Source organism: Ruegeria sp. BHSB064 (assembly GCF_059613205.1).
In genome coordinates this window covers 1-46,256 of record NZ_JBXWSB010000029.1, presented here as the reverse complement: position 1 = coordinate 46,256, position 46,256 = coordinate 1, and the positions used below count along the sequence as shown (strand labels likewise).

General features: G+C 57.5%; 48 protein-coding genes and 3 tRNA genes. 27 read left to right on the top strand and 24 right to left on the bottom strand.

Features of this window, described 5'->3' with window-relative positions; translation table 11 throughout:
* The 3 genes from AC2FNU_RS09525 to AC2FNU_RS09515 all read left to right on the top strand — a co-directional run.
* The coding region (locus AC2FNU_RS09525; RefSeq protein WP_496787609.1) for a hypothetical protein at positions 1 to 359 on the top strand (359 nt) is incomplete at its 5' end.
* Positions 360 to 741: 382 nt separating this feature from the next.
* Positions 742 to 966 carry a DUF1127 domain-containing protein gene (locus AC2FNU_RS09520; RefSeq protein WP_496787607.1) on the top strand — a complete coding sequence of 75 codons (225 nt, stop codon included), beginning with the start codon at positions 742 to 744 and terminating at the stop codon, positions 964 to 966.
* A 372-nt stretch (positions 967 to 1,338) separates the two neighbouring features.
* Positions 1,339 to 1,629 carry a DUF1330 domain-containing protein gene (locus tag AC2FNU_RS09515; RefSeq protein ID WP_496787605.1) on the top strand — a complete coding sequence of 97 codons (291 nt, stop codon included), beginning with the start codon at positions 1,339 to 1,341 and terminating at the stop codon, positions 1,627 to 1,629.
* A 4-nt stretch (positions 1,630 to 1,633) separates the two neighbouring features.
* Here AC2FNU_RS09515 and AC2FNU_RS09510 read toward each other — a convergent pair whose 3' ends face one another.
* A complete protein-coding gene (locus AC2FNU_RS09510; RefSeq protein ID WP_496787604.1) occupies positions 1,634 to 4,027 on the bottom strand; it encodes an ATP-dependent helicase in 2,394 nt (797 codons plus the stop codon).
* 179 nt (positions 4,028 to 4,206) lie between these two features.
* Between AC2FNU_RS09510 and AC2FNU_RS09505 the strand changes: the two genes are divergently transcribed.
* The 4 genes from AC2FNU_RS09505 to AC2FNU_RS09490 all read left to right on the top strand — a co-directional run bounded on the left by AC2FNU_RS09505 (position 4,207) and on the right by AC2FNU_RS09490 (position 11,203).
* Entirely contained in the window at positions 4,207 to 5,982 is a 1,776-nt protein-coding gene (locus AC2FNU_RS09505; RefSeq protein WP_496787613.1) for a sensor domain-containing diguanylate cyclase, read from the top strand.
* Positions 5,983 to 6,021: 39 nt separating this feature from the next.
* Positions 6,022 to 7,143, top strand: a complete 1,122-nt coding sequence (locus AC2FNU_RS09500; protein WP_496787602.1) for an alpha-hydroxy acid oxidase — start codon at positions 6,022 to 6,024, stop codon at positions 7,141 to 7,143.
* Positions 7,144 to 7,303: 160 nt separating this feature from the next.
* Complete coding sequence (locus tag AC2FNU_RS09495; protein WP_496787600.1) at positions 7,304 to 10,741, top strand: pyruvate carboxylase; 3,438 nt, start codon at positions 7,304 to 7,306, stop codon at positions 10,739 to 10,741.
* Positions 10,742 to 10,819: 78 nt separating this feature from the next.
* Complete coding sequence (locus AC2FNU_RS09490; RefSeq protein ID WP_496787599.1) at positions 10,820 to 11,203, top strand: MAPEG family protein; 384 nt, start codon at positions 10,820 to 10,822, stop codon at positions 11,201 to 11,203.
* Positions 11,204 to 11,215: 12 nt separating this feature from the next.
* Here AC2FNU_RS09490 and AC2FNU_RS09485 read toward each other — a convergent pair whose 3' ends face one another.
* Positions 11,216 to 11,368, bottom strand: a complete 153-nt coding sequence (locus AC2FNU_RS09485) for a hypothetical protein (protein WP_496787597.1) — start codon at positions 11,366 to 11,368, stop codon at positions 11,216 to 11,218.
* A gap of 148 nt (positions 11,369 to 11,516) precedes the next feature.
* Between AC2FNU_RS09485 and AC2FNU_RS09480 the strand changes: the two genes are divergently transcribed.
* The 3 genes from AC2FNU_RS09480 (at position 11,517) to AC2FNU_RS09470 (ending at position 12,647) form a co-directional block, all read left to right on the top strand.
* Positions 11,517 to 11,591: transfer RNA gene (locus tag AC2FNU_RS09480), tRNA-Gly, on the top strand.
* Positions 11,592 to 11,624: 33 nt separating this feature from the next.
* Positions 11,625 to 11,699 (top strand) — tRNA-Gly (locus AC2FNU_RS09475).
* A gap of 66 nt (positions 11,700 to 11,765) precedes the next feature.
* Positions 11,766 to 12,647: a GNAT family N-acetyltransferase gene (locus AC2FNU_RS09470; RefSeq protein ID WP_496787595.1), complete on the top strand. Its 882-nt coding sequence runs from the start codon at positions 11,766 to 11,768 to the stop codon at positions 12,645 to 12,647.
* Here the strand turns inward: AC2FNU_RS09470 and AC2FNU_RS09465 are convergent.
* Positions 12,644 to 12,883, bottom strand: coding sequence for an Lrp/AsnC family transcriptional regulator (locus AC2FNU_RS09465; RefSeq protein WP_170384414.1), 240 nt, complete (start codon positions 12,881 to 12,883; stop codon positions 12,644 to 12,646). The two genes, AC2FNU_RS09470 and AC2FNU_RS09465, sit on opposite strands and share 4 nt — an antisense overlap.
* Positions 12,884 to 13,037: 154 nt before the next feature.
* Between AC2FNU_RS09465 and hisB the strand changes: the two genes are divergently transcribed.
* Complete coding sequence (gene hisB / locus AC2FNU_RS09460) at positions 13,038 to 13,625, top strand: imidazoleglycerol-phosphate dehydratase HisB (RefSeq protein ID WP_496787592.1); 588 nt, start codon at positions 13,038 to 13,040, stop codon at positions 13,623 to 13,625.
* On the top strand, positions 13,626 to 14,264 hold the full coding sequence (gene hisH / locus AC2FNU_RS09455; RefSeq protein WP_496787590.1) for an imidazole glycerol phosphate synthase subunit HisH: 639 nt from the start codon (positions 13,626 to 13,628) through the stop codon (positions 14,262 to 14,264).
* 3 nt (positions 14,265 to 14,267) lie between these two features.
* Here the strand turns inward: hisH and AC2FNU_RS09450 are convergent, their stop codons facing one another.
* Entirely contained in the window at positions 14,268 to 14,669 is a 402-nt protein-coding gene (locus tag AC2FNU_RS09450) for a DUF2147 domain-containing protein (protein ID WP_496787588.1), read from the bottom strand.
* A 134-nt stretch (positions 14,670 to 14,803) separates the two neighbouring features.
* On the opposite strand from AC2FNU_RS09450, the gene hisA reads away from it, so the two are divergent.
* A complete protein-coding gene (gene hisA / locus AC2FNU_RS09445; RefSeq protein WP_496787586.1) occupies positions 14,804 to 15,523 on the top strand; it encodes a 1-(5-phosphoribosyl)-5-[(5-phosphoribosylamino)methylideneamino]imidazole-4-carboxamide isomerase in 720 nt (239 codons plus the stop codon).
* 1 nt (position 15,524) lies between these two features.
* On the opposite strand, the gene AC2FNU_RS09440 is transcribed toward hisA, so the two are convergent.
* On the bottom strand, positions 15,525 to 15,971 hold the full coding sequence (locus AC2FNU_RS09440) for a DUF302 domain-containing protein (RefSeq protein ID WP_496787585.1): 447 nt from the start codon (positions 15,969 to 15,971) through the stop codon (positions 15,525 to 15,527).
* A gap of 225 nt (positions 15,972 to 16,196) precedes the next feature.
* Between AC2FNU_RS09440 and AC2FNU_RS09435 the strand changes: the two genes are divergently transcribed.
* The 4 genes from AC2FNU_RS09435 to AC2FNU_RS09420 all read left to right on the top strand — a co-directional run bounded on the left by AC2FNU_RS09435 (position 16,197) and on the right by AC2FNU_RS09420 (position 20,238).
* Positions 16,197 to 18,419 carry a fused MFS/spermidine synthase gene (locus AC2FNU_RS09435; protein ID WP_496787583.1) on the top strand — a complete coding sequence of 741 codons (2,223 nt, stop codon included), beginning with the start codon at positions 16,197 to 16,199 and terminating at the stop codon, positions 18,417 to 18,419.
* 101 nt (positions 18,420 to 18,520) lie between these two features.
* A complete protein-coding gene (gene hisF / locus AC2FNU_RS09430) occupies positions 18,521 to 19,282 on the top strand; it encodes an imidazole glycerol phosphate synthase subunit HisF (RefSeq protein WP_496787581.1) in 762 nt (253 codons plus the stop codon).
* The gene (locus tag AC2FNU_RS09425) at positions 19,279 to 19,596 is read left to right on the top strand and encodes a phosphoribosyl-ATP diphosphatase (protein ID WP_496787579.1); all 318 of its coding nucleotides are present in this window, start codon (positions 19,279 to 19,281) and stop codon (positions 19,594 to 19,596) included. Before hisF ends, AC2FNU_RS09425 begins: the two co-directional genes overlap by 4 nt.
* 69 nt (positions 19,597 to 19,665) lie before the next feature.
* Positions 19,666 to 20,238: a hypothetical protein gene (locus AC2FNU_RS09420; protein ID WP_496787578.1), complete on the top strand. Its 573-nt coding sequence runs from the start codon at positions 19,666 to 19,668 to the stop codon at positions 20,236 to 20,238.
* On the opposite strand, the gene AC2FNU_RS09415 is transcribed toward AC2FNU_RS09420, so the two are convergent.
* From AC2FNU_RS09415 to rlmB, 4 genes are all read right to left on the bottom strand, one after another.
* Positions 20,235 to 20,705, bottom strand: coding sequence for a CoA-binding protein (locus AC2FNU_RS09415; protein ID WP_496787576.1), 471 nt, complete (start codon positions 20,703 to 20,705; stop codon positions 20,235 to 20,237). The two genes, AC2FNU_RS09420 and AC2FNU_RS09415, sit on opposite strands and share 4 nt — an antisense overlap.
* A gap of 196 nt (positions 20,706 to 20,901) precedes the next feature.
* Positions 20,902 to 21,360, bottom strand: coding sequence for a YHS domain-containing (seleno)protein (locus AC2FNU_RS09410; RefSeq protein ID WP_496787574.1), 459 nt, complete (start codon positions 21,358 to 21,360; stop codon positions 20,902 to 20,904).
* Between the two features lie 98 nt (positions 21,361 to 21,458).
* The gene (locus tag AC2FNU_RS09405) at positions 21,459 to 21,740 is read right to left on the bottom strand and encodes a hypothetical protein (RefSeq protein ID WP_171668955.1); all 282 of its coding nucleotides are present in this window, start codon (positions 21,738 to 21,740) and stop codon (positions 21,459 to 21,461) included.
* A gap of 15 nt (positions 21,741 to 21,755) precedes the next feature.
* The gene (gene rlmB, locus AC2FNU_RS09400; RefSeq protein ID WP_496787573.1) at positions 21,756 to 22,526 is read right to left on the bottom strand and encodes a 23S rRNA (guanosine(2251)-2'-O)-methyltransferase RlmB; all 771 of its coding nucleotides are present in this window, start codon (positions 22,524 to 22,526) and stop codon (positions 21,756 to 21,758) included.
* Positions 22,527 to 22,642: 116 nt separating this feature from the next.
* On the opposite strand from rlmB, the gene AC2FNU_RS09395 reads away from it, so the two are divergent.
* Positions 22,643 to 22,726 (top strand) — tRNA-Tyr (locus tag AC2FNU_RS09395).
* A 35-nt stretch (positions 22,727 to 22,761) separates the two neighbouring features.
* On the opposite strand, the gene AC2FNU_RS09390 is transcribed toward AC2FNU_RS09395, so the two are convergent.
* From AC2FNU_RS09390 to AC2FNU_RS09360, 7 genes are all read right to left on the bottom strand, one after another.
* The gene (locus AC2FNU_RS09390; RefSeq protein ID WP_496787571.1) at positions 22,762 to 23,883 is read right to left on the bottom strand and encodes an alanine racemase; all 1,122 of its coding nucleotides are present in this window, start codon (positions 23,881 to 23,883) and stop codon (positions 22,762 to 22,764) included.
* Entirely contained in the window at positions 23,880 to 25,127 is a 1,248-nt protein-coding gene (locus tag AC2FNU_RS09385; protein WP_496787569.1) for a D-arabinono-1,4-lactone oxidase, read from the bottom strand. Before AC2FNU_RS09385 ends, AC2FNU_RS09390 begins: the two co-directional genes overlap by 4 nt.
* Positions 25,128 to 25,214: 87 nt before the next feature.
* Positions 25,215 to 25,736: a DUF2478 domain-containing protein gene (locus tag AC2FNU_RS09380; protein ID WP_496787568.1), complete on the bottom strand. Its 522-nt coding sequence runs from the start codon at positions 25,734 to 25,736 to the stop codon at positions 25,215 to 25,217.
* Between the two features lie 69 nt (positions 25,737 to 25,805).
* A complete protein-coding gene (locus tag AC2FNU_RS09375; RefSeq protein WP_496787566.1) occupies positions 25,806 to 26,471 on the bottom strand; it encodes an NnrU family protein in 666 nt (221 codons plus the stop codon).
* 105 nt (positions 26,472 to 26,576) lie between these two features.
* Complete coding sequence (locus tag AC2FNU_RS09370) at positions 26,577 to 28,643, bottom strand: ABC transporter permease (RefSeq protein ID WP_496787564.1); 2,067 nt, start codon at positions 28,641 to 28,643, stop codon at positions 26,577 to 26,579.
* On the bottom strand, positions 28,640 to 29,689 hold the full coding sequence (locus AC2FNU_RS09365) for a quaternary amine ABC transporter ATP-binding protein (protein ID WP_496787562.1): 1,050 nt from the start codon (positions 29,687 to 29,689) through the stop codon (positions 28,640 to 28,642). The genes AC2FNU_RS09370 and AC2FNU_RS09365 overlap by 4 nt, the downstream gene beginning before the upstream one ends.
* 10 nt (positions 29,690 to 29,699) lie before the next feature.
* Positions 29,700 to 30,650 carry an ABC transporter substrate-binding protein gene (locus AC2FNU_RS09360; protein ID WP_496787559.1) on the bottom strand — a complete coding sequence of 317 codons (951 nt, stop codon included), beginning with the start codon at positions 30,648 to 30,650 and terminating at the stop codon, positions 29,700 to 29,702.
* Positions 30,651 to 31,072: 422 nt separating this feature from the next.
* Between AC2FNU_RS09360 and AC2FNU_RS09355 the strand changes: the two genes are divergently transcribed.
* Together AC2FNU_RS09355 and AC2FNU_RS09350 are read left to right on the top strand one after the other, a co-directional pair.
* Positions 31,073 to 31,735, top strand: coding sequence for a DNA-3-methyladenine glycosylase I (locus tag AC2FNU_RS09355; RefSeq protein WP_496787556.1), 663 nt, complete (start codon positions 31,073 to 31,075; stop codon positions 31,733 to 31,735).
* Between the two features lie 42 nt (positions 31,736 to 31,777).
* Positions 31,778 to 32,470 (top strand): hypothetical protein, encoded by a 693-nt coding sequence (locus tag AC2FNU_RS09350; protein WP_496787554.1) that lies wholly within the window; start codon positions 31,778 to 31,780, stop codon positions 32,468 to 32,470.
* Here AC2FNU_RS09350 and AC2FNU_RS09345 read toward each other — a convergent pair.
* The gene (locus AC2FNU_RS09345) at positions 32,461 to 32,865 is read right to left on the bottom strand and encodes a c-type cytochrome (RefSeq protein ID WP_496787552.1); all 405 of its coding nucleotides are present in this window, start codon (positions 32,863 to 32,865) and stop codon (positions 32,461 to 32,463) included. The genes AC2FNU_RS09350 and AC2FNU_RS09345 overlap by 10 nt on opposite strands.
* Before the next feature lie 93 nt (positions 32,866 to 32,958).
* Between AC2FNU_RS09345 and AC2FNU_RS09340 the strand changes: the two genes are divergently transcribed.
* Complete coding sequence (locus tag AC2FNU_RS09340; RefSeq protein ID WP_496787550.1) at positions 32,959 to 33,396, top strand: DMT family transporter; 438 nt, start codon at positions 32,959 to 32,961, stop codon at positions 33,394 to 33,396.
* Here AC2FNU_RS09340 and AC2FNU_RS09335 read toward each other — a convergent pair.
* Entirely contained in the window at positions 33,380 to 34,066 is a 687-nt protein-coding gene (locus tag AC2FNU_RS09335; protein ID WP_496787548.1) for an ABC transporter ATP-binding protein, read from the bottom strand. The genes AC2FNU_RS09340 and AC2FNU_RS09335 overlap by 17 nt on opposite strands.
* Entirely contained in the window at positions 34,059 to 35,354 is a 1,296-nt protein-coding gene (locus AC2FNU_RS09330) for a lipoprotein-releasing ABC transporter permease subunit (protein WP_496787545.1), read from the bottom strand. The genes AC2FNU_RS09335 and AC2FNU_RS09330 overlap by 8 nt, the downstream gene beginning before the upstream one ends.
* Positions 35,355 to 35,711: 357 nt before the next feature.
* Here AC2FNU_RS09330 and AC2FNU_RS09325 point away from each other — a divergent pair, with 357 nt between their 5' ends.
* A complete protein-coding gene (locus tag AC2FNU_RS09325) occupies positions 35,712 to 36,071 on the top strand; it encodes a hypothetical protein (RefSeq protein WP_496787541.1) in 360 nt (119 codons plus the stop codon).
* Positions 36,072 to 36,187: 116 nt separating this feature from the next.
* Here the strand turns inward: AC2FNU_RS09325 and proS are convergent, their stop codons facing one another.
* Positions 36,188 to 37,528 carry a proline--tRNA ligase gene (gene proS, locus AC2FNU_RS09320; protein ID WP_171092419.1) on the bottom strand — a complete coding sequence of 447 codons (1,341 nt, stop codon included), beginning with the start codon at positions 37,526 to 37,528 and terminating at the stop codon, positions 36,188 to 36,190.
* A gap of 169 nt (positions 37,529 to 37,697) precedes the next feature.
* On the opposite strand from proS, the gene AC2FNU_RS09315 reads away from it, so the two are divergent.
* The 5 genes from AC2FNU_RS09315 (at position 37,698) to AC2FNU_RS09295 (ending at position 43,483) form a co-directional block, all read left to right on the top strand.
* A complete protein-coding gene (locus tag AC2FNU_RS09315) occupies positions 37,698 to 39,062 on the top strand; it encodes an FAD-dependent oxidoreductase (RefSeq protein ID WP_480798469.1) in 1,365 nt (454 codons plus the stop codon).
* Positions 39,062 to 40,036: an isopenicillin N synthase family dioxygenase gene (locus tag AC2FNU_RS09310; RefSeq protein WP_496787532.1), complete on the top strand. Its 975-nt coding sequence runs from the start codon at positions 39,062 to 39,064 to the stop codon at positions 40,034 to 40,036. Before AC2FNU_RS09315 ends, AC2FNU_RS09310 begins: the two co-directional genes overlap by 1 nt.
* Before the next feature lie 89 nt (positions 40,037 to 40,125).
* Complete coding sequence (locus tag AC2FNU_RS09305) at positions 40,126 to 41,199, top strand: AI-2E family transporter (RefSeq protein ID WP_496787527.1); 1,074 nt, start codon at positions 40,126 to 40,128, stop codon at positions 41,197 to 41,199.
* On the top strand, positions 41,200 to 41,889 hold the full coding sequence (locus tag AC2FNU_RS09300; protein WP_496787524.1) for an HdaA/DnaA family protein: 690 nt from the start codon (positions 41,200 to 41,202) through the stop codon (positions 41,887 to 41,889).
* A 49-nt stretch (positions 41,890 to 41,938) separates the two neighbouring features.
* Positions 41,939 to 43,483 (top strand): Ppx/GppA family phosphatase, encoded by a 1,545-nt coding sequence (locus tag AC2FNU_RS09295; RefSeq protein ID WP_496787518.1) that lies wholly within the window; start codon positions 41,939 to 41,941, stop codon positions 43,481 to 43,483.
* Between the two features lie 7 nt (positions 43,484 to 43,490).
* On the opposite strand, the gene AC2FNU_RS09290 is transcribed toward AC2FNU_RS09295, so the two are convergent.
* The 4 genes from AC2FNU_RS09290 to AC2FNU_RS09275 are packed head-to-tail and all read right to left on the bottom strand — an operon-like array spanning position 43,491 to position 46,123.
* Positions 43,491 to 43,865 (bottom strand): hypothetical protein, encoded by a 375-nt coding sequence (locus AC2FNU_RS09290; RefSeq protein ID WP_496787514.1) that lies wholly within the window; start codon positions 43,863 to 43,865, stop codon positions 43,491 to 43,493.
* 37 nt (positions 43,866 to 43,902) lie between these two features.
* Positions 43,903 to 44,904, bottom strand: a complete 1,002-nt coding sequence (locus tag AC2FNU_RS09285; protein ID WP_496787611.1) for an endonuclease/exonuclease/phosphatase family protein — start codon at positions 44,902 to 44,904, stop codon at positions 43,903 to 43,905.
* Positions 44,905 to 44,908: 4 nt separating this feature from the next.
* The gene (locus AC2FNU_RS09280) at positions 44,909 to 45,589 is read right to left on the bottom strand and encodes a TerB family tellurite resistance protein (RefSeq protein WP_496787509.1); all 681 of its coding nucleotides are present in this window, start codon (positions 45,587 to 45,589) and stop codon (positions 44,909 to 44,911) included.
* Between the two features lie 45 nt (positions 45,590 to 45,634).
* Positions 45,635 to 46,123 (bottom strand): GNAT family N-acetyltransferase, encoded by a 489-nt coding sequence (locus tag AC2FNU_RS09275; RefSeq protein ID WP_496787504.1) that lies wholly within the window; start codon positions 46,121 to 46,123, stop codon positions 45,635 to 45,637.
* Between the last annotated feature and the right edge of the window lie 133 nt (positions 46,124 to 46,256).

Genomic DNA, 46,256 nt, shown 5'->3' with positions numbered 1-46,256 from the left:
TCCTCATCGGATACATAAGGGATGCCATGGGAATTCATGGAAATCAACAGGAATTTTTTCGATCGTGGCGCTTGGGGCACGTGATGTATATACTAAATTGTCGAATTTTTGACATCAATACACCACTGATAGCGCAGCGCAATCCAACCTTACCTACATATAGAAAGAAGTTGTCGGGAAAAAGTTCCCGCGTTTTCCCGAAAAAAATTGTATTTTCTCGTTCAGACTGGATTTTTCGGCCCGCAGGAAGCAGCCGAATACCAGAATCGACCAGAAAAAGAGGGCAAAGTTACCGGCCTTTCCCCGCCGACACCAGCATCGCCCACGAATTCCCATACGTAGTCACTCGAGCACTTTGAATGCCGTACTTCGCGCTGCCTTCAACCCGAATGGTCAGAATCGGCAAGACGCCTACAAGCCTCCCAAACGGTCATTTCGCAGAAAATTCCGCACATCCAAGGTCCACCATCTGCGTTTCAGGTCGCACAAATTCTCGTCGAATGCGCCCAATTCCAAGGCAGTTCACATCGATGTGTTTTTTGGGGCGCTCAGGGTGCCCTTAGGTAAAACCTATATTTTAAAGGCGCATATCGTCGTTGGGAAAAAAGCGAACCAATCTATGCATTTGCTGCATAGCAGCATTGATGACGTGACCCATTGTGCAATCGCAGCATTTGCCTATCTTCAGTCTCAAGCACGGACCGATTGATATCGGTAACGCAAGATAGACGGATGATGAAAATGGCAGTCGCAAGCACACAAACCGCACCCAAGAGCGCACCGGCGTTCGGACTGAACACCCTGGTCGAAAACGCCAAGACCCGCTTTGCGCGCTATCGCATGTACCGCCAGACGGTAAACGAACTGTCCGCCCTGTCGAACCGCGAACTGGCCGATTTGGGCCTGCACCGTTCGATGATCCGCCGGGTTGCACTGCAGGCGGCAGAAGACCACACCGCGCGCTGAGCGCGCCACAGATACCGAGATCAGGCCCTTCCTCCTCCCTTAGGGTCTGTAATCAGCGGCAACGTCTCTCCTCCTCCCTGACGTTGCCGCACCTTATACCGGCCTCAGGATGCCGGAACCTGATACATCGAGGCTCTCCTCCTCCCTGCCTTGATGTTGAAAGCGCGCGGCGACGTCGTCCTCCTCCCTGACGTCGCCGCGTCTTACCCATACCGGGCTCAAACCCGGGTTCGCATACATCAGGGCTCTCCTCCTCCCTGCTCTGATGTTGACAAGACGGCGGTTCCCCTTCCTCCTCCCTGGGAACCGCCGTTTTTTGTTTTTCAGGCTCCGGTGTAGGATGGCATCCTGATTTCTGATCCGGAGAACGCCATGGCTGCCTATTTCATCGCGCAAATCGACATACACGACCCGGACGGGTATCAAGACTATCTGGCGGGGTTCATGCCGATCTTTGATCGTCACGGCGGCCGTTTGCTCACCGTCTCCTCCAAACCCGTCGAACGGATCGAAGGCGATTGGCCGGACGGTGGAATTGTGCTGATGGAGTTTCCAGACCTTGCCGCGGCGAAAGCCTGGAAAGACGACCCTGATTACATTCAGTTGGCGAGGATCCGGCAAGCCACCGCCTCGACCAATCTGGTTCTTGTCGAAGGATTATGATGCCTTAGAAAGGGACGTCATCCTTGTTGGTCAGGAATCGTGACACCACTTTCTTGGTGCCCGCCTTATCGAAATCGACCTCGACCTTGTCGCCCTCGATACCGATGACCGCGCCATAGCCGAATTTCTGGTGAAACACACGCTCGCCCAGCGTGAAACTGGCCAAGGCGGTTGCGTCGATCACCGTGTCACGACTTTCGCGGGGTTGTGACATGCCATATAGCCCCTGCCGTGCCTGCATCCGCTTCCAGCCCGGTGAGTTATAGACATTGGCTTCGGCCGCACGGGTTTCGATTCCCGCTGTCTGGTGCCCTCCGCCATACAGACCCGGAGGCGTCAGCACCTCGACATTCTCTTCCGGCAATTCGTCGATGAAACGCGAAGGCATGGAGTTCTGCCACTGGCCAAACACCCGCCGGTTGGCGGCAAAGGAAATCGTGCAGACCTCTTCCGCGCGGGTGATGCCGACATAGGCCAGACGCCGTTCTTCCTCGAGACCTTTAAGGCCGGATTCGTCCATGGAACGCTGCGAGGGGAACAACCCGTCCTCCCACCCCGGCAGGAAGACAACCGGAAACTCAAGCCCCTTGGCGGCATGCAGGGTCATGATCGAAACCTTGGCCCCGTCCGAATCCTGTTCATTGTCCATCACAAGGCTGACATGTTCCAGAAACCCTTGCAGATTCTCGAAATTGTCCAGTTGGTTGACCAGTTCCTTCAGGTTTTCCAGACGCCCCGGCGCTTCGGGTGTCTTGTCGTTCTGCCAATGGGCCGTATAGCCGGATTCGTCGAGGATGATCTGAGCAAGTTCGATATGCGTATGCTCGGGCGCACCGAACCGCATGGGTGATCCGTCATCAATCACCGAGTCGTCGTCCACCTCGATCCGCGGGCCGCGCGTCATGGCATTCCACCGAGCCAGCCCATAAATCAACTCGCGCAGGGCTTTGCCACCCTTCCCCTTGATCAGCCCGTTATCGACGGCGATCCGAGCGCCTTCGACCAAAGACACCCCATTTTCACGTGCGGTCATCTGAATGGTCTGCTGCGCCTTGTCGCCAAGGCCGCGTTTTGGTGTGTTCACAATACGCTCAAAGGCCAGATCGTCTTCGGGGCTGATCACTAGCCGGAAATAGGCCATGGCATCGCGAATCTCCATCCGTTCATAGAACCGCGGGCCGCCGATCACCTTGTAGGGCAGACCGATTGTCAGGAACCGATCCTCAAACGCGCGCATCTGGTGCGAGGCGCGGACGAGGATGGCGATTTCATCCAGGTTCACCGGGCGAATACCGCGTGTACCGCCTTGCATGGCATCGATTTCCTCGCCGATCCAGCGGGCTTCTTCCTCGCCATCCCAATGGCCGATCAGGTTGACCTTGTGACCTTCCTCGGCATCGGTCCACAATTCCTTGCCCAGCCGGTTTTCGTTCCCTCGAATGACGTTCGATGCTGCCGCCAGAATATGCGGGGTCGAGCGATAGTTCTGCTCCAACCGCACCACATAAGCGCCCGGGAAATCCTTTTCGAACCGCAGAATGTTGCCCACTTCGGCCCCGCGCCAGCCATAAATCGACTGATCGTCGTCCCCCACACAACAGATGTTCTTGTGCCCTCCGGCCAGCAATCGCAGCCACAAATATTGGGCAATGTTGGTGTCCTGATACTCATCCACCAGAATGTAGCGGAACCAGCGCTGGTATTGCTCCAGCACGTCCGGATGGGTTTGGACGATCGTGACCATATGCAGCAGCAGGTCGCCGAAATCTACCGCATTCAACTCTCGCAAACGGGTCTGATACTGAGCATAAAGCTCAATACCCTTGTTGTTGTAGGCCCCCGCGTCTGCGGCGGGCACCTTATCCGGTGTCAATGCGCGGTTTTTCCAATCGTCGATGATACTAGCCAGCAATCGTGCAGGCCAACGCTTGTCATCGATGTTCGCCGCCTGAGTTAGCTGTTTCAGCAGTCGCTTTTGGTCATCGCTGTCCAGAATCGTGAAGTTCGATTTCAGATCGACCAATTCCGCATGGCGGCGCAGCAACTTGACGCAGATCGAGTGGAACGTGCCCAGCCACGGCATCCCTTCAGCAGGCTGGCCCAGCAGGCGACCGACACGCTCTTTCATCTCACGCGCGGCCTTGTTGGTGAATGTCACCGAGAGAATCTCATTCGGACGGGCCCGCCCAGTGTTGAGTAAATGCGCGATCCGGGCCGTCAGAGCCTTGGTTTTGCCCGTCCCTGCCCCGGCCAACATCAGAACCGGGCCATCCAGATGTTCGACCGCGTCCCGTTGCGCCGGGTTCAGCTCATCCAGATAGGGTGACGGGCGCACGGCCATTGCCCGCGCCGACAACGATGCGCCCTCGAAGGCGTCCATTTCGTCAAAACTGCTCATGGGCCCAAACTACGCCGGAAAAGACCGAAGGGAAAGAGTTTGTTCACGGCTTGTTCACAGGCTTTTTGCCTCTGTTCGCATAAATCTTAAACATTCGCTTTGGCATGTTCCGGGCTGAGTTTACGCTCTGTCAAACTCCTCCGCACATCCTGTCCCTACCGATGTGGGAGAATGTGGACATGGACCGGGCTGGGACGGCAGGCATCAGCACAAGGCTAAAGACATTCATAATAACGACGATGCTGCTTGCGCTTACAGCGTTGGCAGGTTGGGGAATCTATGCCATCCCTGGTCCGGTCGTCGATCGTATGCTGGAATCCGATTTGCGCCATCGTGCCGTTCAGATGGGGCGCCAAGTCGAAAGCCAGCTGTATGATCTGCAGGTAAGTTTTGAACGGCACATTCTAAGTCAGCATGACCTAGCCTTTCTGGCTTTGCTGCCTGAAACCTCTGATATCTACAGATTCAAGCTATTCGACGCCTCCGGTCACGTGTTCTGGTCTACGCGCGAGTCTGATGTTGGAAGTGTGAACACAAAACCTTACTTCGCTGACGTCGTCGCGATGGGTAACTTGTTCTACAAACACGCCGAAAAACCGATTGCCGAGGTCGACTCGCTGGATGCCGACCAGCTAAAGGGTTCTGACACCAATACCCGTCACGTTGCTGAAATCTATGCGCCTGTGGTCCAGAACGGCCGGTTTCTTGGGGCAATCGAGTTTTATTCTGACATCACAGATGTAAGAAACCTGTTTATCAGCCGCGTGCGGCTTTCTCTGATCGTCGTCAGCACAGTGGTTTTGCTTGCCCTCATCACCGTGAGCCTTGTGGTTCATCGCACCAACCGCAAGCAATTGGGCGTATTGGAACTGCGCGCGCAGAAAGAACGCGCATTGATGGATGATCAACTCCGCCTCGCACGCGAGGTGCGTTTATTGGGTGAGTTGAACGAATGGCTGCAATCAAGCCGGTCTCTGGACGAGTTGTTCGATATGGTGTCGCGCTTCATGACCCACATTCTGCCCGAGGCAGAGGGAAGTGTTTATGTCTATTCCAACTCGCGCGATGTGCTGGATGGCTGCGCCAGTTGGAATGGCGGCGCACACAAAGCGCATATTCATCCCGAAGGATGCTGGGGTCTGCGAAGGGGGCGAACCTATGAATTTGGCGCATCCGAGATTGACTTTGTCTGCGAACACGCAGAGCCGCATGATGGACGGCCCTATTTCTGCTTTCCCATTCTGGCCCATGGGGAAACCGTAGGTCTGATGCATCTGCGTGCGCTTGAAGAGCGCGAGGCTTGCTTCCACAAAAGCCGCAAACTGGCACAGCTTTGCGCCGAACAGATCAGCATGGCGATTGCCAATGTCCGCATGCGCGATCAGTTACATGACCAATCGGTGCGTGACCCTCTGACCGGTCTGTTCAACCGCCGTCACATGACCGAAACGCTTCGGAAATCCATTAGCCGCAGTCAGCAGACTGGTGCAGCGCTGAGCTTGATTGCCGTGGACGTGGATCACTTCAAGAAATTCAACGACACACATGGGCATGACGCTGGTGACATGGTCCTGCGCGCGGTTGGGGCCGCGTTGGAACAGGGTTGTGACCGCGACGAGATGGCCTGCCGCATTGGTGGTGAAGAATTCATGCTGATCCTTCCAGACAACACCCCCGAAGACGCCATGACCCGCGCCGAACAGTTGAGGCAGGCGGTCGAGGCGGTCGCGGTCCGCTATGGTGAGAAGGCGTTGCCGCGTATCACGATCTCGGTCGGCGTAGCGCATTACCCGAAACATGGAACCATGCCTCAGGACCTTATGCGTGCAGCGGACGATGCGCTTTACGCCGCCAAGGACAAAGGACGCAATCAGGTTCAGGTGGCAAACAGTACCCGGAATCAGGTCACGCAACCTTCTGTTGAAAGTAACCAAAGGGATTCGGATGTAGCGTAAACCCCTTGCCGAATCGCGTGGCGGGTCGGATCAATCCGCATGGACCTGCACAGCACCTTTCCGGGCATTCCAGACCTGAAACGCCGCGCGCGTCGCCGCTTACCGCATTTCGTGTGGGAATATGTCGAAAGCGGGACTGGCACGGAAACGGCCCTTTTGCGCAACCGAACGGCGCTGGATGACGTCCGGCTGACGCCATCGATCCTGCACGGAGAATTGGAGTTTGATACGTCAAAGACGATTCTGAACCGCACCTGTTCTTTGCCCTGCGGCATTGCACCTATCGGGATGTCCGGACTGGTCTGGCCTAATGCAGAGCGTTTGTTGGCGCAGGCTGCCGCACAGGCGGGGATTCCCTATACCCTGTCGACCGTCGCAAGTCAGAGCCCCGAGGATCTGGCCCCGTATCTCGGACCAGATGCGTGGTTTCAACTTTATCCGCCACGGGATCCGGACATTCGTAAGGATATGCTGGACCGTGTACGCGCCGCCGGTTTTCGAACGCTTGTCCTGACGGTAGATGTTCCCGTTGCATCGCGCAGGGAAAGGCAAACACGCTCAGGCTTAAGACAGCCGCCAAAACTGACGCCGCGCTTGCTTGCACAGATCGCGAGGCGGCCAGCCTGGGCGATTGGAATGCTGCGCAGTGGCGCGCCGCACATGCGCACCCTGGATAAGTACATCGAAAATCCGGGCGATCTGCCGCCAACGGCGCATGTCGGATACTTGCTCAGGACCTCTCCGGATTTGGAATATGTCTCTTGGCTGCGCGACCACTGGGATGGGCCTTTGGTGATAAAAGGCATCCTTCGGCCCGAAGACACACACAGTCTGGAACAGGTTGGGGTGGACGCACTTTGGGTCTCGAATCACGGGGGTCGTCAGTTTGATGCAGCCCCCGGCAGCATAGAGGTTCTTCCAGCCATCAGAGCCGCCACCCGTCTTCCCCTGATCTTTGACAGTGGCATCGAAGGCGGGCTGGACGTTCTGCGCGCGCTGTCCTCAGGAGCAGACTTTGTCATGCTGGGGCGTGCTTTTTTGTACGGGTTAGCGGCACTTGGCGCACGGGGCCCAGCCCATGTCATCGACATTCTGCGGCAGGATCTGCACGCAAATATGGGGCAGATGGGTTTGGCAAATTTGTCTCAAATCGAGAGATAACGCTAAACATTTGATGCTGCAGCGCGGCATGACTATAAGGGCGCAGCGGCCAAAGGGCGTTTGCGAGCGGTAACATGCCGGTTCTACCCAGAAGAACGGATATACCTGCGCGTATTGTTTGCCCAATAAGACGCCCAAACACAAAAGACCGGGACCTACTATGACAGACTTCAACAAGATCCTGATCGCCAACCGCGGCGAGATTGCCATCCGCGTTATGCGCGCAGCAAACGAGATGGGCAAACGCACCGTCGCCGTTTATGCGGCAGAAGATAAGCTGGGCCTGCACCGGTTCAAGGCGGATGAGGCTTATCAGATCGGCGAGGGCATGGGTCCGGTCGCGGCCTATCTGTCGATCGACGAGATCATCCGCGTGGCCAAGCAATGCGGCGCCGATGCCATCCATCCCGGCTATGGCTTGCTGTCCGAAAACCCGGATTTCGTGGATGCCTGTGTGAAAAACGGCATCACCTTCATCGGCCCCAAAGCTGAAACCATGCGGGCGCTTGGCGACAAGGCCAGCGCACGGCGTGTCGCTATTGCGGCGGATGTTCCTGTCATTCCAGCGACCGAGGTTCTGGGCGATGACATGGACGCCATCCGCAAGGAAGCCGCCGAGATCGGTTATCCGCTGATGCTCAAGGCCAGCTGGGGCGGCGGCGGTCGGGGCATGCGCCCGATCCAGTCGGAAGACGAGTTGGAAGAAAAGGTGCTGGAAGGCCGTCGCGAGGCAGAAGCCGCTTTTGGCAATGGCGAGGGTTATCTGGAAAAGATGATCACCCGTGCCCGTCACGTTGAGGTTCAGATTTTGGGCGACAAGCATGGTGAGATCTATCACCTGTACGAACGCGACTGCTCGGTGCAGCGTCGGAACCAGAAAGTGGTTGAACGTGCCCCCGCGCCGTATCTGTCGGAAGAACAGCGTGCGGAAATCTGCGAACTGGGCCGCAAGATCTGCGCCCACGTGAACTACGAATGCGCGGGCACGGTCGAGTTCCTGATGGATATGGAAACCGGCAAGTTCTACTTCATCGAAGTGAACCCGCGCGTGCAGGTGGAACACACCGTCACCGAGGAAGTCACCGGTATCGACATCGTACAGGCGCAGATCCTGATTTCCGAAGGCAAGACTCTGGCCGAAGCCACCGGCGCTGCAAGCCAGGCGGATGTACATCTGAACGGCCACGCGTTGCAGACCCGGATTACGACCGAAGACCCTCAGAACAACTTTATCCCCGACTATGGCCGGATCACTGCCTATCGCTCGGCCACGGGCATGGGCATCCGTCTGGATGGCGGTACAGCATATGCAGGCGGCGTGATCACCCGGTACTACGATTCACTGCTGACCAAAGTGACGGCCTGGGCCCCAACGCCGGACAAGGCGATTCACCGGATGGACCGCGCCCTGCGCGAATTCCGTATTCGCGGCGTCAGCACCAATATCGACTTCGTGATCAATCTGCTGAAACACCCGACTTTCCTGTCGAATGAATACACCACCAAGTTCATCGACACGACGCCGGACCTGTTTGCGTTCAAGCGCCGCCGCGACCGGGGCACCAAGGTTCTGACCTATATCGCGGACATTACGGTGAACGGGCACCCCGAGACCAAGGATCGCCCCGAGCCGCGCGCCGACCTGAAAGAGGCCAAGCCCCCCGCGCAGAAGGCCGAGCCGCAAATGGGCACCCGCAACCTGCTGGAACAGAAGGGCCCGCAGGCCGTGGCCGACTGGATGAAGGCGCAACGTCAACTGCTGATTACAGACACCACCATGCGCGACGGGCACCAGTCTCTGCTGGCAACCCGGATGCGCTCGATCGACATGATCAAAGTGGCGCCGACCTATGCGGCCAACCTACCGCAGCTGTTCTCGGTCGAATGCTGGGGCGGTGCAACGTTTGACGTCGCCTATCGCTTCCTGCAGGAATGCCCGTGGCAGCGTTTGCGCGACCTGCGCGAGGCGATGCCAAACCTGATGACCCAGATGCTGCTGCGTGGCGCAAACGGGGTCGGCTACACCAACTACCCCGACAACGTGGTGCAGGAATTCGTGCGCCAGGCATCCAAGAATATCGACGTCTTCCGCGTCTTCGACTCTCTGAACTGGGTCGAGAACATGCGCGTGGCGATGGACGCTGTGGTCGAAAACGGAAAAATCTGTGAGGGCACCGTTTGTTACACCGGTGATATTCTGGACCCGGATCGCTCCAAGTACGACCTGAAGTACTATGTCGGAATGGCGAAAGAGCTGCGCGATGCAGGCGCACATATTCTGGGCCTCAAGGACATGGCGGGTCTGTTGAAACCGGCCTCGGCCAAAATCCTGATCCGCGCGCTGAAAGAAGAGGTCGGTCTGCCGATCCACTTCCACACGCACGACACGGCGGGTATCGCCAGTGCGACCATTCTGGCCGCGTCCGAGGCGGGTGTGGATGCCGTGGACTGCGCAATGGATAGCTTCTCGGGCAACACCTCGCAGGCAACCCTTGGCACTGTTGTTGAGGCCCTGCGCCACACCGACCGTGACACCGGCTTGGACATCAAGGCAATCCGCGAGATCAGCGATTATTTTGAAGCGGTTCGCGGTCAGTATGCGGCTTTCGAATCCAGCCTGCAGGCCCCGGCCTCCGAGGTCTATCTGCACGAGATGCCCGGCGGTCAGTTCACCAACCTCAAGGCGCAAGCGCGTAGCCTGGGTCTGGAAGAGCGTTGGCACGAGGTCGCCCAGATGTATGCCGACGTGAACCAGATGTTCGGAGACATCGTGAAAGTGACGCCGTCTTCCAAGGTAGTCGGCGACATGGCGCTGATGATGGTCAGCCAGGGCCTGACCCGCGAAGATGTGGAAAGCCCCTCGACTGACGTGGCCTTCCCCGACTCGGTCGTGGACATGATGCGCGGCAATCTGGGTCAGCCTCCGGGCGGGTTCCCGGAGACCATCATCAAAAAGGTTCTGAAGGACGAGGCCCCCAACACCCAGCGCCCCGGCAAGGACGTGCCTGCGGTCGATCTAGAAGCCACGCGTGCCGAACTGTCCAAGCAGTTGGAAGGCAAAGACGTCGATGACGAGGATCTGAACGGATACCTGATGTATCCCAAGGTGTTCCTGGACTACATGGGCCGCCACCGGATCTATGGCCCGGTCCGTACTCTGCCAACACGCATCTTCTTCTATGGCATGGAGCCGGGCGAAGAAATCACGGCCGAGATCGACCCCGGCAAAACGCTGGAAATCCGCTGTCAGGCGATTGGTGAAACCGATGAAAACGGCGAAGTCCGTGTGTTCTTTGAACTGAACGGCCAACCGCGCGTGATCCGGGTGCCGAACCGGATGGTTGCTTCAAGCACACAAGCCCGGCCCAAAGCCGAAGTCGGCAACCCCAACCATGTCGGAGCCCCGATGCCGGGTGTTGTGGCCACAGTCGCCGTGACTGCCGGCCAACAGGTCAAAGAAGGCGACATGCTGTTGACCATCGAAGCGATGAAGATGGAAACCGGCATCCACGCTGAACGCGACGCAACGGTCAAGGCCGTTCACGTCCAGCCCGGCGGCCAGATTGACGCTAAGGACCTGCTGGTCGAACTGGAATAACCGGTTTAGCATTCTAAGCTTACGAGGGCCGCGCGGGGAACCGGGCGGCCTTTTTCTATGTCGGGAAGGAGACGCACTGTGCTTTCGATCACTCCGATCTATGCGGCCCTGATCGCAATCCTTTACGTGGCGCTCAGCGTCAAAGTGATTCTGCAGCGTCGCAGCGACAAAATCTCGGTCGGGGATGGCGGCAGCAAGATGATGATCAAGGCGATACGGACGCATTCCAATTGCGCCGAATACGCGCCCATCGGCCTTTTGCTGGTCGCGATGGTTGAGTTGCAGGGCGCGGGTGGCTTGCTTGTGCATCTGCTGGGTCTGATGTTGCTGGCCGGACGTCTGTTGCACGCTTACGGGTTTGGCAGAACCCCGCAAATCATCATCCTGCGACAGGTCGGAATGGGGCTGACGTTCACTTCGATATTGATCGCTGCCATTGCGAATCTGGGTTTAGCACTCTGATCATTTACGGGATCAACTGGCCAAAACTCGCGTATCGACCGCCGGAGCTTGAAGCAGAATCGGCTCAATCTCTGCCACCCTGTTTTCGTCCTGCGTGCAGATCACCGTTGTCAACACGATCAAAGCCGCCAACAATGCCATTTTAAGGTCTGCTGTATTCGCCATTTCCTTCACTTAGCCCCTCTTGTTTTGTGATGCTCTGAAAATAGAACGCTTCAGGATCGAATTTCCGTCGAAAGATTTTTCCGCTTTTTTGTGTTTTTCCGCTTGCAGCGCCGCGTGGGAATTTATACATCCCTCCTCACTCAACGGCGCGGGCGTAGCTCAGGGGTAGAGCATAACCTTGCCAAGGTTAGGGTCGGGCGTTCGAATCGCCTCGCCCGCTCCATTGAGAGGTCTTTGGACCACATATGTATCTGATGCGGGCGTAGCTCAGGGGTAGAGCATAACCTTGCCAAGGTTAGGGTCGGGCGTTCGAATCGCCTCGCCCGCTCCAGATACAAAACTCTCTCAACATGCTGGTTCTTTGCACCGCGGTGCGTCATTCTGATCGCATTACGCAATGCAGGATTACCTTATGTCTGATTACACCATTCGCTCCCTCACCGCCGCCGAAGTCCAGCACGCCGTGGATTGGGCCGGTCGCGAGGGATGGAACCCCGGCGTGCATGACGCCGAGTGCTTTCGGCCAACAGACCCGGACGGGTTTTTGGGCGGTTTTCTGGATGGAGAGATGATTTCCTCGGTCTCGGCAGTGAATTACAACGCCGATTTCGCGTTTCTGGGCTTTTACATCGTTAAACCCGAGTTCCGGCATCATGGTCACGGGCTCGAGATTGCGCAGCACGCGCTTGCTCATTGCAGCGGTCGTAACATGGGTCTGGATGGGGTTGTCGAGCAACAGGACAATTATCGCAAGTCAGGCTTTACCTTCGCGTATAACAACTACCGATTTGCCGGAACAAAAACGCGGATGCTGGCGAAGCTGGGTACATCGTCGAATGATCACGTCACGGATCTGAGCAGCGCATCAAATGAACTAAAAGCCTATGACCGCGACATGTTTCCCGCTGCACGTGATCTGTTCCTTGAAAGCTGGCTCAGCGCATACAGTCACGTATCGAAGGTCTATTCCGACAATGGCAGAATCCGAGGCTACGCGACGCTGCGCCCTTGCCTCACCGGGTACAAGGTTGGCCCGCTGTTTGCGGATAATGCCGACATTGCAAAGGCTTTGTTAGCAGCTCTGCTGACCACGATTCCCGAAGACCACAACGAGCATGAGGTTTTTGTGGACATGCCACAGCCGAACACTCAAGCCTTTGCTTTGGCCGATGAACTTGGGTTGGGCAAAGTGTTCGAAACGGCCCGCATGTATTCCAGTCACCAGCCGGATATCGACCTTGACCGTGTTTTTGGCGTGACGACGTTTGAGTTGGGCTAAAACGCCTTGAACGTCATGGTGGTCAGCGATCGTTCTATATTGGGAATCACCAGCAGGTGTTCGTTGATGAAATGGCCGACATCCTCGGATTCCGGGATGTAGAGCTTCAGAAGCAGGTCATATTCGCCGCTGGTGGAATACAGCTCGGAATGAATTTCGCGCAGGGCGATTTCTTCGGCCACCTTGTAGGTGGTGCCGGGTTTGCAGCGGATCTGGATGAAAACGCAGGTGGACATGGTGTGACCCCATCGGTTCGTGTTGCTAGCAAGCTGACACGGGGCAAAGCCGGGCGCAATCCCCTGCAACAGTTTGGCCTGAATGCAACCTACGGTCTGGATAAGGCAACCCAACCCCGTCTATAAGCGCGCCTGTAGCAAAAGGAATTCGCCCATGCGCAGCGCTTCGATCAGCCGCAAGACCGCCGAAACCGAGATCACAGTGCAGGTCAATCTGGATGGCACCGGCACCTATGACAACCAGACCGGTGTTGGCTTTTTTGACCATATGCTGGATCAGCTGGCGCGCCATTCGCTGATCGACATGACAATCAGCGCCAAGGGCGATTATCACATCGACGACCACCACACAGTCGAAGATACCGGCATCGCGCTGGGTCAGGCACTGACACAAGCTTTGGGCGACAAGAAAGGCATCCGCCGTTATGGTGAATGCCATCTGCCCATGGACGACGCGCAGGTACGCTGCGCGCTGGATCTGTCGGGACGTCCGTTCCTGATCTGGAATGTAGACCTGCCGACGCAGAAGTTCGGCACGTTCGACACAGAGCTTGTGCGCGAGTTCTTTCAGGCCCTCAGCACCCATGGTGGCATCACCCTGCACGTCGACCAGTTGCACGGCTTCAACAGCCACCACATTGCCGAAGCGGCTTTCAAAGCTGTCGCGCGTGCGCTGCGCGATGCGGTCGAAACAGATCCCCGCAAGGCGGATGCAATTCCGTCGACCAAAGGCGCGCTGTAAATGCTGACTGCCATTATCGACTACGAAAGCGGCAATCTTCACTCGGCAGAAAAAGCCTTTCAGCGCATGGCGCAAGAGGTCGGCGCCGGTGAGGTTGTTGTGACCTCGGACGCCGATGTTGTCGCCCGGGCAGACCGTTTGGTTTTGCCCGGAGATGGAGCCTTTCCCGCCTGTGCAGCTGAACTGCGTGGACATAAGGGCATCTATGACGCGATGGTCGAAGCGGTTGAACAGAAAGGTCGCCCGTTTCTGGGAATTTGCGTTGGCATGCAACTGATGGCGACTAAGGGCCACGAATACAGCGAAACCGAGGGTTTGGGCTGGGTTGCGGGCGATGTTGTTCGAATCGAGCCTTCGGATCCAACCCTGAAAGTTCCCCATATGGGCTGGAACGATCTGGTCGTGGAAAGCGAACACCCGGTATTCGATGGGGTGAAATCCGGTGATCACACCTATTTCGTCCACTCCTACCATTTTCGTGTGAACGATCCGGCACAGCGGCTGGCTTACGTGGACTATGGGCAAGAGGTCACGGCCGTGATTGGCCGCGACACGATGGTTGGGATGCAGTTCCACCCCGAGAAAAGTCAGGACGTTGGTCTGCGTATGCTGGGTAACTTCCTGACCTGGACCCCCTGAGGGTTACTGAACCCGCGTCCAGGTCTGGCCCCGACAGATCAAACCACCAGCCACGCATCCCTTGACGGTCAGCTTGTTCTGGCCGTCCAGCGACATTTTCGAGTTGTAGGTCTTGTCACGATCCGGGGCCCAGATCTTGCCATTGTCATAGGCGCCACCACCTTCGGGGACCATGTCCCAGATGATCTGTTTGCCCAGGTTCTCGTATTCCAATTGCTGATTACCGTCCGCATCAAAGGCACTGTCGATAGTGCCGCAGATGGCGCTGCCGCATTCAGAAATCGTAACGTGCAAATAGCCGCCTGTGTCACCCGGCGCAGTCTTCCACAATCCGTCGACGGGATCTGCTGCCAAAGCGCCGGTCGCAAGAAGCGACAAACCCGCTGCGAAAATAAATTTCTTCATCATTTTCTCCCTGTTTTGAGGGCAGTCTGACCCGCCAATGTTCAACGGGCAAGAATGACCCAGCGTCGCGTTGCATCCCCTGCCCTGCCTGTGCGATATCCCGCGCGTGTAACACAGATATAGGGCCGCTCGACATGATCCTCTACCCAGCCATCGATCTCAAAGACGGCCACGCCGTGCGCCTGCTGCGCGGTGAAATGGACAAGGCCACTGTGTTCAACGAAGACCCAGCCGCACAGGCTCGTGCCTTTGTCGAGGCCGGATGTGAGTGGTTGCATCTGGTGGATCTGAATGGTGCGTTTGCAGGCGAACCCGTCAACGCAGCCCCGGTCGAGGCGATTCTCAAAGCTTGCGACGTGCCTGCTCAGTTGGGTGGTGGTATCCGGGACATGGCCACCATCGAAACCTGGATCGACAAAGGTCTGGCCCGCGTGATTCTGGGGACGGTAGCGGTCGAAAACCCGGATCTTGTGCGCGAAGCGGCCAAAGCCTTCCCCGGCAAGGTCGCCGTGGGCATTGACGCACGCAACGGGATGGTGGCAACCAAAGGTTGGGCCGAGGAGACAGATGTGCAAGTCACCGATCTGGCCCGCAGCTTCGAAGACGCAGGCGTCGCTGCAATCATTTATACCGATATCAACCGCGACGGCGCGATGCAGGGTCCGAACATCGAGGCCACCGCAGCGCTGGCCGAAGCCGTGTCTATCCCGGTCATCGCCTCGGGCGGCGTCAGCTCTCTGGAAGACCTGATTGCTTTGCGCGATTGCGGTGTCGAGCTGAACGGCGCGATCTCGGGTCGGGCGCTCTATGATGGCGCGATTGACCTGGCCGAGGCCATTCGCGCCCTGAGTTGAGTTACTGCGCGGCGGCAGCGGTTAATTTGGCCAAAGCGCCGCGCATCTTTTCGATGACGGGTGACTTTTCAACCTCATCCAGTTCATCCATCGTCTCTTTGGGGTCTTCATAGGCCAGCCAAACCTGACCGTTGGCATCTTCATACGCTTGCACCTTAAGCGGCAGGAACAAACCGGCACGTGGGTCTATCTGCATCGCGGGTGTGCCCAGTGCAGGATTGCCAAAAATCAGCACCTGATTGGCGGGAATGGGCGTACCGACCTTTTCCGCACCAGCTGCGTGGTCAATGCGGGCGAACACGGTGGCACCGGCATTGCCGACCGCCGCTTCCAGCGCATCCAACGCCTCGGCGACGGATTTATCCGTTTGAACTTTGATGATGTCATCAGCCATGGCGGACAGCGCGCCTCCGAACGAGAGAATTGAAGCAAGTATCAGTGTTCGCATATCGGATTTCCTTTTGTGAAATTCACCCCAATTGTCTCAAGTTTCAGAATTCTCACAATCACAAGTCTGGCATCGGCAAAGCTTTGCCGGATTATGAACGCCAGATTTACCATCAAATTCGAAAACAATCCGGGCGAAAGTCCAACATTTCACCCACTCAAGCCCCAATTCAGCCGGAATTCGCGCCTAATTTACGCCTCAAACGATCCAATTCAGGTGGCGCGCGTGAGTTTTTTCAGCATTGATGTCCCGAACACATCCAGATTCAAAACCGCGACGGTTGCGATCTTCTGTGCGGCGATCTTTACAAGCGCGAGCTTGTTGTTCTTTGTGCAGCCCCTGTTTGCCAAATTGGTCCTACCCAAGATCGGGGGCGCACCGGCAGTCTGGACGACGGCGATGCTGTTTTTTCAGATCGTTCTGATTCTCGGCTACGTCTATGCGCACCTTTTGACAAAATACCTGCCGCTGCGCTGGCAGATCATTACACATTTCGCCTTTTGGGTCGCAGCGCTGACCTTCCTGCCGCTGTCCACCAGCGATAGCTGGAGCTACGACGCCTCGACTTCGACCGCGCTGCAAACGCTCGGCTTGTTTGCCATGGGCGTCGGTGTGCCGTTTGCGGTTCTGTCTGCAAACGCGCCTTTGCTGCAGGCCTGGTACGCCAAATCGGGCGGTCCGTCGGCCGATGATCCCTATTTCCTGTACAGCGCCAGCAACGTCGGATCCTTACTGGCGCTACTGGCCTTCCCTCTGGTCGCTGATCCGTTCTTCGGGGCAGTTGAAATCAGCTTTGCATGGTTGATCGGATTCGTCCTTTTCGGGGCGCTATTGCTTGGTAGCGGGTTGTTCGCATTGCAAGGGTCTCGGCAGGCCGAAACTTCAATGCACGCCACGCTCAAAACCAGTTTTCCGCCTCTGAAACAGATCGCAGTCTGGGTGTTTGTTGCTTTCATCCCCTCGTCTTTGATGTTGTCCTTCACGACACGGGTCAGCACGGATCTTGGCGCACTCCCACTGATCTGGGTTGTTCCGTTGGCGGTTTACATCCTGTCCTTCGTCATTGCCTTCGCCAAATGGAAACACTTGACCTTGGATGCATTGAACCTGCCAATGCTCGCTGCGCTGGCTGTTGGCGTCGTGCTGGTGTCCAAGGTGGTCAGCGAACATGACGCACCTGTGGTCATCCTGCTCTACGTCCCTGTTCTGTTCATCGTTGCACTCTTCGCACACCGCTTGCTCTACGACATGCGCCCGTCAGCCGAGCAATTGACGGTGTTCTACATCGCCCTGTCCGTGGGCGGTGCGATCGGCGGGTTGTTCAACTCGATTGTTGCACCACTTGCCTTCACCCGAGAGCTTGAGGCGCCGATCACTATGATTCTGGCAGGGGGATTGTTCCTTGTCCGAGCACCGGTTTTTGCGTTGCGCCATGTCATCATTGGCGTCGCGGCCAGCGTATTCATCCTCGTCATCGCAGGTGCAACTCGCAACGTTGCCGCCCTGAGCGAGGACCTCCCTCGCGCAGGCGCGCTGTTCGTACTGATCTTTGCAGTCCTGTATCTGTTCCGGACTCAAGCCCTGCGCATCCCGGTCGTACTTGCCATCGTTTTGCTGCCAGCCTTCGCAGTCAAAAACGATCCGGTGTTCGAAGATCGCAGCTTTTTTGGTGTGCATTCGGTCTATTCCAGCGCTGGCTACCGCGTTTATAAAAACGGCACAACAGTGCACGGGTGGCAGCGCGAATCCGAATACGGCACACGGCCAACGCCGCTGTCTTACTATCATCCCGAAGGCCCGATGGCGCAGGTGATCACTTCTGAGTTTGGCAAACAATCTGACAGCATCGGCATTGTGGGGCTGGGCACAGGTGCGCTGGCCTGTTACCGCCAACCCGGCCAAAATTGGGATTTCTTCGAGATTGACGCAACCGTCGATCAAATTGCGCGCGATCCGTCCCTGTTCACCTACCTGTCTGAATGCACACCCGATTCAGAAACGCATCTGGGCGACGCCCGGATCGTGCTGGAACAAAAGCCGTTTGCCTTCGATATCCTTGTTCTGGATGCCTACAGTTCAGACGCGATCCCTCTGCACTTGATCACGCAGGAGGCGGTCGAGATGTATACGCGTCGCCTGAGTGAAGACGGAGTTCTGGTGTTCCACATCACCAACCGCTTTTACGATCTGGTACCGCCGTTGGCGCGAATCGCCGACAGCCTGAACCTGACAGCAGCGCATCAGCGGCTGGCCGTGGGCGAAGAGCAGGTTGAAACCGGGGCCGCCACCAGCAGTGTTGTAATCCTGAGCCCCGACGCAACCCGGATTGACGGTTTCGTGCAGGGTGGGAACTGGCGAATTGTCGAGACCGACGGCGCACAACCCTGGACCGACGACAAGGCCAACCTGCTTTCGGCGCTCAAGCTGCTGAAGGAAGGAGACAGCTAAAGCGGTCCTTCCTGCCACGATAATCCGGGCCATAGGCGTCAAAACGTCTGTGGCATCACCGGCGCTTTGCCGGTAAAGGTCCGGCAACAAAGGACGCCCAGATGCTGAAAACCCGGATCATCCCCTGTCTTGATGTTGCTGACGGCCGCGTGGTCAAAGGCGTGAACTTCGTAGGTCTGCGCGATGCAGGCGACCCCGTGGAATCTGCCAAAGCGTATGATGCTGCCGGAGCGGACGAAATCTGCTTTCTGGACATCCACGCAACGCACGAAAACCGCGGCACAATGTTCGATGTGGTGCAGCGCACGGCTGAACAGTGCTTTGTGCCATTGACAGTGGGCGGCGGCGTGCGCACCAAGGATGATGTGCGTGCTCTGTTGCTGGCGGGGGCGGATAAGGTCAGTTTCAACTCGGCAGCCGTCGCCAACCCTGATGTGATCGCCGAGTCGGCAGATCAATTCGGAAGCCAATGCATCGTTTGCGCCATCGACGCCAAGACCGTCAGCCCCGGCAAGTGGGAGATTTTCACCCACGGTGGACGCAAGCCCACCGGTATTGATGCAGTCGAATTTGCCAAAACAGTTGTTGCCAAAGGCGCCGGGGAAATCCTTTTGACCTCGATGGATCGCGACGGCACTAAGGCAGGCTTCAACCTGCCCCTGACCCGCGCCATTTCCGACGCGGTGAATGTGCCGGTGATCGCCAGCGGAGGTGTCGGCACTCTGGACCATCTGGTCGAAGGTGTCACCAAAGGCGGTGCAAGCGCCGTACTGGCTGCTTCGATCTTCCATTTCGGCGAATACACCATCCGCGAGGCCAAGGAACACATGGCCGCTGCGGGCATTCCCATGAGGCTGACATGAGCATTCTGCACGATCTGGCCGCCACGATTGAAGCCCGCAAACAGGCAGACCCGGACTCGAGCTGGACGGCCAAGCTGCTGGCCAAAGGCCCCGAGAAATGCGCCGAGAAGTTTGGCGAAGAAGCCGTTGAGGCGATCATCGAGGCCGTCAAGGACGACAAAACCAAGCTGACCTCTGAGGCGGCTGATGTTCTGTATCACCTTCTGGTCATGCTGGCGGCGCGGGACGTGGCGCTGGATGATGTCCTGACCGAACTGGCACGTCGTCAGGGCATCAGCGGCATAGCCGAAAAGGCATCCCGCCCCAAAGGGTAGCGTACGGGTTCCAAGCCGCTGTTTGGGAAGCTATACTCGGGCGTCAGATTGGCAGGCCGAGGGCGCGACATGATCCGAGTTTTGATGCTTGTGGCAACGCTGGCCATTACTGCGGCCTGCTCTGCTCCACCGCCCTCGACCGGGGATGAGGTTCAACGCTTGGCAACTCAAATCCAAAGCTTGGGACCTGATATAGATCCTGACGAAGCCCAACGCGCGGCGCAAGTCGCTTATGCCTACACCGCGCAACTTGTCGATGAATACCAGATCACCGACCCGCCATTGATCCACAATACCAAAGTCAACAAGGGCCTGCGCCCGCGCGGCTTATGCTGGCACTGGGCCGAAGACATTGAGCGTCGCCTGAATCAGGAAAACTTTCAAACGCTAGAGATGCACCGCGCCATCGCCAATGCCGACAACCCGTTTAGGATCGACCACAGCACGGCAATCATCAGCCGCAAGGGGGAATCGCTGTATGACGGTGTTGTGCTGGACCCGTGGCGCTATGGTGGGGTGTTGTTCTGGTCCCCGCTGGTCGAGGACACCCGTTACGAGTGGGTGCCACGCGACGTTGTGCTGGAGAAGCGGCGACTGGAACAGGTGGCCCGGCTGAAACCGTACCAGCCGACGACGCCCTAAAGCTTGGACGAGATTATCCCGGTCGAAAACCCGCCCATGCGCAATTCGCCAAACAGGCGTTGATACTCGATCTTGGGGCAACGGTTCATCACCACCTCCACACCACGAGCTTCGGCCTTAGCCGCTGCTTCGGGGTGTTCGACACCGATTTGCATCCAGATTGTGCTGAGAGAAGGAAAGGCTGCCAATGCTTCGTCAACAATAGGCGGCACAGCCTCGGACCGCCGGAAAATGTCCACCATGTCCACATGCTCGGCAATATCTGAAAGGCTGCCACGCACCGTCTGACCAAACAGTTCCTTGCCTGCATGTCCCGGATTGACGGGGATCACATCGAACCCTTTCAGCGACAGATAGCGCGCCACATAAAAGCTGGGCCGCACAGGGTTCATTGACACGCCGACAACGGCAACCGTTTTGGTCCGTTGCAGAATGGTCTTGAGGTGCTGATCGGAATAGTCTGGCATGCCCTATCCTTAACAGGGTTCCCAAAAGAAAAAAGCGCCCAAGAAAGCTTGGGCGCCAGTTGTTGGAACGAGGGACAGTGAAATGACCCGCGGCAGTTCCGTTCCGCGGTCACTGTGACATTTAGGCATGAGTTGGACAAAAAAAAGAGGGCGCGCGCATTTTTGTGATGACTTTTCACAATTAGCTGATTCTTGCCTACTTCTGATACAAGATCACCGGCCAGTTTTCTTCTGCCATTTCAATGTATTCCGCCCTGTCCTGCCGCCACATTACTTCGACCTGAGGTGAATGCGTCAGGTACAGCCGGCCATCGACAACCTGCCACGCGTTGGGGTCGGTGCTTTTCAGGACGCCTTTGGCCATCGCGTAAGAACAATACCCGCCAAACTGCGGGGCAAAGGCGCGCGGGTTGCTTTCAAAACGCTCGCGGTTTTCGGCAGACGAAAAGTGCCATTTTGCCCCTTTCCACATAACCGCGTTTTCCGGGGCACCCATCACAGGCGTCGTGCCTTCGAAATAGGTCACAGGATCATACCCGGCCAATGCCACACCTTCAGTAGCGAAATAGACAGGCTTGTCCTGCGCAAAAGCGGCAGAAGCGAGGAAAAGGGCGCTTAGCGCGCCAAGTATGGTACGTCGGATCAGCATCGTCATGTCAGAATCTGCGTTCTTGAGAGTATCAAGATGCAAGTTTTCACGGACAACGGAAGCCCTGTTGACAAGGATGTGATCGAGTTTCAACGCCAGGGAGATCAGTCAAAAATATCTTCAATCACGTCCCAAGCTTCGTCGAACACGCGCGAGAACATGCTCTTTTTCTTCTTTTTTCGTTTCGCCTTTGGAGGCACCACATGAGACACCGCAGGTCGCGCCGGTTTGGTCTTCCCAGCCTTGCGCTTAGGAAGCATCTTCAAATCATGCAGCGGCGCACCGCAGCTTGAACAACTAAGCTCGTGCCGCTCTTTTCCCTTCAGGACCAGAGCCGCTCGGGTCCCGCAATAGCAGCAGGTGGCGATTTTGGATGGGCCGGAAATGACGCTCTCCTTCGATCAGGGACGAGATGCATATAAGGCGATTGCCGCCGCATTTGAGACATTCAGTGACCCAAACCCACCCGCTGCGTCAATTTTCACCAACTGATCCACGGTTTCTTTGGTCTTCTGCCGCAAACCCGGGCCTTCCGCGCCAAGCACAAGCGCCACGGGGCGATCACGTCCCTCGCTCAGCGCGCCTTCGATCGTCACCTCGGCTTCGCCGTCCAGCCCAAGTACCAGAAAGCCCATGCCCTGAAGCTCAATGATCGCGTCCGCAAGATTACGTACCCGCAGGTATGGCTGACGCTCCAGCGCACCACTGGCGGTTTTGGCCAGCGCGCCCGTTTCCGGTGCGGAATGGTGGCGGGTGCCAATCACAGCGCTGGCCCCCAGAACTTCGGCCGAACGCAGAATCGCCCCAACGTTATGCGGATCCGTCACGCGATCCAGCAGGATGACGCGCGGGTTTTCCCGACCGATACAGTTTTCAGCCAGACCGCCCCAATCCAAGGGCTTGACCTCAAGGGCCGCCCCCTGATGGACTGACCCCGCATCGATGGGCGCGGAAAACTTGCGCGGGTCAACCATCTCGGCATCGATCCCTGCAAAATCAATCGCTTCCGATAACTTGTCACGCGCATTGCGTGTCACGATCAGGCGCAATTTCTGACGATTTGGGTTCATCAAAGCATCCCGCACCGCATGCAAGCCGAACAGCCAGACGGTTTCGGCAGCGGCCGCTTTGCGCGCCTGTTCCTTTTCGACGACCCATTTGGGTTTCTTCATTTTATGGGCCTCCGGGCCGAGAATTCGGTTTCCTGCGCCAAAGCGGAATTTTCCTGTTGACGCTCCTTTGGTGCGCTAGTAATCACGCCTCCACGTCAGGTGCAACGCCTGACAGTGGGCGACAGGCCGCAAGGTGTGGCAGGGGACTGTAACTCCCTCGCGGAGACGCACGCCTGGTTCGATTCCAGGGTCGCCCACCATCTTCCAAAAATGTGTAATCCAATGCAACCTGCTGTTAATTCGGCAGGGTTTCCCATTCCTGTACAACCGCACCATCCCGTACAGCCAGCACTGTGCCAAATTGGTTCAACACCGCCTCGCTTTGTGTCGGACGCAGCAAGGCAATATCGCCGGGTTGTACAATACTTGATGTCGGGCCTGTCCAGACCTCCTGATTGCTAGATCGACCGAAGATTGAGGAATAGGAAAAACCCTCAGGGTAGATCGGCTGTGCAAGGTAATGCCCTCCGAAAACAGCAACGTCCGTCTTGCGTCGCGGCAGAAACTCCAACCCGGGCAAAGCATTGCCGGGCATGGTCTTGAGTATTGGCGTCGCGATGAATGCTGCAGCCTGAAAAGCCGCTGTCGAGCGATGGTCGAAATCCGACGGCTTGACCAGAACCGAACCAAAGGCGACCTCGGTTGCGGAACCTGTTGAGCCATAGGTTTGAAAGGTCAGGCTGCCACCAGTGTTCAAACACAACCCGGCCCCATTTTCGGGCAAAGCTGCCACGGCCAGACGATAGATCTCGGCACAGCGCCGCTCGGCTCGGGCTCTGAGGACAGAAGGCAGTTTTGCCAGATGCGCCTCATACCCCATCACGCCGCTCAACCGCGCCAGCGGGTGTGCGACGATCGTTTTTGCCACACTGGAAACCTGATCCGCGCTCAGACCACCGCGATGCAAGCCAATGTCTAATTCAAGCGACAAACGCAAAGCCAAGCCGGTCTGATCCGCGAGCGTCAGATAGTCCTGCAAGCGTTCTGGGGTGTCGATCAGCCATTGCACCCGATCAGCGGCATCGGGGTATGCCTGAAGCACACGCGCGGCAGAACCAACGGGCAAAGGCTTACCGATCAGGTGATCGGTGCCGCCTTCAACTTGCAACAAAGCGGTCAACATTGGTTCTGAGAACGTCATAAGCCCCGAAGTTGGGATCAGACCCCGGATTTGATCCAAAAGCGGCAAGCAAGGCAAAGATTTAGCAACCAGCCGCTTCTCAAGCCCGGCGTCAACACCGGCCACTGCCATCGCGCAATTGGACTCGAGCCGGTTCAGGTCAATTGCTACGACCGGATGATCCACACCATAGTTTTGTAGCGATTGCGACAGACGGGCGACATACGGGTCGTTCATGGCTGAAACAGCTTCGCCAAGGCAGGTGTCATGAACTTGCCCTGCGGATCAAGCTGTTCACGCAAGGCGCAGAAACGGTCGAAATCGGGGTAAAGGCCGGATAGTTCCCGGTATGTCAGGCTGTGCATCTTGCCCCAATGCGGGCGGCCGCCGGCCTCGACAAAAAGCGGTTCCAGCGCGTTGAAATAGCGACTGTGATCCTCATCCGCATCCGTGTGAATAGCAACAGAGATACGCGGGCCGCCCTGAAACGGCGAAAGGCACGCAGTGTCGCCTGCGGTCTGTCGTACCTCAATGGGGAAATAGATGTCCTTGTGGTCCTGTTCCAGACGGCGGAACACCTCAGCCAGCACGTCGCTGGCGACCTCAGGGGGCAGGTGATACTCCATCTCTTTGAAGCGGATATGCCGGTCACTGCATAAAACCCGCCAGCTTTCGCCTATGTAATCTTCGTCCGATTGCGCCATCGTCAAAAGTCTGAGCAACGCTGAACGCAAACCACCGCTGAACCGCCCGGCGTTGCGGGCCAGTTTCAGAACCTTGACCGCCAGCATATCCAGATCACGCGGGGCCTTGGTTTCGGGCGCGTCGAACACTGAATGGCGAAGTTCGACGGCCTTGCCTGTGAAAGGAATGTAGAAAAATTCGAAGTTTCGGTTCTCAGCCCAGTTCTTGTGCATGTTCAACAGGCACTCCGGCAAATCGGTCAGCGTGACCTGACGGCGCAGATTGTACTTGGGCACTACATTGATGCGGGCTTCGGTCAGAACACCCAGCAACCCAAGCGTTACCTGTGCCATGTCCAAAGGAATATCGGCTGACGTTAAGGCCTCACCGCTTGCACCGACAAAGCGCGCATCCGTGATTTCTGCGGCAAGACAGGGCAGTTCACGCCCTGTGCCATGGGTCGCGGTCGAAACCGCCCCAGCCAGCGATTGGGTATTGATGTCGCCAAGATTACGAAAAGCCAGCCCCCGGTCAGCCAAAGCAGGAGACAGATCGCGCAGACGCGCGTTGGCGTTCACCCAGACCTGCCCGTCCTCAGCCGCACCGATGGTCGGTGCCTCAAGTTGCGACAGGTCCAGAATACGCTCGGCCCCTGCCACAATAGGTGTGAAAGAATGGCCAGCGCCAACGACCCTCAGGGTCTGAGGCGACATCACAGCGCGTCGCAACGCATCCAGTGTTGTCGGGCGCATGACCGCAGTATTTGTATTCTCGTTTCCTGCCCAGTTTGACCACATTCAGCTCATCCTCCGTGTTCCGAGGATTGCAGCCCGAAGTCAGCGAAACAAGGCAGGGAATCAGCGTGTTACGTGACGTGACTTGGTTTAGGCCGCATTGGCCTGCTGCGCGTTTACGCGTTCGAACCAAGCAACGATTGCGCTCAGGTCCGAGTCTAGCTGTTCCGCATCACCACCTGTGAAGTCCTGAAACTTCTCACTGTTCAGACCGTTCACACCGACCAGCACTGGAATGTCCTGCGCCAATGCTTCAGCGATCACCGGGCGAAACCCGCGGCCATCAGCTTCGTGCTTGCCGAACTTGTTGATGATCAACAGCTGTGGCGCGTCAGCGAGCGACGACGTTACATATCCAACCGCCTGCTCCAGCGCCGCCGGATCCAGACGGCAACCGCGCGACTGTGTTCCCAGCGATTGCGAAATGCGGATGGTCTCTCCTTCGGGCAGCACGCGCACATCCATATCGCATTTGCTGCTGTCCGCACATTCGGTGTTGGTTTGAACAACGCCCGCCAATTTCGCGCCCGAAGCCAGCAGGTGTTCTGCAACAGCGCTTAACAGGCGATCAGTGGCACCGCGATCGGTGGTGGTGACATAGGCCAGATTCATCTAGGACCTCTTGTTTTTCATTGCGACATCTCAAATAGCACGCTCAGGTGCGTCCGACCACTCCCCCACCTAAGGAAGCGGAGACAGGCCGATCACAGGTGCGTGCAGGTGAAGAAGAACCGCATAAGCGGCCAGTGCGGACAGCCAAACCCAGGGGCGCGGCCAAGGACGCGGCGCGCGGAGTGAAAAGCGCGCAGTATTTCGCGCCAAGCGGACCCATTCCATGCCCATTTCGCTCTGTTTGCGGCGGTCGATCAAGACCATGCCCATGGCCGCGAAACCGGCAAACAGGCCAAACAGGATGACATGCGACAGGCTGCCATTGGTCAGCAAATGCGCCAACGCCCACAACATCAGTGCGGCAAGGACCGGATGGCGGGTGGTGCGCAGGATACCGGGCTGCTCTGGATCAAAAGGTCGATCACCCAGCCCGCCAAAGGAGAACGGGTTCTGAATGATGATCCCCGCAAGGGTCAGCCAGCAGACAACTGGCATGATCAGGACTGGCACCCAACGCAAGACGGTAAACGGTGGGATGACCTCAACATAAGGGGCGTTCGCTGCCGCGGTGATCAGCCACGCCAACACGGCGAGTGACAGGATCGAATATCCAGCGAAGTACCCGCGTTGTCCCAGCGTACCGATTAACCACCCGCGCACGGCAGGCCGCACGGGAATTGCGTGGCTGAGAAGAAACGCGACAAGCGCTGCAAGGAAAAGAACCCAACCGGTCATGGTGATCTCCGAACGTGTTGTGACCGGTCTAGATCAGGATGGCGGTGGGTTCCTTGTCCGAAATCAAGTTTTGCGCGGGGGCGGACATGCCGCCCCTGCTCCGTATTAAAGGCCAAGTGCGGCGCGGCGTTCTTCGGCAAAGCCCTGCACGATGCGGTCTGCGATCAGTGCCAGAATCGCCATCGCAGCCCCGGCCGAGATCCCCAGCCCGACATCCGCCTGACCCAGCGCCAGATAGATCGACTGACCCAAGCCAGTGGTCCCGATCAATGCCGCGATGACCAGCATTGCAAAGGCGTAAAGGATGGTCTGGTTCAGCCCCAGAAGAATGGTTGGCGCGGCATAGGGTGCACGCACGTCCCGCATGATCTGCCACTCGGTTGCGCCACTGGAAATCGCGGCTTCCATCATTTCCTCTGGCGTGTTGACGAGCCCGTGCCGCGTGTAACGGATCATCGGGACAATCGCGTAGGCACAAATTGCGAGGAACGCCGAGAACTCGCCGATCTGGAACACCATCAGCACGGGGATCAGGAACACGAACAATGGAATCGTCTGCAGCATGTCGCAGATCGGGCGAACCACTTTCCAAACCGGCTCCCAAACCGCGCTGGCAAGACCAATCAGGCCGCCGACGACTGCGCAGGAAAACACCGCCGCGCCGCTGAGGTAGAGCGAAAGAAGCGCCCTTTCCCAAAGGCCCGAAACGAGAATGGTGCAAAGAAGCCCCACGCATAGCGCCGCAAGACGCCACCCACCCGCAACCCAACCCAAAGCAGCTGCGCCAGTCAGCACAAAGGGCCATGGCAGATTGGCAATGCCTGTTTCCAGCATGCCAATCAGGATCAGAACGATCAGCCCACCCGTTAGCCGCCCGCGCCACGCCATCAACAGGGCAATCACGGCACCAGCGGCGAACAGGCCATAGCTCATGCCCGCTGTCCATTGAAAGCCCCAGGTGAAAGGCAGAACTGCCTGATCCAGCCCGATCCGCAACGGAAGCAGCACATAGAACAGCGAGTTGTTCTTAAGCGCATCCAGCCACGGGCCGTTGTTTTGCGTAAACGCCGTCAGGCCGCTATCTACGGCTTCGGCCATTGGGTCCAGCAGGGTCAGCTCGGACGGGTTCGGCAGCCGCGCCCAGAAGGCGACCGTGAAAATAACTGCAAAGCCCAGCATTGCCCAGACAACGCGGCTGTCATAGCGTTTGCGCTCGGTTGCCAGCGTGCCGCTCATCCGGTCGATCACGACGGCAAAGACCACGATGACCAAACCAGCCATCAGCGATTCACCGAACTGGGCCTTGCGCATGGTCAGCAGAACCTCCCACCCGATATCGTTGAAACCTCCGATAACGGCGGCAATGATGACCATCGACAAGGCGGCCATCAGACATTGGTTCACACCGACCATGATCTGCGTTGTGGCAGCAGGGATTTCGACCTGAAACAATTGCTGGAACCGGGTGCCACCAGACATAATGGCGGCTTCTTTGATCTCGGGCTCTACCCGCTCTAGCCCCAGCATCACATTGCGCGCCATAGGCGGTGCGGCATAGATGGCCGACGCGATCAGACCCACAACAGGCCCAAAGCCGAAAAGCAGCAAAAGCGGGGTCAGATACGCAAACGTCGGCACCGTCTGCATGATATCCAGAACGGCCTGTACAAAGGATTTCACCTTCGGCACCTCGTTGGCGAGGATGCCGATACCGCCGCCCAGTATCAGCGCCACCGGGACGGATACTGCGACAAGGGCCAGCGTGTTCATGCTTTCAGCCCAATACCCCGACGCCAGAACGAAACTGAGCCCCAGAAAACCCAGCGCCGCCATGGGCATTCCGCCCAGATACCAGCCCAGCGCGGTCACAATCCCGATCAGAATGGGCCATGGCGTATTGCCCAGCACGAAATTCGCCCAGTTCATTGGATAGGTCATCATGTCCGAGAACAACCGCATCGCCGGTTTGATCAGGTTCAGAAACCAATCCAGAAACGCACCAACCCATTGGGTTGCCGGCAGTTCCCACGCAGTTGGCCATTTGACCAGCCACGGGGCGACACCCTCAAGTGCCAGACAAACCGCGCCGACGATGACCGTGATCAAAGCAGCTTTCGCACCCGCCGTCAGGTGCGCGCTGTGTCGCGTCGGAAGATCAGTGACAGCGGTCATGCTTCGTCCACCTGCAATGCAGCGGCCAGATCAGAGGGATGAACAGTGCCGACAACATTGCCGCTGGCATCCCGCACCGGCACGGGCTCATAAAGCTCCATGCAATGTGCAAGAGCGGCATCCAGTGTCATGGAGGTTGTCAAACCGGGATCGTCGGGGCCACATTCATTTTCGCTCCGCATGACCGACGCGACCTTGGCGTGCTGTCCCTTGGCGACATCTTTCGAAAACTCTCGGACGTAGTCGTCGACAGGCCGCAGCACGATATCCGTTGGCGTTCCGATCTGGACGATCTTGCCGTCACGCATGATCGCGATGCGGTCGGCCAGCTTCAAAGCCTCTTGGATATCGTGCGTGATGAATACGATGGATTTCTTCAAAGTGGCCTGAATGCGCAGGAACTCGTCTTGCAACTGACGACGGATCAGCGGGTCAAGGGCTGAAAACGGCTCGTCCAGAAACCAGATATCGGGGTTCACGGCCAAGGACCGCGCGATACCCACGCGCTGACGCTGACCACCCGAAAGCTGGCGAGGGAAACTGTCTTCGCGCCCTTCCAGACCGACAAGCGAGATAACTTCCTGCGCCCGTGCCAGACGTTCTTTTTTGCCTACTCCCTGCACACGCAGCGGATAAGCCACGTTTTCAGCAACAGTCATATGTGGGAACAGTCCAAAGTGCTGGAACACCATGCCCAGCTTCTTTCGGCGCAGCTCGGTCAGCGCCTTTTTTGAGGCTCCGATCACATTCTCGCCATCGACCCGAATCTCGCCACCCGTGCCGGGCAACAGTTGCGAGATACAGCGGATCAACGTGGATTTGCCCGAGCCTGACAAGCCCATGATAACGAACAGCTCGCCTTCTTTGACCTCGAAATTGGCGTCCTGCACCGCCGGGATGAACCCGTTTTCTCGCAGATCAGAGGCGGCCTTGTCAGCGTCATTCCCTGACCGAGACAGCGCGTCGGTCAGGGCCTTGTCAGCGCCGGGGCCAAAGACCTGCCAGAGATTCTGGCAGGCAATGGCTGGCGTCGTCGTATCAGTCACTTACGCAAGCTCACTTGGTCGCTGCGTCAACGACTGGACGCCATTTGTCTTCGTTCTCGGCCATCCAAGCGGCGACAACTTCTTCGACCTGTCCGCCATCAACATCGATCGCGCCCATCATCGGCTGCTGGTCTTCGACCGCCAATTGATAGTTGGACAGGATTTCATACGCGGCGGGCCACTTGTCTTCCATGCCGCTCCAGCTGGCTTTGAAGATGCGGGACGGCGAGAAGTCACAATCGTTGACCGCATTGGGGTTCGGGCCCCATGCCGGATCGTTGAAGCACGCCTCTTCGCCCGCAGGCAGATCGACAAACTGAACATCATAGGCCGACATCGCCCAGTGCGGTTGCCAGAAGGTGATCAGCAATGGCGATTTACGCTCGGTCGAGGCGCGCAACTCGGCGATCAGAGCACCCTCGGACCCCGCTGGTACGGCTTTGAACGGCAATTCAAGCCCGGTCATGCGATCCGCGCCGGGTGTGCCCCAATCGGCCGGATAATCGACCAGGCGGCCACCAGGCAGAGTTTCTGCCGTAGCAAATACCTGCGCGCAATCTTTCAACGCTTCCCATGCGGGCAGGCCCGGGCACAGATCAGCCACATGCGCCGGGTATGCGATGCCTTCCTTGGCATCCAGACCCAGATCGCCGATTTCGACCACAGTACCTTCTTCAACCTTCTTGGCGTACTCGTCCGACACGTTGGACGACCAGATTTCCAGCGTCGCATCGATGTCGCCATCCGCCAGAGCCTGGAACTGGTTCATCATGCCCGCAGTCACGTATTCGACGTTATATCCTGCGGCCTTGAGCATCTCACCTGCCACATGAGTGGTCACGTGCTGGCCGGTCCATTCGTTGATCGCCAGCTTGATCGGCTCGTCCACTGCGCCCATATCCGCAGCTTGCACCGCACCCGCGACGCTCAGAGCCATTAGGCTTAAACTCAGTTTTTTCATGGACTTTCTCCCTGTCTTATTTGTTTTGCCCACCCCGGCGAGGGATATCCCGCCGGTATATTTGTCTGATGACAATACCATGTCGCAACATGCACAAATTTTGCCGGAAAAGGAAAGTGTCGCGATTATGAAAGGCAGAAAGTACTGCCCAGCCAAATCACTTTCGCCTCCCCCAGACGTGATGAACGCACTCAACCCGGCCTGCCGTGGCCCCACGGATTGCGGCGCGGGACATTGACTGACGAGTCAATCAGAAACCAACTTTCGACCGTTTGTCGAGAATTTCTTTGAAAAAACCGTACTTTTTCTTACCCGACTAAAAAACTGGTCACTGTATCGCCAGACAGTGGTGACTTTACTTTTTGATTGCAAAGATGGAACAAAAGGTAAACACTCAAGAGGTGAAATCTGAGGCTGGGTAAATGCGCGCATTTGACGAAATCTTCGAAATTGCTGCTGAACGACACGGCGGTACAGATGCTTTGCAATCCATGCTGCACAAGCCCAAAAGCCCGGATGAACTGGCAGCCCTGCCAGAAGATCGTTGGCTGGCCATCATTACGAAATGCGTTTTTCAGGCTGGGTTCAACTGGAAGGTCATCGAAAGCAAATGGGATGGCTTCGAAGCCGCGTTTGATGGTTTTGATGTGGGGCGTTGTGCTTTTATGGATGACGAAAAATTCGATGCGTTGTTGCAAGATACGCGAATCGTGCGCAACGGCACCAAGATTTCAGCGGTGCGGGACAACGCTGTGTTTCTGATGGAATTGCGTGAAGAAGGCGGCGCGGGCAAAGTGCTGGGTGGCTGGCCTTCGCAAGATTATATCAGTTTGCTGGCACTGTTGGCCAAGCGCGGCGCGCGTCTGGGTGGGGCGTCGGCACAATATGCTATGCGGTTCATTGGGCGTGACAGCTTTATTCTGTCTCAGGACGTCACCGCCCGATTGATCGCCGAGGGCGTGATCGACAAACCCGCCTCATCCAAGAAAGCGATGCTAGCTGTTCAGCAAGCCTTTAACACCTGGATGGATCAATCCGGGCGATCCTTGACGGAAATCAGCCGCGTTCTGGCCATGAGCCTGTGAAAACGGTTTGCTGAACGGGCGCAGCAGACTAGGATTCTTCATATGTTTCTGCGCTTATTTCTAGTTACTTTCTTATTTCTATCGTCTTGCGGCCGCCCGCTGACTGAACCCGAGCGCGTGTTTGCAGAAAGTGTTCAAGGCGAAACACTGAACCTGGACAACGTACGTCTGGTCGAAGGCGCACCAGTTGCTCCGGTCACGTATTTCCGGGAAGAACGCCCACGTCTGGCCTGCCGCGAACGCATCCTGCCACCTGTCGAAGCGGGGCTTGTCACCGGCAAACCCGCTGCCGTCGCCCTATTCAACAAGGTTTATTTTGCGCGCGACTGGTATCTGGAAGATTATATGACCGACTTCCCTGATCAGATGAACCTGATCGCCGCGATGCTGCTGGCCCATGAATTGACCCATGTCTGGCAATGGCAGAATCGTGCAACCACCGGCTATCACCCCTTGCGGGCCGCAGCGGAACACGGCGGGCGGCGGGATCCGTATCTGTTCGATCTGGACACCTCGCCTGACTTTTTATCCTACGGCTTCGAACAGCAGGGCGCGATTGTCGAGGAATACGTGTGTTGCCGCGCGCTGGACCCTCAGGCCGAGCGTACAAGAAGGCTCCACACTATGCTGGGTGCACATTTCGACTTGGCCCCATTGCCGGAAAAAGGGCGTGAACGGGCGGTTCTTTTGCCCTGGAGCGAGGCCGAAGTAGACGGGATTTGCAGTCAGTCCTGAAGCGTTTCCAGATAGGCCACCAGATCCACAATAGGTTGGCTTGTCAGTATCGGCTGGCCCTGCGGTGTTTTCATGGACGTGTCCTGTCCGTCGAAATACGGACCATAAACCGGCATCGGGCTGCCGTGGCTGACCAACGGGTCGCGCCCATCGATTCGGGCAACCACACGAGCAGTTGGGAATACACCGTCTTCGCCGGACAAACTGGTCAAATCACTTGGCTGCACAACCAGCACGCTTGCCATCGGCCCCTGCCCGGTCGCATCGATCCCGTGACAGGTTGCACAATAGTGCATGTAAAGCTCTTCACCGGTCTTGGCGTCTTGCGCAAAAACGGCCTGAGAGGTGGCGAGCGAAATAGATAAAACCAGCACACCAAGTTTTGCTTTGAACATCGTATCCTCCTGCCACGATAGACATTTGCAGGGTTGCCCGGTGGACGCCTTGGCGCAATGATCCAGATCAACGCAGGCGGGAGGATGCAGGCCATGACACAATACGCAGCCATTATGTTGGCAGCCGGGATCGGAGTGCCAATTCTGGCTGCTTTGAACGCGGCACTGGGCAAGCTGATCGGGTCGCCGACCACTGCCGCCGTGATCCTGTTTGCAATCGCCTTTGCCGCTTCGGCGCTGGTCATGTTGCTGTTCCCAGGGTTCGAAGCGCTGTCCAAGGTTGCTGAGGCCCCGAGACACCTGCTGCTGGCCGGCGTGCTGATCGCGTTCTACGTTCTGTCAATCACTCACGTCGCCCCACATTTCGGGGTGGGCAACGCGGTCTTCTTTGTTCTGCTGGGCCAATTGATCAGCACGGCAGCCATTGACCATTTCGGTCTCTTCGGGGCGCAGATCACGCCGCTGACATGGGTGCGGGCCGGGGGTATTGCCGTGATGGCCGTTGGTGTTGCGATCACTCAACTGGCCTGAGCACCCCGCCTTCCAGTTTGACCATCCGGTCCATACGGGCCGCCAGATCAAGGTTGTGCGTCGCAATTAAGGCCGACAACCCTTCGTCGCGCACCAGAGCCATCAGTGCATCAAACACCTGATCCGAGGTTTCGGGGTCCAGATTGCCTGTTGGCTCATCCGCCAACAAAACGCGCGGCGTGTTGGCAAGCGCCCGGCAAAATGCAACGCGCTGTTGCTCGCCGCCCGACAGCGCCGCTGGGCGGTGGCTGGCGCGTGGGGCGACGCCTACCCGATCCAGAAGATCCATGGCCCGCTTTTGCGCTGCTTTTTCAGAGATGCCGTTCGCCAGTTGCGGCAAGGTGATGTTTTCAAGCGCTGTGAACTCAGGCAGCAAGTGATGGAACTGATAGACGAACCCGACATCCTGCCGACGCAGCGCGGTTCTGGTGCGGTCGCCCTTGCCAGCCACGCTTTGCCCGGCAATTTCGACCGAGCCTTCGTCGGGCATATCCAACAATCCGGCAATGTGAAGTAACGTTGATTTGCCCGCTCCGGACGGGGCAACCATCGCCACGGCCTCTCCCGCGCGCAGATCCAGATCGACGCCACGCAGAACCTGTACTTCGCCCGGTGTGCCCTTGAGGTAGGTTTTGGTCAGGCCATTCAGACGCAATGTGACATCATTCATAGCGCAACGCCTCGACCGGGTTCAGACGCGCCGCACGGCGCGCTGGAAAATAGGTGACGATGAAGGACAGGCCAAGTGACAGGCCAATTGCCTTGAGCACATCGCTCAGGTGCAGCTCGGCCGGCAAAGCATAAATGCCCCGGATCGACGGATCCCAGACGCCGCCGCCCATCACGTAATTTACGAAAGAAAAAATCGGATCGATATAGATCGCAAACAGGCATCCGAGAATGACTCCCATTGCAGTCCCGATGAGCCCTGTGAATGCCCCACAGATAAAAAAGACCCGCAGAACCGACCCTTCGCTAAGTCCAATGGTCCGCAGGATGCCAATATCGCGCCCTTTGTTTTTGACCAGCATGATCAGGCCCGAAACGATATTCATCGCAGCGATCAGGACAAGAATCGACAAGATGATGAACATCACGTTGTCTTCAACTTCCAGCGCTCGCAGAAAACCTCCTGACGCATCCTGCCAGGTCCAGATCTGGCTACGCTCGCCCGAGGCTTCGAGAATCGATATCAGGATCGGGCCCAGCTCTTCTGGCTTTTCCACCATTACCTCAATCTCATCCGCCACACCTTCGCGGTTGAAAAAACTCTGGGCTTGCGAGAACGGCATATAGACACGGGTGCGGTCGATGTCATAACGCCCCGCCGAGAACACATAAACGACGCGATACGCGTTCACACGCGGCGAGGTTCCAAAGGCAGTTTTGACACCATTGGGCGAGGTCAGTTTGACAACATCCCCCACGGTGGCACCGATGCTACGCGCCACACCGGATCCGATGGCAATGACATCTTCACCGCTCTGAAACTCGGTCAGATCGCCTGCAGACTGTTCCGCCTGCGCGATACCCGGCAGGTCACGCAGATCGTCGGGCCGGATGCCAAACACCTCAACCCCGCTGCTGCGGTCACGGTTGGTGATCAACACCTGTCCTTTGACCAAAGGTGCAGTTCTTTCAACACCGGGCACCTGCGCAATCCGGGCCGAGCGGTCTTCGTAATCGACCATCGTTCGGTCGACCCGGCCCTGCGCGTCGATCTCACCTGAGGAATAAACCGTCACATGTGCGTTGGCCCCTAGAATGGTGCCCACAAATTCCGAACGGAAACCAGACCGGACCGACAATGTCGCGATCAGCGCAAACACGGCGAGGGTGATCCCGATCAGTGAAATCCACGTCATGACGCTGACACCACCTTCGGCCTTGCGGGCCCTTAGGTAACGCCATGCTATCTTCCATTCAAAAGGGGCAAAGGGCGGGGGTGTGTTGGCCATGCCTGCTCCGGGGTGTTTCTTGTTTGCGGCGACAGTTTCGGCATTTCACCCGATGGTCAAGCCGGTAGTCACCAAGACCTGGTTCCTCGGCCTGAATGCGCAGCAGTGATTCGGGTCGCCGGGGACAAGTCGCGGCGAAACGGATGACTACAAAACCCGGCGCTACACCATGAGTTGTGAAGCCCTTCACAGACAAGGTGATATTGTTTCAGTTATGAAGTTAATCATCGCACTTTGTGAGTCTGTGAATCGAAAAGGCAACAATGAGGGCGAAATTTTATTACTCTTTTTGATTATTTTCAGAAACTTTGTCACCCTAACTACGGGGGAACACATTTAAAGAGCGGGGGTCGCTCAATGAATTTTCAAATCTCTACCAATGGCGCGGGCGCAATTCCGACCCGCAGGGCATCAACAGAACTGGATTGTGAGACAGCGGCACTGCTGCGCGCGGCCATTCGGCCAATCTTTGTCAGCGCGGCAAGCTGGAGCAATCTGGCTGATATCCTCAAAGAAAAAGGGTACCGGCTGGCGTTCCGTCAGGGCCGTTTGTGCATCACGGATCGGACAACCGACGCACGCGTTTGCGGGCTACGGTTTCTGGGTCTTGAGTTTCGCGAACTGGTCAGCCGTCTGGGCCGACCGATTGTGGTCGCGCGCGGCGACGGCGCCAATGGCGACGTTCTGGCAGAGCGCCCAACGGCAGACCAGGACTGAGAGCAAAGCCAAGCAACCTAAGTTGGCCGCAGTTGACGGCCAGATCAGAATGCTGGCCGCCTAGTTTGTTCTAACGAGTTCACGGTGACTATTAATTGTGCACCTGAAGATTGCGATCAGGCGATCTTCTCATAGATTTCTGCAACCTTGGTGACCGCCGCTTCCGGGCTCAGCTCTTCGCTTTCGCCTGTACGGCGACAGGTCAGTTCAACCACACCGTTCTTCAGGCCGCGCGGTCCCACGGTGATGCGCCAGGGCAAACCAATCAGGTCCATGGTTGCAAACTTGCCCCCTGCCCGTTCGTTGCGATCATCATACAAAGGCTCCAGACCCAAAGCGGTCAGCGCCGCATAGATCTTGTCGCACGCCGCATCTGCTTCTTCATCACCCTGCTTCAGGTTCACAATTCCGCAGTGGAACGGTGTCACGCCCTCGGGCCAGATGATGCCTTTGTCGTCATGGCTGGCTTCGATGATCGCACCGATCAGGCGGCTGACGCCGATACCGTGGCTGCCCATGTGAACCGGGACGGACTTTCCGTCAGGACCCTGAACCGTTGCACCCATCGCTTCGGAGTACTTGGTGCCGAAGTAAAAGATCTGCCCAACCTCAATTCCTCGGGCCACGCGACGGCGTTCTTCGGGGATTTGATTGAACAATGCCTCGTCATGCGTCTCGTCTGTGCGCGCGTATTTTGAGGTGAACTCTTCCAGAATAGCCTGGCACTGTTCGCGGTTGTCATAGTCGATCTGGCGGTCGCCAAAGGTCAGGTCGGTGACTGCGCTGTCATAGAAGACCTCGGATTCGCCGGTATCAGCCAGCACAAGGAACTCATGCGTGTCATCGCCGCCGATCGGGCCTGAATCGGCGCGCATCGGAATGGCCTGCAGGCCCATGCGTTCGTAAGTGCGCAGATAGCTGACCAGATGGCGGTTATACGCGTGCAGCGCATCTTCTTTGGTCAGGTCGAAATTGTAGCCGTCTTTCATATAGAACTCGCGCCCCCGCATCACGCCAAAGCGCGGGCGGATTTCATCGCGGAACTTCCACTGGATTTGATACAGCGTCAGCGGCAGGTCCTTGTAGCTGTTGACGTGGCCGCGGAAGATATCTGTCACCAGCTCTTCTGCGGTGGGCGTATACAACATGTCGCGTCCATGACGGTCCTGCATGCGCAGCATTTCCTGACCGTAATCGTCATAGCGACCGGATTCGCGCCACAGGTCGGCCGACTGCAGGATGGGCATCTGGATCGCGATGTGGCCTGCACGCGCCTGTTCCTCGTGCACGATGTTTTCCAGCTTGCGCAGCACTTTGAAGCCCAGCGGCAGCCACGAATAAATCCCGGCAGCGGCTTGCTTGATCATGCCCGCGCGCAACATCAGCCGGTGGCTGACGATCTGGGCCTCAGACGGGTTTTCCTTGAGAACGGGCAGAAAGTAACGGCTCAGGCGCATGGATGGACCTTCAAAGGTAAGAATTCGACTGCACAGGTGATTATGCCAAAGCCCCGCCGGGGGCAATCGAACATTGGCAGTTTTGCGACTTCGCGTCAGTCGGTTTTTTGATTGACCCGCCAATAGGGAGTTTCAATTGTAACAGAATTGCGAAACTCAAGAGGCGCCGATGCAAACCATTCAGGAACCAGCCCGCCAAATCCCCGTCATTCATCAGACCGACGTGTTGGTTGTTGGCTCTGGTCCCGCAGGGCTGGCCGCAGCACTGGCGGCGGCACGCGCCGGGGCCGAAGTATCTCTGGTCGACCGCTTTGGTTGCATGGGCGGCAACATCACTGCCGTGGGTGTCGAGGGGTTCGCGTGGTACCGCCACGAAAAAACCGTTGAAGCAGGCGGTATCGGCATGGAATTCGAAACCCGCGCCAAAGACATGGGCGCGGCTGTACCTGAAAGCCAGTCGCTGAGCTATGAACTGGACAGCGAAGGGTTCAAGCTGGTGGCCGACAAGCTGGTCGAAGAGGCAGGCGTGCATCCAATGCTGCACCGTCAGTTCGTCGCCCCTATCATGGAGGGCGACCGGATCACCGGGATTATCACCGAATCCAAGGCCGGGCGCGAGGCAATTCTGGCCAAGGTCGTGATTGATGCCACCGGCGACGCGGATGTGGCCCATCGCGCAGGTGCTCCGACACACAAGACGCCGCGCGAGGATATGATGGCCGCCTCGGTCATGTTCCATCTGGCCGGTGTCGACAAACGCGCCTTCATGGAGGGCGTCAAAGCTGACCCGCAGACCTACAAGGACTGGGGCGGAGGCGGTGAATGGAACATCGAGACCAGCGGCAAAGAGGACGACATGTTCTCGCCCTTTGTTCACAAACCGTTCCAACAGGCCATAGATGAGGGCCTGATCCCACCACATCTGAACACCATCGCAGGCACCTGGGGCGCAATGCATGACACGGGGGAACTGACCTATATGAACCTCATCCATCTGGCCGAGATCGACGGCACCGACCCCGACAGCCTGACACGCGGTGAGATTGAGGGCCGCCGCCAGTCGATGCTGGCCATCGACGCCCTGCGTCGGTTCATGCCGGGCTGTGAAAACGCGCGGCTTCGGAACTTCGGTATGACCATTGGCATCCGCGACACGCGCAAGATCGATGCGGTCTATAACATGACCGAAAACGACGCCCGCCATCAGGGTCGCTTTGAAGATACCATTGGCATCTATCCCGAATTCATCGACGGTTATGGCATTCTGATCCTGCCAACCACGGGGCGGTACATGCAGGTTCCCTATCGCTCAATGCTGCCAAAGGGTATCAAGGGGCTGCTGGTTGCAGGTCGGTCGCATGGTGCAGATCGGGTAGCGCATGCCGCCACGCGCAACATGGCCTGTTGTGCGGTCATGGGTCAGGGTGCAGGCATTGCGGCCGCCCTTTCACTCAAAAGCAATCAGGACCTGGACCAGTTGAATTTGGCACCTGTTCACACGGAACTGGAACGCCAGGGGGTCAGGATTCACTGATGGACAGCATTCCAACAATCGACATCTCGCCTTTGAGCGAACCGAAAACCGATGCGTACGAAGCAACAGTGCAGCACATTCTTGAGGCTTGCACCGGGATCGGGTTCCTGTCCATCACCGGGACAGGCGTGGCTCAGGAAACCGTTGATCAAGTCAGACAGACGACCCGAGAGATCTTTGCCATCGATGAAGCGCGCAAATGGGATCAGGCCATTACCCGCGAAAACTATCGCGGCTATATTCCAATGGGCTTCTTCACACCCAACGATGGCTCGGGCAACGCGGACAAATACGAAGGCTACAAGCTACATCACGAAGTCGCGGCAAATGCCCCGGTACGCTCGGTCTGTTCTTTGTACGGGCCGAACCTGTGGCCGGACGAAGTACCCGGCGCTAAAGAAATCATTCTGGGTTACTGGAGCCAGCTGGATCGGGTCGCCGATCATTTACTCGGGGCGTTAGAGGCCGGTCTGAACCTGAAGCCAGACTCGCTGCGCAGTGCGTTCCAGGACCCGATGACCAACATGACCCTGCTACACTATCCGCCGCAGGCTGAGGGCGAGGCGGGCTATGGCATCCATCCGCACAAGGACACGGACGCGCTGACCATCATCGCCCCAGATCCGGTGGGCGGACTTGAAGTGCAGACGCGCACTGGGGGATGGATCACGCCAAACTGCCCGCCGGGTGGGTTTGTCGTAAATATCGGCGATATGCTGGAGCTTTGGTCCGGCGGCCGGTTGAAATCCACGCCGCATCGGGTTGTTAACCGGTCAGGCAAGGAACGGTACTCTTTCCCTTACTTCGCCGTCCCTCGCCACGACGTCATCGTCGAGCCATTGTTGGCTGCGCTGCCGGGTTTCGACCGCCCTGCTGTCCATTGCGGGCATTGGTCTGCCGAAATCTGGCGCACCAACTGGCCTGACGAGACCGCTGGCGACGATACGCCTGAACTGGGGACACTAAAGGACTAAAGGCCGCAAATTCAGGCCAAATGAAGCGCTTGCATCACACGCCTTGATACGCCAAGAACACCATCAATGACCTGAAAAAGGGGATCGCGATGGCATTGCCGGTTAAGGATCAGCTGAGATACTGGGGCGTTGCCGCTGTTGTATTTGTGTTGATCCTCTGGGCCTTGGGAGATGTCCTGCTGCCGTTTGTGATCGGCGGGGCCATTGCCTATTTTCTTGACCCCGTTGCTGATCGGCTTGAACGGCTTGGCCTGTCGCGCATGGCCGCCACGGCAATCATTACCGTTGTTGGCATTCTGGGGTTTGTGTTGGCTATCCTGATGGTCGTGCCAGCCCTGATCACCCAGTTGCTGGATCTTGTGGACGTGATGCCTGAGCTTTTCAAGCAATTGCGCGGCTTCGTAGAAAAACAGTTCCCATCCCTGTTGGACCGAGAATCCAGCACGCACCAGATGCTCGTGTCTTTTGGCGAAACGCTCAAGTCCAAAACCGGGGACGTTTTGCAAACGGTGCTGACCTCGCTGGGGTCTGCCATCAACATCGTGGTTCTTTTGGTCATCGTGCCGGTTGTTGCTGTCTACCTTCTGTTGGACTGGGATCGCATGATCGCCCGGATTGGAGAGTTGCTGCCGCGCGATCACGCCCCCACTATCAAACGTTTGGCGAGCGAGATTGATGCCGTTCTGGCCTCTTTCGTGCGCGGGATGGGTACGGTCTGTCTGATCCTTGGCACGTATTATGCGGTGGCCCTGATGCTCGCGGGTCTGCAATTCGGCCTGATCGTGGGTTTCATTGCGGGGTTGGTCACGTTCATTCCCTATCTGGGTGCTTTGATCGGTGGCACGCTGGCCATCGGACTGGCACTGTTCCAGTTCTGGGGCGACTGGGCTCATATTGGCCTGATCGCGGGTATTTTTGCCATTGGGCAAGTGACCGAGGGCAATTTTCTGACACCCAAGCTGGTCGGAAACTCCGTTGGGCTGCACCCGGTCTGGCTGTTGCTGGCGCTGTCGGTCTTTGGCGCGCTGTTTGGCTTTGTCGGGATGCTGGTGGCCGTACCGGTCGCAGCGGCCCTTGGCGTTCTGGCCCGGTTTGGAACTTCGCTCTATCTGGACAGCCCCCTGTACACCGGTCTTGAAAGCCAGGATCAGGAAACCGAGTAAATGGCCCGACAACTCAGCTTTGATCTGCCCGCCAAAACTGCGCTTGGGCGAGAAGACTTCTTTGTCTCGCCTGCCAATGCTTTGGCCGTTGCAATGATCTCGGCCACGTCCTGGCCCGGAAACAAGCTGGTGCTGAGCGGCCCTGCAGGCGCGGGCAAAACCCACCTGGCGCATGTCTGGGCCGGTGAAACCGGCGGTCGGATCATCCAGGCCTCTGAATTGCGCTATGACGACGTACCAGAACTGGCGCGCAAACCGATTGCAGTTGAAGACGTGCCGATGATTGCCGGAAATCTGGAACAGCAAAAAACGCTGTTTCACCTACACAATCTGATTCTGGCCGAAGGGCACGCCCTGTTGATGACCGGCAGGCTTGCGCCGAAGTTCTGGGAATTGCCGCTGGCCGATCTGCAAAGCCGCGTTGAAGGGGCCCATCACGTCGCGTTGGACCCGCCCGATGACGCCCTTTTGGGCGCTGTATTGGCCAAGCTTTTCGTGGACCGTCAGTTGAATCCCGGCCCCGAAGTCATTGCCTATCTCGTTAAGCATATGGACCGACGATTTGAATCCGCCGCAAACGTTGTCAAGCAACTGGACCAGCTGGCATTGACGGAAAAACGTGACATCACACGCGCATTGGCCGTCCGGGTTTTGAACACAAGCCCGGATGAGATCGAGACGGGTGATTGACCCGCAAGCTCCAATTTCGCATCCTCTGACTGCACTATCTGGAAGACACATGGATCAGACCGTCGAAACCGACATCCCGGACTGGGGACCCTTCGGAAAACCATTGTTCGACGACCCTGGCACGCGGGCCTTGTCACGGGTTGGGGTGGTCGATGTTGGGTCGAACTCGGTTCGGATGGTCATCTTTGACGGCGCGGCCCGGTCACCTGCTTATTTCTACAATGAAAAGGTGATGTGCGAACTGGGCGCGGGCCTTTCCGAGACAGCGCGGTTGAACCCACGCGGGCGCGACCGCGCTTTGGCGGCGCTGCGCCGGTTCCAGCATCTGGCGATGGATCTGGACCTTCCCGGCCTACACGTGGTGGCCACAGCCGCCGTGCGCGAAGCCAAGGACGGCCCCGATTTCTGCGCGCAGGTCAAAGCGGAAACCGGATTGAATGTTGCTGTGATTGACGGCGAGGAAGAGGCGCGCCTGTCAGCACAAGGCGTGTTGCTGGGCTGGCCCGGCGCGTACGGCCTGATCTGCGACATTGGCGGCTCGTCCATGGAATTAGCCGAAATCGGCGACGGTCAGGTCGGCAGACGTGTAACCTCAGCCCTCGGACCGCTGAAGCTGCGCGACATCAAAGGCGGACGGCGCGCGCGCAAGGCGCATATCAAGTCTACCATGGAAGAGCTGCGCGATCAGATGGGTCCACAGCGGGATCGTCTGTTTCTGGTCGGTGGCAGCTGGCGCGCCTTTGCGCGACTGGACATGCTTCGGCGGGGCTATCCGCTGAACGTGCTGCACGAATACCGCATGACCACCAAACAGGTGCGTGAAACGATCAAGTTCATCGAAAAGAATGACCCCGACAAGCTGCGCAGTCAGGCTGGGGTCTCAAGCTCGCGTATGTCCTTGATTCCGTATGCAATGGACGTGCTGGCCCGGCTGATCCGAACGTTCAAACCCAAGGACATTGCAATTTCAAGCTACGGCATCCGCGAAGGTCTGCTTTACGAACAAATGTCACAGGAACTACGCGACCGCGACCCGTTGATCGAAGCCAGTCGCTTTTCCGAAGCCAAAGATGCGCGCCTGCCCGGCTTTGGTCGCCACCTTTATGATTTTGTGATGCCCTTGTTCAGGTCAGCACCGCCCAGCCGGGTACGCCTGATCAAGGCGGCCTGTCTGTTGCACGACGTCAGTTGGCGGGCCCACCCGGATTACCGGGCCGAAGCATGTTTCGACTACGTCACCCGCGCAAATCTTGGTGGCCTGAAGCATTCTGAGCGTGTCTTTATCGGGCTGGCACTACAACACCGCTATCGCAACAAACGTGAAGGCAATCGGTTTGCCCCGTTGTATGAGTTGCTGGACGAGAAAGACCAGAAACAAGCCGAGATTCTGGGTAAGGCCATGCGATTTGGCGCGATGCTTTGGATGCACAACGATGCCAATATGGGGCAACTGAAACTCTATCCCAAAAAACGCGAGCTAGAGCTGTATCTGCCTGAAGCTGCGGCGCCTTTGTTCAGCGAAGTGGCCGAAGCGCGCCTGAACTCACTGGCCAGCGCACTGAAATCCGAAATGCGCGTGATCATCAAAAACTGAGATTGCCTCAGATATCAGTTGCGCCCTCGGGAACCTCTTCATCCTTGCCTTCAGGCTCGGGCAGGTCTTCAATCGGCTTTTTGCGGATAATTATGTCGCCGTTCGGCAGGATTTCCGGCAATTCATAAGCGCTCCAATCCTTGACCTCAGCCGCCAGTTCCGCCAACGCGGGACCCATCTCTTGCAGGAAAGACTGCATGGCCGGTCCAAACTCGTCCGCCATCCCAAGCAACTCATCCAGTGCCGGTTCCATTTCCTTGCGCAGCCCTTCGAAAAACAACTCGGCCCCCTGTTCCATCAGGGATTTGCCTGTGTCTTCTTGTGCCAGTGTTGGTGCTGCCAAAGACGCCCACACGACGCTGATCAAAACAATCCGTTTCATAACGTTGATATAAGCCTTCAGACGCAAGCTGCAAAGGTTACAGATCAATATCCAGAGTGACCGGGAAATGGTCCGAAGCTGTCAACAACGCCTGCCGCAACTCTGGTTCAGACCAGCATGCAGCATCCCGAAACGGATGCCAAATACGCCAGGTTGGATCAAAGGCACGCAAATCCTCTGAGATCATGATGTAATCCAGCAAGGCCTCAAGAAACCGGCCTTCATCGGGGCGCGCAAAACGCGCAGTGGACGGCACTGATCCCGGCCTGAACTCATGCGCTCTGACCGCATGTGGATCATACAGCCCCGCTTGCAACAATATCTCAACCGACGACCGCCCAAAGAGGTGTTCAAACTCATCCAGGCCCGGCCCGTCATTCAGATCGCCCAGCAAAACAACAGACTCGTCCTGCGCCAAATGCCCCTCGACCCGTCGGGCCAACCAAACCGCCTGCGCAAGTTGCTTGCGGCGATTGGCAATCGAAATGCGGATCGCCTCATCCCTTGAATCTGCTCCATGCGGCGCTTTTGACTTTAGATGCGCCCCGATCAACCTGACGTCCTTGCCCGCCTGAGTAGTAAGAGCCAGTTCCATTGGCGGTTTGGAAAATTGGACGATGTCTTCGGTCGCATCAACATCCAAGTCAATTTTAAACTCGCCATCGAACCGAGGGGCGGACAGGTCGTCGATGTCCCCTTTTGGATCGTGACGCACGCTCAGAACGGATCTGTCATACAGCAGCGCCAGTTCCTGATGTGTGTCATTGGCAAAACCCATAACTGCGTCAGCGGTACGTAGATCGAACACCTCGGCAAAGGCCTGCAACGCGCGCACCGTGTTCTGGCGTTTGCCTGTGTTCGGGGCCTCGACGATCAGAACTGCATCAGCATCTATCGCGGTCAGCACCTTGGCTATCGCCTCGAACTGCTGAGCTTTTGTGACGTCGTGCCGGCCCGACCAGCTGTCATCAACGAGGAGAGTGTCATTTTTGTCGAAAAGATTGGCGAACCATTCGATATTGTAGGTCGCCAGCCGCATCCCCTCAGGCCGCCGCGCCGTTGATTTCATCCCAGGCGCGGTTGATGTCGATCATCTTTTTTTCAGCCAACCGGATCGCTTCTTCTGGGACCCCGCGTGCCATCATTGCGTCCGGGTGAGTTTCGCGCACCAATTTGCGCCAGACTTTGCGGATCTCAGTTACCGGCATGTCCCGTGACACGCCCAGCACCACATACGGGTCGTTGGGTGCTTCGGGCACAAACCGTGCACGCAAGGCCAGAAACTGCGCGTCGGTCTGACCGAAGATGCGGCTGACCTCTTCCAGGAATTCGTTTTCATTCGGATGATAAAACCCGTCCGCCATCGCGATGTGGAACAGCCCTTCCATCAGGTCGCAGAGCGTGGTGCTGTCTTCGGAAAACATCCGGGCGATCTTGCGGGCATAGTCCTGGTATCCGGCGACGTCCGTGCGCGCCATATTGAAAACCCGCGCCGCGCCCTCTTCATCCTCACGTGCGATCTGGAACACGTCGCGGAAGGCTGTGACCTCATCCCGCGTCACCTGTCCGTCCGCTTTGGCCATTTTTGCGCCCAGCGCAATGACGGCAATCGTGAACGCAACCGAGCGTTCAGGCGGCGAGCGCAGCTTTTCAAAAACAGCGGTCAGGCTTTCGCCTTGGGCAAGTGCGCTGAGAGCGTCTGATATGCGGGTCCAGATCGACATGGCCGTACCCTAGCGCCACAATCCGGGACTGTCAGGTGCGATAGATCATTCCGGTGAAAGAATTTTCTGCATCAGCACAAGATCCAACCACTGTCCCCATTTGTAACCGACCTGTGGCATAAGCCCGACCTGTTCAAACCCCACCGCTTTGTGGAACGCAATGGCAGACGGGTTTGCGGACGAGATGCCAGCGACCAGCACATGGACGCCTTTGGCACGCGCGGCCTGTTCAAGTTCCGTCATCAGAGCGCGGCCCGCGCCTTTCCCGCGTGCATCGGGGGCCAGTTGGATCGAGTGTTCGGAGCTGTGAGCATAACCGGGGCCCGAGCGAAAAGGCCCAAAGGTCGCAAACCCAACCACGTGATTTTCGAACTCGGCAACCAGAAAAGCCGGACCTCGGGCGCGGATATCTTCGGTGATGCTCTCAGCGCTGCGCTCGCCGGTTGTGAATGTCACCAGCGTCTCGCGAATGATTTGATTGGTGATCTCGGCAATCGCAGGAGCATCTTCTGGCCGCGCCTGTCGAACCTTCATTCCAACACACGCACGCCGTGCGGGGTTTCAAACTCGGCCCGCAAAGCGGCTGGCCCGGTGTCAAACACCACCCAGTCCAATGCGCCAAGATGCGTGGCCAGTGTCAACGCATCCGGGTGGAACACGACCAGCC

Excerpts from the sequence above, each read along its gene's own strand:
- AC2FNU_RS09520 (WP_496787607.1), top strand. The coding sequence starts at position 742 with ATGGCAGTCGCAAGCACACAAACCGCACCCAAGAGCGCACCGGCGTTC.
- AC2FNU_RS09515 (WP_496787605.1), top strand. The coding sequence starts at position 1,339 with ATGGCTGCCTATTTCATCGCGCAAATCGACATACACGACCCGGACGGG.
- AC2FNU_RS09510 (WP_496787604.1), bottom strand. The coding sequence starts at position 4,027 with ATGAGCAGTTTTGACGAAATGGACGCCTTCGAGGGCGCATCGTTGTCG.
- AC2FNU_RS09505 (WP_496787613.1), top strand. The coding sequence starts at position 4,207 with ATGGACCGGGCTGGGACGGCAGGCATCAGCACAAGGCTAAAGACATTC.
- AC2FNU_RS09500 (WP_496787602.1), top strand. The coding sequence starts at position 6,022 with ATGGACCTGCACAGCACCTTTCCGGGCATTCCAGACCTGAAACGCCGC.
- AC2FNU_RS09495 (WP_496787600.1), top strand. The coding sequence starts at position 7,304 with ATGACAGACTTCAACAAGATCCTGATCGCCAACCGCGGCGAGATTGCC.
- AC2FNU_RS09485 (WP_496787597.1), bottom strand. The coding sequence starts at position 11,368 with ATGGCGAATACAGCAGACCTTAAAATGGCATTGTTGGCGGCTTTGATC.
- AC2FNU_RS09470 (WP_496787595.1), top strand. The coding sequence starts at position 11,766 with ATGCAGGATTACCTTATGTCTGATTACACCATTCGCTCCCTCACCGCC.
- AC2FNU_RS09465 (WP_170384414.1), bottom strand. The coding sequence starts at position 12,883 with ATGTCCACCTGCGTTTTCATCCAGATCCGCTGCAAACCCGGCACCACC.
- hisB (WP_496787592.1), top strand. The coding sequence starts at position 13,038 with ATGCGCAGCGCTTCGATCAGCCGCAAGACCGCCGAAACCGAGATCACA.
- hisH (WP_496787590.1), top strand. The coding sequence starts at position 13,626 with ATGCTGACTGCCATTATCGACTACGAAAGCGGCAATCTTCACTCGGCA.
- AC2FNU_RS09450 (WP_496787588.1), bottom strand. The coding sequence starts at position 14,669 with ATGAAGAAATTTATTTTCGCAGCGGGTTTGTCGCTTCTTGCGACCGGC.
- hisA (WP_496787586.1), top strand. The coding sequence starts at position 14,804 with ATGATCCTCTACCCAGCCATCGATCTCAAAGACGGCCACGCCGTGCGC.
- AC2FNU_RS09440 (WP_496787585.1), bottom strand. The coding sequence starts at position 15,971 with ATGCGAACACTGATACTTGCTTCAATTCTCTCGTTCGGAGGCGCGCTG.
- hisF (WP_496787581.1), top strand. The coding sequence starts at position 18,521 with ATGCTGAAAACCCGGATCATCCCCTGTCTTGATGTTGCTGACGGCCGC.
- AC2FNU_RS09425 (WP_496787579.1), top strand. The coding sequence starts at position 19,279 with ATGAGCATTCTGCACGATCTGGCCGCCACGATTGAAGCCCGCAAACAG.
- AC2FNU_RS09420 (WP_496787578.1), top strand. The coding sequence starts at position 19,666 with ATGATCCGAGTTTTGATGCTTGTGGCAACGCTGGCCATTACTGCGGCC.
- AC2FNU_RS09415 (WP_496787576.1), bottom strand. The coding sequence starts at position 20,705 with ATGCCAGACTATTCCGATCAGCACCTCAAGACCATTCTGCAACGGACC.
- AC2FNU_RS09410 (WP_496787574.1), bottom strand. The coding sequence starts at position 21,360 with ATGACGATGCTGATCCGACGTACCATACTTGGCGCGCTAAGCGCCCTT.
- rlmB (WP_496787573.1), bottom strand. The coding sequence starts at position 22,526 with ATGAAGAAACCCAAATGGGTCGTCGAAAAGGAACAGGCGCGCAAAGCG.
- AC2FNU_RS09390 (WP_496787571.1), bottom strand. The coding sequence starts at position 23,883 with ATGAACGACCCGTATGTCGCCCGTCTGTCGCAATCGCTACAAAACTAT.
- AC2FNU_RS09385 (WP_496787569.1), bottom strand. The coding sequence starts at position 25,127 with ATGTGGTCAAACTGGGCAGGAAACGAGAATACAAATACTGCGGTCATG.
- AC2FNU_RS09380 (WP_496787568.1), bottom strand. The coding sequence starts at position 25,736 with ATGAATCTGGCCTATGTCACCACCACCGATCGCGGTGCCACTGATCGC.
- AC2FNU_RS09375 (WP_496787566.1), bottom strand. The coding sequence starts at position 26,471 with ATGACCGGTTGGGTTCTTTTCCTTGCAGCGCTTGTCGCGTTTCTTCTC.
- AC2FNU_RS09370 (WP_496787564.1), bottom strand. The coding sequence starts at position 28,643 with ATGACCGCTGTCACTGATCTTCCGACGCGACACAGCGCGCACCTGACG.
- AC2FNU_RS09360 (WP_496787559.1), bottom strand. The coding sequence starts at position 30,650 with ATGAAAAAACTGAGTTTAAGCCTAATGGCTCTGAGCGTCGCGGGTGCG.
- AC2FNU_RS09355 (WP_496787556.1), top strand. The coding sequence starts at position 31,073 with ATGCGCGCATTTGACGAAATCTTCGAAATTGCTGCTGAACGACACGGC.
- AC2FNU_RS09350 (WP_496787554.1), top strand. The coding sequence starts at position 31,778 with ATGTTTCTGCGCTTATTTCTAGTTACTTTCTTATTTCTATCGTCTTGC.
- AC2FNU_RS09345 (WP_496787552.1), bottom strand. The coding sequence starts at position 32,865 with ATGTTCAAAGCAAAACTTGGTGTGCTGGTTTTATCTATTTCGCTCGCC.
- AC2FNU_RS09340 (WP_496787550.1), top strand. The coding sequence starts at position 32,959 with ATGACACAATACGCAGCCATTATGTTGGCAGCCGGGATCGGAGTGCCA.
- AC2FNU_RS09335 (WP_496787548.1), bottom strand. The coding sequence starts at position 34,066 with ATGAATGATGTCACATTGCGTCTGAATGGCCTGACCAAAACCTACCTC.
- AC2FNU_RS09330 (WP_496787545.1), bottom strand. The coding sequence starts at position 35,354 with ATGGCCAACACACCCCCGCCCTTTGCCCCTTTTGAATGGAAGATAGCA.
- AC2FNU_RS09325 (WP_496787541.1), top strand. The coding sequence starts at position 35,712 with ATGAATTTTCAAATCTCTACCAATGGCGCGGGCGCAATTCCGACCCGC.
- proS (WP_171092419.1), bottom strand. The coding sequence starts at position 37,528 with ATGCGCCTGAGCCGTTACTTTCTGCCCGTTCTCAAGGAAAACCCGTCT.
- AC2FNU_RS09315 (WP_480798469.1), top strand. The coding sequence starts at position 37,698 with ATGCAAACCATTCAGGAACCAGCCCGCCAAATCCCCGTCATTCATCAG.
- AC2FNU_RS09310 (WP_496787532.1), top strand. The coding sequence starts at position 39,062 with ATGGACAGCATTCCAACAATCGACATCTCGCCTTTGAGCGAACCGAAA.
- AC2FNU_RS09305 (WP_496787527.1), top strand. The coding sequence starts at position 40,126 with ATGGCATTGCCGGTTAAGGATCAGCTGAGATACTGGGGCGTTGCCGCT.
- AC2FNU_RS09300 (WP_496787524.1), top strand. The coding sequence starts at position 41,200 with ATGGCCCGACAACTCAGCTTTGATCTGCCCGCCAAAACTGCGCTTGGG.
- AC2FNU_RS09295 (WP_496787518.1), top strand. The coding sequence starts at position 41,939 with ATGGATCAGACCGTCGAAACCGACATCCCGGACTGGGGACCCTTCGGA.
- AC2FNU_RS09290 (WP_496787514.1), bottom strand. The coding sequence starts at position 43,865 with ATGAAACGGATTGTTTTGATCAGCGTCGTGTGGGCGTCTTTGGCAGCA.
- AC2FNU_RS09285 (WP_496787611.1), bottom strand. The coding sequence starts at position 44,904 with ATGCGGCTGGCGACCTACAATATCGAATGGTTCGCCAATCTTTTCGAC.
- AC2FNU_RS09280 (WP_496787509.1), bottom strand. The coding sequence starts at position 45,589 with ATGTCGATCTGGACCCGCATATCAGACGCTCTCAGCGCACTTGCCCAA.
- AC2FNU_RS09275 (WP_496787504.1), bottom strand. The coding sequence starts at position 46,123 with ATGAAGGTTCGACAGGCGCGGCCAGAAGATGCTCCTGCGATTGCCGAG.